55 protein-coding genes and 1 tRNA gene (1 of these 56 cut by a window edge) are annotated in these 57671 nt (G+C 52.9%); 28 read left to right on the plus strand and 28 right to left on the minus strand.

The features are described 5' to 3' along the window. Nucleotides 1–430, plus strand: partial view of a nucleoid occlusion factor SlmA gene (slmA, locus tag FCH32_RS18115; protein WP_096759074.1) — the 3' portion only. 167 nt of this gene lie to the left of the window's left edge; the window shows 430 of its 597 coding nt (coding positions 168–597); its start codon lies off the left edge, out of view; its stop codon occupies nt 428–430. Nucleotides 431–519: 89 nt separating this feature from the next. On the opposite strand, the gene pyrE is transcribed toward slmA, so the two are convergent. Both pyrE and rph read right to left on the minus strand, forming a co-directional pair. Next, entirely contained in the window at nt 520–1161 is a 642-nt protein-coding gene (gene pyrE / locus FCH32_RS18120) for an orotate phosphoribosyltransferase (RefSeq protein WP_115257162.1), read from the minus strand. Nucleotides 1162–1226: 65 nt separating this feature from the next. Continuing rightward, complete coding sequence (gene rph / locus FCH32_RS18125) at nt 1227–1943, minus strand: ribonuclease PH (RefSeq protein WP_115257161.1); 717 nt, start codon at nt 1941–1943, stop codon at nt 1227–1229. Nucleotides 1944–2068: 125 nt separating this feature from the next. On the opposite strand from rph, the gene FCH32_RS18130 reads away from it, so the two are divergent. Together FCH32_RS18130 and FCH32_RS18135 are read left to right on the plus strand one after the other, a co-directional pair. Then, complete coding sequence (locus FCH32_RS18130; RefSeq protein ID WP_096759071.1) at nt 2069–2932, plus strand: YicC/YloC family endoribonuclease; 864 nt, start codon at nt 2069–2071, stop codon at nt 2930–2932. Between the two features lie 259 nt (nt 2933–3191). Beyond that, nucleotides 3192–3809 (plus strand): trimeric intracellular cation channel family protein, encoded by a 618-nt coding sequence (locus FCH32_RS18135; RefSeq protein ID WP_096759068.1) that lies wholly within the window; start codon nt 3192–3194, stop codon nt 3807–3809. Here the strand turns inward: FCH32_RS18135 and ligB are convergent. Continuing rightward, complete coding sequence (gene ligB / locus FCH32_RS18140; RefSeq protein WP_174361300.1) at nt 3806–5485, minus strand: NAD-dependent DNA ligase LigB; 1680 nt, start codon at nt 5483–5485, stop codon at nt 3806–3808. The two genes, FCH32_RS18135 and ligB, sit on opposite strands and share 4 nt — an antisense overlap. Before the next feature lie 261 nt (nt 5486–5746). Here ligB and gmk point away from each other — a divergent pair, with 261 nt between their 5' ends. The 5 genes from gmk to recG all read left to right on the plus strand — a co-directional run bounded on the left by gmk (nt 5747) and on the right by recG (nt 11737). Beyond that, nucleotides 5747–6370 (plus strand): guanylate kinase, encoded by a 624-nt coding sequence (gmk, locus tag FCH32_RS18145; RefSeq protein ID WP_005122601.1) that lies wholly within the window; start codon nt 5747–5749, stop codon nt 6368–6370. A 54-nt stretch (nt 6371–6424) separates the two neighbouring features. Next, nucleotides 6425–6700: a DNA-directed RNA polymerase subunit omega gene (rpoZ, locus tag FCH32_RS18150; protein ID WP_002442542.1), complete on the plus strand. Its 276-nt coding sequence runs from the start codon at nt 6425–6427 to the stop codon at nt 6698–6700. Between the two features lie 18 nt (nt 6701–6718). After that, on the plus strand, nt 6719–8833 hold the full coding sequence (gene spoT, locus FCH32_RS18155) for a bifunctional GTP diphosphokinase/guanosine-3',5'-bis pyrophosphate 3'-pyrophosphohydrolase (RefSeq protein ID WP_096759066.1): 2115 nt from the start codon (nt 6719–6721) through the stop codon (nt 8831–8833). A gap of 127 nt (nt 8834–8960) precedes the next feature. Further along, nucleotides 8961–9650: a tRNA (guanosine(18)-2'-O)-methyltransferase TrmH gene (trmH, locus tag FCH32_RS18160; RefSeq protein ID WP_096759065.1), complete on the plus strand. Its 690-nt coding sequence runs from the start codon at nt 8961–8963 to the stop codon at nt 9648–9650. 5 nt (nt 9651–9655) lie between these two features. Continuing rightward, nucleotides 9656–11737: an ATP-dependent DNA helicase RecG gene (recG, locus tag FCH32_RS18165; protein ID WP_115257159.1), complete on the plus strand. Its 2082-nt coding sequence runs from the start codon at nt 9656–9658 to the stop codon at nt 11735–11737. A 42-nt stretch (nt 11738–11779) separates the two neighbouring features. Here the strand turns inward: recG and gltS are convergent, their stop codons facing one another. Beyond that, nucleotides 11780–12985 carry a sodium/glutamate symporter gene (gene gltS, locus FCH32_RS18170; RefSeq protein WP_096759063.1) on the minus strand — a complete coding sequence of 402 codons (1206 nt, stop codon included), beginning with the start codon at nt 12983–12985 and terminating at the stop codon, nt 11780–11782. A gap of 225 nt (nt 12986–13210) precedes the next feature. Here gltS and xanP point away from each other — a divergent pair, with 225 nt between their 5' ends. Then, nucleotides 13211–14602: a xanthine/proton symporter XanP gene (gene xanP / locus FCH32_RS18175; protein ID WP_096759062.1), complete on the plus strand. Its 1392-nt coding sequence runs from the start codon at nt 13211–13213 to the stop codon at nt 14600–14602. 121 nt (nt 14603–14723) lie between these two features. Next, the gene (locus FCH32_RS18180) at nt 14724–16433 is read left to right on the plus strand and encodes an AsmA family protein (RefSeq protein ID WP_174361301.1); all 1710 of its coding nucleotides are present in this window, start codon (nt 14724–14726) and stop codon (nt 16431–16433) included. A 47-nt stretch (nt 16434–16480) separates the two neighbouring features. Here FCH32_RS18180 and FCH32_RS18185 read toward each other — a convergent pair whose 3' ends face one another. The 8 genes from FCH32_RS18185 to yicI all read right to left on the minus strand — a co-directional run bounded on the left by FCH32_RS18185 (nt 16481) and on the right by yicI (nt 25189). Continuing rightward, entirely contained in the window at nt 16481–17173 is a 693-nt protein-coding gene (locus tag FCH32_RS18185; protein ID WP_174361302.1) for a D-lyxose/D-mannose family sugar isomerase, read from the minus strand. Nucleotides 17174–17222: 49 nt separating this feature from the next. Beyond that, nucleotides 17223–18083 carry a ketose-bisphosphate aldolase gene (locus FCH32_RS18190; RefSeq protein WP_096759059.1) on the minus strand — a complete coding sequence of 287 codons (861 nt, stop codon included), beginning with the start codon at nt 18081–18083 and terminating at the stop codon, nt 17223–17225. A gap of 80 nt (nt 18084–18163) precedes the next feature. Continuing rightward, on the minus strand, nt 18164–19015 hold the full coding sequence (locus tag FCH32_RS18195) for a class II fructose-bisphosphate aldolase (protein WP_153880475.1): 852 nt from the start codon (nt 19013–19015) through the stop codon (nt 18164–18166). An 11-nt stretch (nt 19016–19026) separates the two neighbouring features. Then, on the minus strand, nt 19027–20118 hold the full coding sequence (locus FCH32_RS18200; protein ID WP_096759057.1) for a PTS fructose transporter subunit IIC: 1092 nt from the start codon (nt 20116–20118) through the stop codon (nt 19027–19029). Nucleotides 20119–20144: 26 nt separating this feature from the next. After that, nucleotides 20145–20465, minus strand: coding sequence for a PTS fructose transporter subunit IIB (locus tag FCH32_RS18205; RefSeq protein ID WP_096759056.1), 321 nt, complete (start codon nt 20463–20465; stop codon nt 20145–20147). 19 nt (nt 20466–20484) lie between these two features. Further along, the gene (locus tag FCH32_RS18210; protein WP_153880477.1) at nt 20485–20955 is read right to left on the minus strand and encodes a PTS sugar transporter subunit IIA; all 471 of its coding nucleotides are present in this window, start codon (nt 20953–20955) and stop codon (nt 20485–20487) included. A gap of 26 nt (nt 20956–20981) precedes the next feature. After that, a complete protein-coding gene (locus tag FCH32_RS18215; protein WP_174361303.1) occupies nt 20982–22535 on the minus strand; it encodes a BglG family transcription antiterminator in 1554 nt (517 codons plus the stop codon). Between the two features lie 335 nt (nt 22536–22870). Beyond that, nucleotides 22871–25189 (minus strand): alpha-xylosidase, encoded by a 2319-nt coding sequence (gene yicI, locus FCH32_RS18220; protein WP_174361304.1) that lies wholly within the window; start codon nt 25187–25189, stop codon nt 22871–22873. Between the two features lie 350 nt (nt 25190–25539). Between yicI and FCH32_RS18225 the strand changes: the two genes are divergently transcribed. Together FCH32_RS18225 and FCH32_RS18230 are read left to right on the plus strand one after the other, a co-directional pair. Next, nucleotides 25540–25634: transfer RNA gene (locus FCH32_RS18225), tRNA-Sec, on the plus strand. Nucleotides 25635–25741: 107 nt separating this feature from the next. Continuing rightward, nucleotides 25742–26308 (plus strand): DUF6680 family protein, encoded by a 567-nt coding sequence (locus tag FCH32_RS18230; protein WP_115257156.1) that lies wholly within the window; start codon nt 25742–25744, stop codon nt 26306–26308. Nucleotides 26309–26316: 8 nt separating this feature from the next. On the opposite strand, the gene FCH32_RS18235 is transcribed toward FCH32_RS18230, so the two are convergent. Beyond that, entirely contained in the window at nt 26317–26511 is a 195-nt protein-coding gene (locus FCH32_RS18235; RefSeq protein ID WP_115257155.1) for a toxin-antitoxin system HicB family antitoxin, read from the minus strand. Between the two features lie 135 nt (nt 26512–26646). Here FCH32_RS18235 and FCH32_RS18240 point away from each other — a divergent pair, with 135 nt between their 5' ends. The 3 genes from FCH32_RS18240 (at nt 26647) to FCH32_RS18250 (ending at nt 27664) form a co-directional block, all read left to right on the plus strand. Then, the gene (locus FCH32_RS18240; RefSeq protein WP_174361305.1) at nt 26647–26937 is read left to right on the plus strand and encodes a SymE family type I addiction module toxin; all 291 of its coding nucleotides are present in this window, start codon (nt 26647–26649) and stop codon (nt 26935–26937) included. 160 nt (nt 26938–27097) lie between these two features. Beyond that, nucleotides 27098–27358 carry a type II toxin-antitoxin system Phd/YefM family antitoxin gene (locus FCH32_RS18245; RefSeq protein ID WP_117342569.1) on the plus strand — a complete coding sequence of 87 codons (261 nt, stop codon included), beginning with the start codon at nt 27098–27100 and terminating at the stop codon, nt 27356–27358. 3 nt (nt 27359–27361) lie between these two features. Next, on the plus strand, nt 27362–27664 hold the full coding sequence (locus FCH32_RS18250; protein ID WP_174361306.1) for a type II toxin-antitoxin system RelE/ParE family toxin: 303 nt from the start codon (nt 27362–27364) through the stop codon (nt 27662–27664). Nucleotides 27665–27774: 110 nt separating this feature from the next. On the opposite strand, the gene misL is transcribed toward FCH32_RS18250, so the two are convergent. Both misL and FCH32_RS18260 read right to left on the minus strand, forming a co-directional pair. Continuing rightward, the gene (gene misL / locus FCH32_RS18255; RefSeq protein WP_174361307.1) at nt 27775–30558 is read right to left on the minus strand and encodes an intestinal colonization autotransporter adhesin MisL; all 2784 of its coding nucleotides are present in this window, start codon (nt 30556–30558) and stop codon (nt 27775–27777) included. A gap of 74 nt (nt 30559–30632) precedes the next feature. Further along, entirely contained in the window at nt 30633–31250 is a 618-nt protein-coding gene (locus FCH32_RS18260) for a helix-turn-helix transcriptional regulator (protein WP_174361308.1), read from the minus strand. A gap of 572 nt (nt 31251–31822) precedes the next feature. Here FCH32_RS18260 and FCH32_RS18265 point away from each other — a divergent pair. From FCH32_RS18265 to FCH32_RS18275, 3 genes are all read left to right on the plus strand, one after another. After that, a complete protein-coding gene (locus tag FCH32_RS18265) occupies nt 31823–32596 on the plus strand; it encodes a winged helix-turn-helix domain-containing protein (protein WP_117342574.1) in 774 nt (257 codons plus the stop codon). Further along, the gene (locus FCH32_RS18270) at nt 32593–33057 is read left to right on the plus strand and encodes a hypothetical protein (RefSeq protein WP_174361309.1); all 465 of its coding nucleotides are present in this window, start codon (nt 32593–32595) and stop codon (nt 33055–33057) included. The genes FCH32_RS18265 and FCH32_RS18270 overlap by 4 nt, the downstream gene beginning before the upstream one ends. A gap of 327 nt (nt 33058–33384) precedes the next feature. Then, on the plus strand, nt 33385–34881 hold the full coding sequence (locus FCH32_RS18275; protein ID WP_174361310.1) for a C69 family dipeptidase: 1497 nt from the start codon (nt 33385–33387) through the stop codon (nt 34879–34881). A gap of 45 nt (nt 34882–34926) precedes the next feature. On the opposite strand, the gene FCH32_RS18280 is transcribed toward FCH32_RS18275, so the two are convergent. Continuing rightward, nucleotides 34927–35829, minus strand: a complete 903-nt coding sequence (locus FCH32_RS18280; protein WP_137362522.1) for a LysR family transcriptional regulator — start codon at nt 35827–35829, stop codon at nt 34927–34929. A gap of 112 nt (nt 35830–35941) precedes the next feature. Between FCH32_RS18280 and FCH32_RS18285 the strand changes: the two genes are divergently transcribed. Continuing rightward, nucleotides 35942–36949 (plus strand): zinc-binding alcohol dehydrogenase family protein, encoded by a 1008-nt coding sequence (locus FCH32_RS18285; RefSeq protein WP_174361311.1) that lies wholly within the window; start codon nt 35942–35944, stop codon nt 36947–36949. A 1-nt stretch (nt 36950) separates the two neighbouring features. Continuing rightward, a complete protein-coding gene (locus tag FCH32_RS18290) occupies nt 36951–37256 on the plus strand; it encodes a putative quinol monooxygenase (RefSeq protein WP_115257140.1) in 306 nt (101 codons plus the stop codon). A 39-nt stretch (nt 37257–37295) separates the two neighbouring features. On the opposite strand, the gene FCH32_RS18295 is transcribed toward FCH32_RS18290, so the two are convergent. Further along, on the minus strand, nt 37296–38072 hold the full coding sequence (locus tag FCH32_RS18295) for an SDR family NAD(P)-dependent oxidoreductase (protein WP_115257139.1): 777 nt from the start codon (nt 38070–38072) through the stop codon (nt 37296–37298). A gap of 147 nt (nt 38073–38219) precedes the next feature. On the opposite strand from FCH32_RS18295, the gene FCH32_RS18300 reads away from it, so the two are divergent. After that, entirely contained in the window at nt 38220–39164 is a 945-nt protein-coding gene (locus tag FCH32_RS18300; protein ID WP_115257138.1) for a LysR substrate-binding domain-containing protein, read from the plus strand. 26 nt (nt 39165–39190) lie between these two features. Continuing rightward, complete coding sequence (locus FCH32_RS18305; RefSeq protein WP_115257137.1) at nt 39191–40093, plus strand: carboxylate/amino acid/amine transporter; 903 nt, start codon at nt 39191–39193, stop codon at nt 40091–40093. A gap of 28 nt (nt 40094–40121) precedes the next feature. Here FCH32_RS18305 and nlpA read toward each other — a convergent pair whose 3' ends face one another. The 9 genes from nlpA to dagR form a co-directional block, all read right to left on the minus strand. Continuing rightward, nucleotides 40122–40940 carry a lipoprotein NlpA gene (nlpA, locus tag FCH32_RS18310; protein WP_115257136.1) on the minus strand — a complete coding sequence of 273 codons (819 nt, stop codon included), beginning with the start codon at nt 40938–40940 and terminating at the stop codon, nt 40122–40124. Nucleotides 40941–41064: 124 nt separating this feature from the next. After that, nucleotides 41065–41955 carry an Rpn family recombination-promoting nuclease/putative transposase gene (locus tag FCH32_RS18315; RefSeq protein WP_115257135.1) on the minus strand — a complete coding sequence of 297 codons (891 nt, stop codon included), beginning with the start codon at nt 41953–41955 and terminating at the stop codon, nt 41065–41067. 212 nt (nt 41956–42167) lie between these two features. Further along, complete coding sequence (gene dagF / locus FCH32_RS18320) at nt 42168–42911, minus strand: 2-dehydro-3-deoxy-phosphogluconate aldolase (protein WP_174361312.1); 744 nt, start codon at nt 42909–42911, stop codon at nt 42168–42170. Next, entirely contained in the window at nt 42898–44007 is a 1110-nt protein-coding gene (dgaE, locus tag FCH32_RS18325) for a D-glucosaminate-6-phosphate ammonia lyase (RefSeq protein ID WP_174361313.1), read from the minus strand. The genes dagF and dgaE overlap by 14 nt, the downstream gene beginning before the upstream one ends. 3 nt (nt 44008–44010) lie before the next feature. Next, entirely contained in the window at nt 44011–44871 is an 861-nt protein-coding gene (locus FCH32_RS18330) for a PTS system mannose/fructose/sorbose family transporter subunit IID (RefSeq protein ID WP_174361331.1), read from the minus strand. Then, nucleotides 44868–45617, minus strand: a complete 750-nt coding sequence (locus tag FCH32_RS18335; protein WP_003023960.1) for a PTS mannose/fructose/sorbose/N-acetylgalactosamine transporter subunit IIC — start codon at nt 45615–45617, stop codon at nt 44868–44870. Before FCH32_RS18335 ends, FCH32_RS18330 begins: the two co-directional genes overlap by 4 nt. A 23-nt stretch (nt 45618–45640) precedes the next feature. Beyond that, on the minus strand, nt 45641–46126 hold the full coding sequence (locus FCH32_RS18340; RefSeq protein WP_096759033.1) for a PTS sugar transporter subunit IIB: 486 nt from the start codon (nt 46124–46126) through the stop codon (nt 45641–45643). 12 nt (nt 46127–46138) lie between these two features. Continuing rightward, nucleotides 46139–46564, minus strand: coding sequence for a PTS sugar transporter subunit IIA (locus FCH32_RS18345; RefSeq protein ID WP_174361314.1), 426 nt, complete (start codon nt 46562–46564; stop codon nt 46139–46141). A 120-nt stretch (nt 46565–46684) separates the two neighbouring features. Beyond that, on the minus strand, nt 46685–49483 hold the full coding sequence (gene dagR, locus FCH32_RS18350) for a transcriptional regulator DagR (RefSeq protein ID WP_174361315.1): 2799 nt from the start codon (nt 49481–49483) through the stop codon (nt 46685–46687). A gap of 252 nt (nt 49484–49735) precedes the next feature. On the opposite strand from dagR, the gene FCH32_RS18355 reads away from it, so the two are divergent. After that, the gene (locus tag FCH32_RS18355) at nt 49736–50029 is read left to right on the plus strand and encodes a YicS family protein (protein WP_096759030.1); all 294 of its coding nucleotides are present in this window, start codon (nt 49736–49738) and stop codon (nt 50027–50029) included. Between the two features lie 36 nt (nt 50030–50065). Here the strand turns inward: FCH32_RS18355 and FCH32_RS18360 are convergent, their stop codons facing one another. Then, on the minus strand, nt 50066–51013 hold the full coding sequence (locus FCH32_RS18360; protein WP_137362526.1) for a LacI family DNA-binding transcriptional regulator: 948 nt from the start codon (nt 51011–51013) through the stop codon (nt 50066–50068). Nucleotides 51014–51305: 292 nt separating this feature from the next. Between FCH32_RS18360 and FCH32_RS18365 the strand changes: the two genes are divergently transcribed. From FCH32_RS18365 to FCH32_RS18385, 5 genes are all read left to right on the plus strand, one after another. Then, the gene (locus FCH32_RS18365; RefSeq protein ID WP_096759495.1) at nt 51306–51620 is read left to right on the plus strand and encodes a PTS sugar transporter subunit IIB; all 315 of its coding nucleotides are present in this window, start codon (nt 51306–51308) and stop codon (nt 51618–51620) included. A 12-nt stretch (nt 51621–51632) separates the two neighbouring features. Continuing rightward, nucleotides 51633–52964, plus strand: coding sequence for a PTS sugar transporter subunit IIC (locus FCH32_RS18370; RefSeq protein WP_096759028.1), 1332 nt, complete (start codon nt 51633–51635; stop codon nt 52962–52964). Nucleotides 52965–52984: 20 nt separating this feature from the next. Next, nucleotides 52985–54367 (plus strand): glycoside hydrolase family 1 protein, encoded by a 1383-nt coding sequence (locus FCH32_RS18375; RefSeq protein ID WP_174361316.1) that lies wholly within the window; start codon nt 52985–52987, stop codon nt 54365–54367. A 12-nt stretch (nt 54368–54379) separates the two neighbouring features. Then, the gene (locus tag FCH32_RS18380) at nt 54380–54682 is read left to right on the plus strand and encodes a PTS lactose/cellobiose transporter subunit IIA (protein WP_008786514.1); all 303 of its coding nucleotides are present in this window, start codon (nt 54380–54382) and stop codon (nt 54680–54682) included. Nucleotides 54683–54888: 206 nt separating this feature from the next. Next, nucleotides 54889–56265 carry a carbohydrate porin gene (locus FCH32_RS18385; RefSeq protein ID WP_137362528.1) on the plus strand — a complete coding sequence of 459 codons (1377 nt, stop codon included), beginning with the start codon at nt 54889–54891 and terminating at the stop codon, nt 56263–56265. 125 nt (nt 56266–56390) lie between these two features. Here FCH32_RS18385 and nepI read toward each other — a convergent pair whose 3' ends face one another. Beyond that, nucleotides 56391–57584 carry a purine ribonucleoside efflux pump NepI gene (gene nepI / locus FCH32_RS18390; RefSeq protein WP_115257129.1) on the minus strand — a complete coding sequence of 398 codons (1194 nt, stop codon included), beginning with the start codon at nt 57582–57584 and terminating at the stop codon, nt 56391–56393. Nucleotides 57585–57671 lie beyond the last annotated feature (87 nt).

Below are 57671 nucleotides of genomic sequence, written 5' to 3' on the forward strand. Positions count from 1 at the left end.
CCGCATGTTCGATAGCCTGATTGAGTTTATCGAAGATAGTCTGATTACCCGTATCAACCTGATTTTGAAAGATGAAAAAGACACCGGCGCACGCCTGCGTCTGATCGTGTTGCTGATTTTAGGGTTCGGTGAACGTAACCCCGGCCTGACGCGTATTCTGACCGGTCACGCACTGATGTTTGAGCAAGATCGTCTGCAGGGCCGCATTAATCAGTTGTTTGAACGCATCGAGGCCCAGCTGCGCCAGGTTCTGCGAGAAAAACGGATGCGTGAAGGTGAAGGTTACGCCATGGATGAAACGCTGCTGGCCAGCCAGTTACTGGCTTTCTGTGAAGGTATGCTGTCTCGTTTTGTGCGCAGCGAATTTAAATACCGTCCAACGGACGATTTTGACATCCGCTGGCCGCTGATAGTCGCACAATTGCAGTAATCGCTGATTGCCCGGTGGCGCTACTACGCTTACCGGGTCTACAGAAAGTGCGTAGGCCGGATAAGCGTAGCGCCATCCGGCAGTTCTGATTATACGCCGTACGTTTCGCGATACGCCCGCACTGCGGCCAGATGTTCCGCCATCTCCGGCTTCTCTTCCAGATACGCAATCAGGTCTTTCAGGGTAATGATTGAAATGACCTTGCACCCATAATCACGCTCCACCTCCTGGATAGCGGAAATCTCACCACGACCCCGTTCCTGACGATCGAGAGAAATCAGAACCCCAGCTAACATCGCACCATTCGCCTGGATTATCTCCATCGACTCACGAATCGCCGTACCGGCGGTGATCACATCATCCACCAGCATCACACGGCCCTGCAATGCGCTGCCGACCAGGTTACCGCCTTCGCCGTGGGTTTTCGCCTCTTTACGGTTAAAGCAGTACGGCAAATCTTTATCGTGGTGTTCTGCCAGCGCAACGGCGGTCGTTGTGGCAATAGGAATACCTTTGTACGCCGGGCCAAACAGCAAATCGAAATCAATACCGGAATCCACCAGCGCTTCGGCATAAAAACGGCCTAACAGTGCCAGGTCACGCCCGGTATTAAACAGTCCAGCGTTGAAGAAATAGGGGCTCTTACGCCCGGATTTCAGCGTAAACTCGCCGAACTTTAGTACCTGCTTGCTAAGCGCAAACTCAATAAACTGGCGCTGATACGGTTTCATGGATTCGCTCCTCATCTCACTTTATAACAGACAAAAAAAAGGCGACTCATCAGTCGCCTTTAAAATTAATTTTCTAACGCCGCCTTCTGCGTCGTTATGATGGATTCAATTCCCCCTCGGGCCAGTGCCAGTAGGGTGAGAAGTTCTTCATGGCTGAACGGTTCGCCTTCCGCCGTGCCCTGCACTTCAATAATGCGACCGTCTTCGGTCATCACCACGTTCATGTCGGTTTCTGCCGCAGAGTCTTCAACGTACTCTAAATCGCAGAGCGCTTCGCCATTCACAATACCCACGGACACCGCAGCAACCATCCCTTTCATTGGGTTGGTTTTCAGCTTACCGCTGGCAACCAGTTTGTTCAGCGCATCAGCCAGCGCAACACAAGCACCGGTAATGGATGCAGTACGGGTACCGCCGTCCGCCTGAATCACGTCGCAGTCCAGGGTGATGGTGAATTCGCCAAGCGTTTTCAGGTCAACGGCGGCGCGCAGCGCACGCGCGATCAGACGCTGAATTTCCATGGTACGGCCGCCCTGCTTACCTTTCGCCGCTTCACGTGCGTTACGGGTATGAGTCGCACGCGGTAACATGCCATATTCTGCGGTGATCCAGCCTTGCCCCTGGCCCTTCAGAAAGCGCGGCACGCCTTCATCAATCGAAGCGGTGCACAGTACTTTGGTATCACCAAATTCGACCAGCACGGAGCCTTCAGCGTGTTTTGTATAATTACGGGTCAGGGTGACGGGACGCACCTGGTTGGCACTACGACCTGCTGGACGCATGATAAAATCTCCGGCTTGAAACGAATGTGGCTGCGCATTATACGGAGTTCCGACGGTTATTCCTATCCTGACAAGACATGGATGGCTATAATCCTCCCATCTCATCTTCAAAAACAGGAACGTCTATGATCCGCAGCATGACCGCCTACGCCCGGCGTGAAATCAAGGGTGAATGGGGTAGCGCTACCTGGGAAATGCGCTCGGTAAACCAGCGTTATCTGGAAACCTATTTTCGCCTGCCGGAACAGTTCCGTAGTCTTGAGCCTGTTGTACGCGAACGCATCCGCACGCGTCTGACACGCGGTAAAATCGAATGTACGCTGCGTTTTGAGCCTGATGCCAGCGCGCAAGGTGAGTTGCTCCTGAATGAAAAACTCGCTAAACAGCTCGTCACCGCCGCAAACTGGGTCAAGATGCAGAGCGATGAAGGCGAAATTAATCCGGTTGATATCCTGCGCTGGCCGGGTGTCATGGCGGCCCAGGAACAAGACCTGGACGCTATTGCCGCAGAGATCCTTGCCGCGCTCGATGGCACGCTGGACGACTTTATTGTCGCACGTGAAACCGAAGGCCAGGCGCTAAAAGCGTTAATCGAACAACGTCTGGAAGGCGTCAGCACCGAAGTGGCGAAAGTCCGCGCGCATATGCCGGAAATCCTGCAGTGGCAGCGTGAACGTCTGGTTGCCAAACTCGAAGACGCACAGGTTCAACTGGAAAATAACCGTCTTGAACAAGAGCTGGTGCTGATGGCGCAGCGTATCGATGTGGCGGAAGAATTAGATCGTCTGGAAGCCCACGTTAAAGAAACCTATAACATCCTGAAGAAAAAAGAGGCGGTCGGCCGTCGTCTGGACTTTATGATGCAGGAATTCAACCGTGAATCGAACACCCTCGCCTCTAAATCCATCAATGCCGAAGTGACTAACTCAGCCATTGAGCTGAAGGTATTGATCGAGCAAATGCGCGAGCAGATTCAGAACATCGAATAGGTCATCTCCTCACGTAGCCCGCCGATAAAATGGCGGCGCTACGCCTGCTTTTCAACTATCCGCTTATTTTATCGCCACTTCGAATTATATTTTCTCATCATCTATGCTCAGTTTTTATAGCTTAAAGTGCATACCATCTGGCATGCTTAGTAAATTCGCATTAGCTGTAGTTATTAAGACCACTTCGCCTTAGAAAATCTCAATCGTGACAACGAGCACAAATCGCTAACCTTAGCCCCCAGGAAATCAGGGGGAATACATGCTGTTACACGTTTTATACTTAATTGGCATCACTGCTGAAGCCATGACGGGTGCACTGGCGGCAGGCCGTCGTCGCATGGATACATTTGGCGTTATTATTATTGCCACCGCGACAGCCATTGGCGGCGGGTCCGTCCGTGATATTCTTCTCGGCCATTATCCTCTCGGCTGGGTGAAACATCCTGAGTACGTCATTATTGTGGCGACCGCCGCGGTGCTAACCACAATTATTGCTCCCGTCATGCCCTACCTGCGCAAGATTTTCCTCGTACTGGATGCACTAGGCCTGGTGGTGTTCTCGATTATCGGCGCACAGGTTGCACTTGATATGGGACATGGACCAATCATTGCCGTTGTAGCAGCAGTCACCACCGGTGTCTTTGGTGGCGTATTGCGCGATATGTTCTGCAAACGCATTCCGCTGGTGTTCCAGAAAGAACTGTATGCCGGGGTGTCATTTGCCGCTGCCGTACTGTACATCGTGCTACAACATTATGTTTCCAATCACGATGTGGTCGTTATCTCCACCCTGCTATTCGGCTTTACTGCGCGATTATTGGCGCTGCGCCTGAAGCTAGGGCTGCCGGTGTTCTATTATCACCATGAAGGTCATTAAGGCATAAATCCGGTAACGCGCTGAGCGGCTAACCAGTTACTTAGTGCGTTGACTTGCCGATTATCCCGCCATTGAATCACCTGCCTGGCACGACGCTCCCCCGTGGAGGGAAGCTGGCGCCAATGGCTCTCATCGCACGCCTGTAATTGCCGCCAGGAACTCTCGTGACTGGCGTTAAGTGTTACCTGTGTTAACGGTATGCCCATGGCGATTAGCCAGCGAGTAAAAGGACGCTGCCGTGACAGATTGAATTGATGCCACAACTTCTCTCCCTTGCTTACCCCAAGCGCGGACTGTAATTGCTCTGGGGTTAATGCCAGCCACGAAAAGATATGTTCAAAGCGATACGCCTGATGGAGTTCCCGCCATCCCGCCTCGCCGATACCCTCAAGATCCAGCACCTCTTTTGCACTCAGCCAGACCAGTCGGGCAACAAACTGTTGCTGACACTCAGGCGTAGCATAAAAACAGGTCAATGAATTGAAGTGCCCCTCTGGGGGCGTAGGTTTAGTACGTTGAGTGCCGCGCCAGACAACTTCATCGATGCGAGGAATGCCCTGTCCGGCCAGGCTTATCAGGAGGTGATCGCCTGGGGCAATATCCCATTCATTCCAGCGCCTTACAGAGCCGACATTGACACGCTGCACCCGTTTATCATCCAGCATGACAGGAACCAGTATTGCGACCACGGCAATTTTCCCACTTTTACCAACAGAAAACTGAATATCCATGACCTCGGACACGCGAGCGACCGGAGAATATTTCCAGGCCACCACCCAATCGCCCTGTCCGGGTAACCAGTTTCGCGCTGGCGGTTCTTTTGCCATGCGCACCACCACACCATCCGTCACGAAAGGCAATGTGGAAGTCCACCAATGTGTACGGGCACGCTCGACCTCATCTGCATTATTCACGGGCTGAGTATAGTGTTGTGTAAAACCGAACCCCGCATCAGCGAGCAGCGTGAGTCTTTCCTGCATCGCCTCTGGGCCATCAGGCCAGGCCCAGATGAAAACAGCCAGGGAGTGTAGTGACTCTGGATTATCCTGACGCATCAGCATTCCTGCCACCTTCGAGCGGGCGTTCATTCCGCCTCTCTTTTGCTGGATATGCCCCTCCTGCTGTAGAAATATTTCACCCTGTAAGGTGCTGTTCGCCAGCAGACCTTTAGTTGTCTGCGGTATGGATGGGATCCGACGAACCTTCTGGGTCCAGTCTTCCCCTTTAAGGCCATTTCCGCGACTAATCGCCCTGACAAGACTGCCATCCTTATAAACCAACGTCACCGCAACCCCATCGACCTTCGGTTGTACCCATACATCGCTGCGGTTACGTAACCATTGCTGTATCGCGGGTTTATCTGCAAGTTTACGGACACCGGTATGGGGAATGGGATGCGATATCGTCCCGCTAATCGGTGGGGCAACCACCTCGGCTTGAGGCTCCTCATCAAAACAGCGCTGCCACTGCCGTAATTGCGCATTGAGTTGGTCATAAACGCCATCGTCTACAGCACTGACCCCCTGCTGCCAGTAGCTGGCATCCCACTGGGTTATCTGCTGTTGTAGCTGTGAAATTTCTTCATGAGCCCTGGCTGGCGACCAGACCGGGCACACAGCCCATACGGGTAAGTGCACTAGCAGCAAAATCAGCACCATGTATTTCCTTATTGCCATCACTACCTCCGCTGTAGGTTGTATTACGCGGCAGGTATAGCGCGAAGCGGTAGAGAATCCGAGTGGTAAAAAGCCATCCTGCGAGGAGCTTTCCGGTCATTTTTACTTGTTGCAGCAACTCTGCGATAAAACAGGAAAAAGATACGCAAAACGCAATAATCCTGCGCAAAAAGTGTGACAAAGACTACGTCGTATAGCGGCTACGTGTATAATAAGCCCGTATGTAGGCTCTCTTTCGACAATCACATACATAAGATACTCATGGCTCAAGGCACGCTTTATATTGTTTCTGCCCCCAGTGGCGCGGGTAAATCCAGCCTGATTCAGGCTTTATTAAAGACCCAACCGTTGTATGACACCCAGGTTTCTGTTTCGCACACCACGCGCGCACCGCGCCCGGGGGAAGTGCATGGTGAACACTATTTCTTTGTGAACCATGATGAATTCAGGACCATGATTGGCAGAGATGCGTTTCTGGAACACGCAGAGGTATTCGGCAATTACTACGGCACCTCGCGTGAGGCAATTGAGCAAGTACTGGCATCGGGCGTAGATGTCTTTTTAGATATCGACTGGCAAGGTGCGCAGCAAATTCGTGAAAAAATGCCGCATGCACGCAGTATTTTTATTTTGCCGCCTTCTAAGATTGAACTGGACCGTCGCCTGCGTGGGCGTGGTCAGGATAGCGAAGAGGTGATCGCAAAACGTATGGCACAAGCTGTTGCAGAAATGAGCCATTACGCCGAATATGATTATCTGATTGTGAATGATGATTTTGATACTGCCCTGGGCGATTTGAAAACGATCATTCGCGCCGAACGTCTGCGCATGAGCCGCCAAAAGCAGCGCCATGACGCTTTAATCAGCAAACTGTTGGCAGACTGAACCCACATTCAGTATCATGCCCAGTCATTTCTTCACCTGTGGAGCATTTTAAGTATGGCACGCGTAACTGTTCAGGACGCTGTAGAGAAAATTGGTAACCGTTTTGACCTGGTACTGGTCGCCGCGCGTCGCGCTCGTCAGATGCAGACAGGCGGAAAGGATCCGCTTGTACCAGAAGAAAACGATAAAACTACCGTAATCGCGCTGCGCGAAATCGAAGAAGGTCTGATCAACAACCAGATCCTCGACGTGCGTGAGCGCCAGGAACAGCAAGAGCAGGAAGCCGCTGAATTACAAGCCGTTACCGCTATTGCTGAAGGTCGTCGTTAATCACAAAGCGGGTCGCCCTTGTATCTGTTTGAAAGCCTGAATCAACTGATTCAAAACTACCTGCCGGAAGACCAGATTAAGCGTCTTCGGCAGGCGTATCTCGTTGCACGTGACGCTCACGAGGGCCAGACACGTTCAAGCGGTGAACCCTATATCACGCACCCGGTAGCAGTAGCCTGCATTCTGGCCGAGATGAAACTCGACTATGAAACGCTAATGGCTGCGCTGCTGCATGACGTGATTGAAGATACCCCCGCTACCTACCAGGACATGGAACAGCTTTTTGGTAAAAGCGTTGCAGAACTGGTTGAAGGGGTATCGAAGCTTGATAAGCTTAAGTTTCGCGATAAGAAAGAGGCGCAGGCCGAAAACTTTCGCAAGATGATTATGGCGATGGTGCAGGATATCCGCGTCATTCTCATCAAACTTGCCGACCGTACCCACAATATGCGCACGCTGGGCTCATTACGCCCGGACAAACGTCGCCGTATTGCCCGCGAAACCCTCGAAATCTACAGTCCGCTGGCGCACCGTTTAGGTATACATCACATTAAAACCGAGCTGGAAGAGTTGGGTTTTGAAGCGCTGTACCCGAACCGCTATCGCGTGATTAAAGAAGTGGTTAAAGCCGCACGCGGCAACCGCAAAGAGATGATTCAAAAAATCCTCTCGGAAATCGAAGGGCGTTTGCAGGAGGCTGGCATTCCGTGTCGCGTAAGCGGTCGCGAGAAACACCTGTACTCGATCTACTGCAAAATGGTGCTCAAAGAGCAGCGTTTTCACTCGATCATGGACATCTACGCGTTTCGCGTTATCGTCCACGACGCCGACACCTGTTATCGCGTACTTGGTCAAATGCACAGCCTGTACAAACCCCGTCCTGGTCGCGTGAAAGACTATATCGCCATTCCGAAAGCGAACGGATATCAGTCTTTGCACACCTCGATGATCGGTCCGCACGGGGTTCCGGTTGAAGTACAAATTCGTACTGAAGACATGGACCAAATGGCGGAGATGGGGGTTGCTGCGCACTGGGCATATAAAGAGCACGGCGGTGAAAGCAGCACCACAGCGCAAATCCGCGCGCAGCGCTGGATGCAAAGCCTGCTGGAACTGCAGCAGAGTGCCGGTAGCTCATTTGAATTTATTGAAAGCGTCAAATCTGATCTCTTCCCGGATGAGATTTATGTTTTCACACCGGAAGGGCGCATTGTTGAACTGCCTGCCGGTGCAACACCTGTCGATTTCGCTTATGCCGTGCATACCGACATCGGTCATGCCTGCGTCGGTGCACGCGTCGACAGACAGCCTTACCCGCTTTCGCAGTCGCTTTCCAGCGGCCAAACTGTTGAGATCATTACCGCTCCGGGCGCGCGTCCGAATGCGGCGTGGCTCAACTTTGTCGTTAGCTCGAAAGCCCGCGCCAAAATTCGCCAGCTGTTGAAAAACCTCAAGCGCGATGATTCCGTTAGCCTGGGTCGCCGTCTGCTTAACCATGCCTTAGGCGGCAGCCGTAAACTGGCTGAGATCCCGCAGGAGAGCATCCAGCGTGAGCTTGAGCGCATGAAGCTCGCCACGCTTGACGATCTGCTCGCGGAAATCGGCCTGGGGAATGCCATGAGCGTGGTGGTAGCGAAGAACCTCCAGCAGGGTGACGCATCTGCGAATGTTCCTGCGCAATCCGGCCACGGCCATCTGCCGATCAAAGGCGCTGATGGTGTGCTGATCACCTTCGCGAAATGCTGTCGTCCCATCCCAGGTGACCCGATTATCGCCCACGTCAGCCCGGGGAAAGGTCTGGTCATTCACCATGAATCCTGTCGTAACATCCGTGGTTACCAGAAAGAGCCAGAGAAGTTTATGGCGGTGGAATGGGACAAAGAAACGGAGCAGGAATTCATCACCGAAATCAAGGTGGAGATGTTTAACCACCAGGGTGCTCTGGCTAACCTGACGGCGGCAATCAACACCACGACTTCCAATATTCAAAGCCTGAATACGGAAGAAAAAGACGGTCGCGTCTACAGCGCCTTTATCCGCCTGACCGCTCGCGATCGCGTGCATCTGGCGAATATCATGCGCAAAATCCGCGTAATGCCGGACGTTATTAAAGTTACACGTAATAGAAATTAGCGCTTACACAAAATCATTCGAATTGCATCAAGGCGGCAAGCGAATGAATCCCCAGTAGCGTACAGAAGTACGTGACTGGGGTAAGTGAGTGCAGCCAACGCCGAGGCAGTTCGAAGGATGAAGTGTAATGAACTCAAACCGTTATGCGCGTATTTGTGAAATGCTCGCCAGGCGTCAGCCCGATCTGACCGTCTGCATGGAGCAGGTCCATAAACCTCATAATGTTTCTGCGATCGTTCGTACCGCAGACGCGGTCGGCGTGCACGAAGTCCACGCCGTCTGGCCGGGTAGCCGCATGCGCACCATGCTCTCTTCTGCCGCAGGCAGTAACAGCTGGGTGCAAGTCAAGACCCACCCGACTATTGGCGATGCGGTCACCCATTTAAAAAATCAGGGCATGCAGATTCTGGCGACGCATCTCTCTGATAAGGCTGTCGATTTCCGCGAAATTGATTACACGCGCCCCACCTGCATCCTGATGGGTCAGGAAAAAACCGGCATCACCCAGGAAGCGTTAGACCTTGCGGATCGGGATATCATCATTCCTATGACCGGCATGGTGCAGTCATTGAATGTCTCGGTTGCCTCCGCACTCATTCTGTATGAAGCACAGCGCCAGCGGCAAAACGCCGGCATGTACCAGAGAGATAACAGCATGCTGCCGGAAGACGAGCAGCAGCGCCTGCTTTTCGAAGGGGGTTATCCGGTGCTGGCCAACGTCGCAAAGCGCAAAGGTCTCCCTTACCCCCACGTCAATACGCAGGGCGAAATTGAAGCCGATGCCGCGTGGTGGGCCACTATGCAGTCAGCGAGATAAATCCGATGAAAGGCCGTTTACTGGATGCCATTCCACTTAATTCCCTGACGGGCGTTGGCGCAGCGCAAAGCAGTAAACTGGCTAAAATCGGCCTGCACACCGTACAGGATCTCCTGTTACACCTTCCTCTGCGTTATGAAGACCGCACGCATCTGTACCCAATTGGCGAGCTTTTGCCGGGCGTCTACGCCACTGTAGAAGGAGAAGTGCTGAACTGCACTGTCACCTTCGGTGGTCGGCGAATGATGACCTGCCAGATAAGCGACGGTTCTGGCATCCTGACGATGCGTTTTTTCAACTTCAGCGCGGCAATGAAAAATAGCCTGGCGACAGGTCGGCGAGTGCTGGCCTACGGTGAAGCCAAGCGCGGGAAATACGGGGCAGAGATGATCCACCCGGAATACCGCGTACAGGGCGATCTCAGCACCCCGGAACTGCAGGAAACGCTCACGCCAGTTTACCCGACTACGGAAGGGGTTAAGCAGGCTACGCTGCGCAAACTTACCGATCAGGCGCTGGATTTGCTCGATACCTGCGCCATTGCCGAACTGCTGCCGCCCGAACTGTTACAGGGCATGATGAGCCTACCGGAAGCGCTGCGCACGCTGCATCGTCCACCGCCATCGTTACAGCTCAGCGATCTAGAAACCGGACAACATCCGGCGCAGCGGCGCCTGATCCTCGAAGAGCTCTTAGCCCATAACCTCAGTATGCTGGCATTGCGCGCCGGGGCGCAGCGTTTTCATGCCCAGTCACTGAGTGCCAACGATACGTTGAAAAACCAGCTGCTGGCCGCATTACCCTTCAAACCCACAGCCGCACAGGCGCGGGTGACCGCTGAGATCGAACGCGACATGGCGCTGGATGTCCCGATGATGCGCCTAGTACAGGGTGATGTCGGATCTGGTAAAACCCTGGTCGCCGCGCTCGCTGCCCTACGGGCCATTGCCCACGGTCAGCAGGTAGCGCTGATGGCACCAACCGAACTGCTGGCCGAACAGCATGCGAATAACTTCCGTAGCTGGTTTGCCCCACTTGGCATTGAAGTCGGCTGGTTGGCCGGTAAGCAGAAAGGTAAAGCGCGTCTTGCCCAACAGGAAGCCATTGCCAGCGGGCAGGTACAGATGATTGTCGGTACACACGCCATTTTTCAGGAGCAGGTTCAGTTCAATGGTCTGGCGCTGGTGATTATCGACGAACAGCACCGCTTTGGCGTTCATCAACGTCTGGCTCTATGGGAAAAAGGTCAGCAGCAGGGTTTCCACCCGCATCAGCTGATCATGACTGCCACGCCGATCCCGCGTACTCTGGCAATGACCGCCTACGCCGATCTCGACACCTCGGTGATAGACGAACTCCCGCCGGGTCGTACGCCGGTCACCACGGTCGCCATCCCGGATACCCGTCGCAGCGATATTATTGATCGCGTGCGCAACGCCTGTACCCATGAAGGACGTCAGGCTTACTGGGTCTGCACGCTGATTGAAGAGTCTGAATTGTTAGAAGCCCAGGCGGCAGAAGCCACGTGGGAAGAGCTGAAAATTGCCCTACCGGAACTCAATATTGGTCTGGTGCACGGACGCATGAAGCCCGCTGAGAAGCAGTCGGTGATGGCTGCCTTCAAGCAGGGAGAACTGCATCTGTTGATCGCCACCACGGTGATAGAAGTCGGCGTGGACGTCCCCAACGCCAGCCTGATGATTATCGAAAACCCGGAACGTTTAGGTCTGGCCCAACTGCATCAGCTACGCGGCCGCGTCGGTCGTGGCGCGGTGGCCTCCCACTGCGTGCTGCTCTACAAATCACCGCTGTCAAAAACCGCGCAGAAACGCCTGCAGGTCCTGCGAGACAGTAACGACGGATTTGTGATTGCGCAAAAGGATTTGGAGATTCGCGGCCCCGGAGAATTACTGGGGACACGTCAGACGGGGACGGCAGAATTCAAAGTAGCGGATTTACTACGCGATCAGGCAATTATTCCGGAAGTTCAGCGCATTGCCCGTCATATTCACGAACGTTACCCACAACAGGCGGTGGCGCTGATTGAACGCTGGATGCCGGAAACCGAACGCTATTCCAACGCGTAATCGATAAATAGCGGCGGCGGTTGTCACACCGCCGCACGGCCTTTATTGCGCAAAAATTGGCAACAACAAATACAGCTTAATCACCAGCGCGTTAACGATGTCGATAAAGAACGCCCCTACCATCGGCACGACTAAAAATGCAGTATGCGATGGACCAAAACGCTCGGTAATCGCCTGCATGTTGGCAATCGCCGTCGGCGTTGCGCCGAGACCAAAACCACAGTGCCCGGCTGCCAGCACAGCGGCATCGTAGTTCTTGCCCATCATGCGCCAGGTGACAAATATGGCGTACAGCGCCATGAAGATCGTCTGCACCACCAGAATCGCCAGCATCGGCAGCGCCAGCGAAGCCAGTTCCCACAGCTTCAGGCTCATCAACGCCATCGCCAGGAACAGCGACAGACTCACGTTGCCCAGCACGGAAACCGCGCGTTCAAACACCCGATAAAAGCCCATTAACGCCAGGCCATTGCTGAGGATCACCCCAACAAACAGCACGCAGACGAAGGTCGGCAATTCCAGCACGGTACCCACCAGCAATTGCGCAACGATTTTGCCCACTGTCAGACAGATAGCGATCAGCGCGATGGTTTCAATCAGCACCAGAGAGGTGATGATGCGCCCGACATCCGGTTTTTCAAACGCAGTCGGCACGGCCTGATCGTCCGGCATACCGTCAGGCGTAGTGGAGTGCTTCACCAGATAGCGCGCGACCGGGCCGCCAATCAGTCCACCCAGCACCAGGCCAAATGTTGCGCACGCCATCGCCACTTCGGTGGCATTGGTAAAACCGTAGCGCTCAATAAACAGCTTACTCCACGCCGCACCCGTACCGTGTCCACCGGAAAGCGTAATCGAACCGGCAATCAGCCCCATCAACGGGTCAAGACCCAGCAGGCTCGCCATCCCGATCCCAATGGCGTTCTGCATCAACAGCAACCCCACCACCACAATCAGAAAAATGCCCACCACGCGGCCACCGGCGCGCAGGCTGGCGATGTTGGCGTTCAGGCCGATAGTGGCAAAGAACGCCAGCATCAACGGGTCACGCAGCGTCATATCGAAATTAACTTCCCAGCCCATGCTCTTTTTCAGTACCAGCAGTGCGATCGCCACCAGTAAACCACCCGCTACGGGCTCAGGTATCGTGTATTTCTTCAGGAAGGGAACAGACTGGACGAGCTTACGTCCCAGCAGCAACACCAGCGTTGCCGCAACCAATGTAGATAACGTATCGAGGTAAAACATAGACAGCTCCATTAGTGCGTTTAGCACAATCACGCACGATGTATTCCAGATCGATTTTTAGGTCTTTTTAGGTTTTCGGGGTGGATTTTAAGCAGAAAATGACAAAAAGTTATATAAAAAGGTGAGTTCATCGGTTTTAAATATTAAGAATACCTGCTAGCAAACGTTTGCTTTTCTGTTCTGGTCAGATAAAATCACCGCTTTTCCACCATGGGATTGCCTCTGATGTCCGTTAACGCCGTAGAGCCAACAAATGCGCAACCGGTTGCGCAGGCTCACAACAGTGAACTGATTTACCGTCTTGAAGATCGCCCCCCGTTAGCCCAGACCCTGTTTGCCGCCTGCCAGCACCTGCTGGCGATGTTCGTCGCGGTGATCACGCCAGCCCTGCTTATCTGTCAGGCGCTCGGTTTACCGGCTCAGGATACTCAACACATTATCAGTATGTCGCTGTTCGCATCCGGCGTAGCCTCCATCATTCAGATTAAAGCCTGGGGGCCGGTTGGCTCAGGGCTGTTATCTATTCAGGGCACCAGCTTTAACTTTGTAGCACCGCTGATTATGGGAGGCACGGCGCTGAAAACCGGCGGTGCAGATGTCCCGACCATGATGGCGGCACTGTTCGGTACGCTGATGCTGGCGAGCTGCACGGAAATGGTTATCTCGCGCGTACTGCATCTGGCGCGCCGTATTATTACCCCGCTGGTCTCAGGTGTGGTGGTGATGATTATCGGCCTGTCGCTGATTCAGGTAGGCCTGACGTCAATCGGTGGCGGCTATGCCGCAATGAGCGACAACACCTTCGGCGCACCGAAGAATCTGATGCTGGCCGGCGTTGTACTGGCGCTCATTATTCTTCTTAACCGCCAGCGTAACCCGTACCTGCGCGTGGCATCACTGGTGATTGCCATGGCCGCAGGCTATCTGCTGGCCTGGTTTATGGACATGTTGCCGCAAAACACCGCACCGGTGAGCCAGGACTTCATCATGGTACCAACGCCGCTATATTATGGCCTGGGCATCGACTGGAGCTTACTGCTGCCACTGATGCTGGTCTTTATGATCACCTCTCTGGAAACCATCGGCGATATTACGGCCACCTCCGATGTCTCCGAACAACCGGTCTCCGGCCCGCTGTACATGAAGCGTCTGAAAGGCGGCGTTCTGGCAAATGGCCTGAACTCGTTTGTTTCCGCCGTGTTCAATACCTTTCCGAACTCCTGCTTCGGGCAGAACAACGGGGTGATTCAGTTGACCGGCGTAGCCAGCCGCTATGTTGGCTTTGTAGTCGCGCTGATGCTGATCGCGCTGGGTCTGTTCCCGGCGGTCAGTGGGTTTGTACAGCACATCCCTGAGCCGGTTCTCGGCGGCGCTACGCTGGTGATGTTCGGTACCATCGCCGCCTCCGGGGTGCGCATTGTTTCTCGCGAGCCGCTGAATCGCCGCGCTATTCTGATTATTGCACTGTCGCTGGCCGTTGGCCTGGGCGTCTCCCAGCAGCCGCTGATCCTGCAGTTTGCCCCGGACTGGGTGAAAAACCTGCTCTCCTCAGGGATTGCCGCAGGCGGTATTACCGCTATCGTTCTGAACCTCGTTTTCCCGCCAGAGAAACAGTAAGCGACATGCGGCGTTGATTCAGAATCAACGCCGCTGTTACGCTCTTTCACCATTCCCGCCTTGAGGATTGCGCGTAAATCGTGCATAACTTGACTACGTGTACTTTGCGGGATGGAAGACCATGAAATTTATTGGAAAGCTGCTTCTTTACGTGCTGATCGCCCTTGCAGTGGCGATCCTCGGTCTCTATTTTCTACTGCAAACCCGCTGGGGCGCCGAGCATGTCAGCGCCTGGGTGTCAGAGAACAGCAGCTACCACCTGACGTTTGATGCCATCGATCATCGGTTTTCTTCACCCTCCCACATTCTGCTGGAGAACGTCACCTTTGGTCGGGATGGCCAGCCTGCCACCCTGGTAGCAAAAAACGTTGATATTGGGCTGAGCAGTCGCCAAATCACCGACCCGCTGCACGTCGACACCATCCTGTTGCAAAACGGTACGCTGAATCTTTCTCCACAAACTGCACCGCTGCCGTTCCAGGCCGATCGCCTGCAGCTACAGGATATGGCACTCAACAGCCCCGGAAGCGAGTGGAACCTCAGTGCGCAGCGCGTGAACGGCGGCGTGATCCCCTGGAGCCCTGAAGCCGGAAAAATACTCGGCAGTAAAGCGCAGATCCAGCTCAGCGCCAGCTCGTTAACGCTGAACGATGTTCCTACGACTAACGTGCTGATTGAAGGCAGTATCGATAACGATCGCGTCACGTTAAGCAATATTGGCGCCGATGTGGCGCGCGGCGCATTGACCGGCGTGGCGCAGCGAAACCCCGACGGCAGTTGGGTGGTGGAAAATCTACGGCTAAACGACATTCGGTTGCAAAGCGATAAATCGCTGACCGACTTTTTTGCGCCGCTCACCACCATTCCCTCGCTGCAAATTGGTCGTCTTGAGGTGACAGATGCCCGTCTACAAGGCCCTGACTGGGCGGTAACGGATCTCGATCTCAGCTTGCGCAACATGACCTTTAGTAAGGACGACTGGCAAACCCAGGAAGGTAAGTTGTCGATGAACGCCAGCGAATTTATCTACGGCTCGCTGCACTTCTTCGATCCTATTCTCAACGCTGAGTTCTCGCCGCAGGGCATTGCGCTGCGCCAGTTCACCACCCGCTGGGAAGGCGGTATGGTCAGAACCTCCGGCAACTGGTTGCGCAATAGCAAAGCGCTTGTTCTCGACGATGCCGCAGTTGCCGGGCTGGAATACACGCTACCGGAAAACTGGAAACCGCTGTGGGTGAAGCCCTTGCCCACCTGGCTCGACAGCCTGACGCTGAAGAAATTCAGCGCCAGCCGCAATCTGGTGATCGATATCGACCCAGCCTTCCCGTGGCAGCTCACCGCGCTGGACGGTTACGGCGCCAACCTCGGACTGGTGCAAAATCACCAGTGGGGGATCTGGAGCGGCAGCACCACGCTCAACGCCGCGGCCGCCACGTTTAACCGCACCGACGTACGCCGCCCTTCGCTGACGCTTACGGCCAACAGCAGCACGATCAATATCAGCGAACTGAGCGCGTATACCGAGAAAGGGTTGCTGGAGGCTACCGCCAGCATCTCACAACTTCCGCAGCGCCAGACGCAGGTCAGCCTGAACGGTCGCGGTGTGCCAATGACTATCCTACAACAGTGGGGATGGCCTGCGCTGCCGATTTCCGGCGACGGTAACATCCAACTGACTGCCAGCGGCACTCTGCACGCAGATACGCCGCTGAAGCCCACGGTGAACGGTCAACTGCATGCGGTGAATGCCGACAAGCAGCAAGTGACACAGACCATGCAGGCGGGCGTTGTGTCGGGCAGTAACGTCACCGCTCCGCCGTCTGCTCAGTAATCTATTACCCAGGAAAGTATCGCCCGATAGCGCGAATGCTGTCGGGCTTACACACCCTCTCCCCGTAAACCATCATACTCGCCGCATAACAGCCATTTTGCCGGCTCGTTCTCTGTTATCGCCGGGAAGCGACCGCCCGGTTCGAGGAAGTGGTTATCGTGCTGGTCGTCATTCACCATCGAGATTTCCCAGCCCAGCACAAACGCTTTCTCGGCCCAGAAGCGATGATACAAGCGCGGCGGAAGGCACACGCCCTGCCCCGGTTTCAGTACCAGCGTATCACCAGGTTTGCAGCTGCGCCGTTGACCATCCACGTTGACCTCAACCGCTCGCTGACCGTCATACTGCGCATCGGGTGTCGCCCACGCCAGCTGCATACATAAATCACCGCCGCCACGATTCACAATGTCTTCCATCTTATGCGTATGAAAATGCCACGGTGTTTGTTGATCCTGCTGAATTTGTAGCATTTTTTCGGCATAGGGCTTGGGATAGTTTGCTGAACCCCACAAACCATTACGCAACGTCAGCAACGTCAGCCCGGTTTGCGCAAAATCCCCGCGGCCAAAGTCGGTAATGTCCCACCCCAGCTGGAGATCACGCACTTCACGCCATTTAGCCCAATCCTGCTGTCGCCAGGCATCGGCGGTGAAATATGCAAAATCGGGCAGGCACAGTCGAAAGGTTTCGGCGATGGCATGCGCTTTATCAATGGCATAATTAATCTGAGAACGCTTCATTCCACTTTTCCCTGTCGCGAAAGAGGCGGGTCACCCCGCCTGCATGCCGTTAGTAAAGTGATGCTTTTCCGGTAGAGCCGAACAGCTTCATTTTGTGGCGGATCACATCCCGCGCGGCGCTGATTGCTTCCGGGTAGATCACGTTCGGATCCCACCAGGTCTCTTTCGCCAGGATTTCGCGGACTTTCTGGAAGTAGGCGTATTTCATGTCGCTGGAAATATTGATTTTGCCCACGCCCAGCGTGACGGACTCGGCGATTTCCGCATCCGGGTTCGCTGAACCGCCGTGCAGCACCAAGGGAATATCCAGTCGTCCGGCGATATCGCGCAGGATGTTCATTTGCAGCTCAGGCTGCATCCCTTTCGGGTAGATCCCATGCGCGGTACCAATCGCCACCGCCAGCGTGTCCGCACCGGTACGGGCGATAAAGTCCTCTGCCTGGGCCGGGTCGGTATAGGTGACTTTCGACACACCGCCTTCCACTGAGGTTCCGGTTTGGCCAATCGTTCCCAGTTCCCCCTCAACCGAAACGCCTACTGCATGCGCCAGTCGGACCACTTCCTTCGTTAACGCCACATTGTCTTCATACGGCAACAGCGAGCCGTCAATCATCACCGAAGTAAACCCGCACTGAATCGCCCGCAGCACATGCTCCACCGACGCGCCGTGATCCAGATGCAGCGTGAACGGCACCGGGCTGCGCAGGGTGATATCGCGGACATAGCTAAAGAACGCATCACCGAGGAAATCATGCTCACTGGGGTGAATAGAGATAATTGCTGGCGTGTTGGTTGCTTCTGCTTCTTCCACCACGGCGCGCACGAAGCAGCTGTCCGCGACGTTAAATGCGCCAATGGCAAAACCGTGCTGACGGGTCGGTTGCAGTATTTCTTTCATCGAAACTAACATGTTAATTCTCCAGTTTCAGGGTGTAGAAAGCCCTGCCAGTGCGTCATCGCAGAGGCATAGAAGGCGTTACAGAAAATGAATCAGGCTTTGTCGATAGCGCCGCTGGCCTGTAGGTAAGGAATAATGGCTTCCTCGCAGGCTTGTTCCATCACCGCCAGAGCATCAACGAGCTCACAGGATTGGTCCCGACAAAGGGTATGTAGCAACGCAGCCTTTCCAGCTTCGAAGACCGCCGCGCCTACGTTAATCTTGGCGACGCCAAACGTCGGACAGCGTCGGAGCTGATCGAACGGCGTACCGCTACCGCCATGCAGCGCCAGTGGCACCGTCGATAAATGCGCTATCGCCTCCAGACGCTGAAAATCGATGGCCGGGGTCACTCCCGGGGCATACATGCCGTGCGCCGTCCCCACCGAAACGGCCAGCAAGTCGATCCCGGTCTGCTGGATAAATGGCACCACGTCGGCGGTCTGGGTCATCAAGTCAACGTTAGCGGCATGGTCATAGCACGGCGCATCCGCGAGGTGGCCCAGTTCCCCTTCCACACACAGCTGCACGCTGGCGGCAAGTTCCACCACCGCGCGGGTCTGACGGATATTCTCTTCCAGCGCAAACGCGGAGGCGTCGATCATCAAGCCACTGAATCCAGCGCGGAACGCCTGGCGAATGCGTGCCGGATCTTTGCCGTGATCCAGCGCCAGAGCAACCGGTACGGAGGCGTCTTCCGCTAGGGTTTTCACCACCGCTGCCGCTATTGATGCAGGGAAATGCTCCAGATGCCCCTGATACAGATTCAGAATGATCGGTGCACGGTGTTTCTCTGCTACCCGTACCGCCGCCCGGGCGCTTTCCAGGTTCATACAGTTGATCGCCAGCAGCGCGTATTGTTCACGCCAGGCTTTCGTCACCATGCTTTTCATATCGGCAAACATACGGCCTCCGGTTATTCGAGGGTGAAGGTGATCTCTTCGTCTTTCAGCTTTTGATCGCTGAGCTCGTCAAACTCTTCGTCGCGCTCGGTCACCGGTTTCTTCCACAGCGACAGCATGACCCCGCAGATCGCCGTGCCAATGCCCAGTGCCAGGCAGAACAACAGCGGATGGGTAAAGAGTGGGACGACAAACATGCCACCGTGCGGGACCGGGCTTTCGACGCCCCACACCATAATCAATCCACCCGCTACTGCAGAGGCCACCACGCAGGAGCCCACCACGCGCAGCAGGTCGCGTGCAGCAATTGGAATAACCCCTTCGGTTATCATGCAAATCCCCATCGGGAATGCCGCCTTCAGCGCTTCGCGCTCAGCACGGGTGTACTTATGCCGCGTCAGCAGGAAGGAAAGCGTGATGCCAAACGGCGGGATAATCGAGCCGACAAATTTCACCGCCTCCGGGCCGTACACGCCGCTGACCAGCATACCGTCCGCAAACAGCGACATGGTTTTATTCACCGGACCGCCGAAGTCGAACGTCGCCATCGCGCCGAGGATCGCGCCCATCAGAAAGCGCGACCCACCCTGCATGGACTCCAGCAGATGAATTAACGCGTCCTGCAGCCAGGCAATCGGCTTGCCAATTAACGTCATCATCAACAGGCCGCCAATCACCGTGCTCAGCACTGGTAGCACCATGATGGGCATCAACCCCTGCATCGACTGCGGCAAACGGATGTAGCGTTTCAGCAGCAACACGGTGTAACCCACCAGAAATCCGCCCAGCATCCCGCCAATGAAACCGGTATGAATTTCGCCGCAGACATAACCAACAATCAGACCTGGCGCAAAGCCGGGGCGATCGGCAATGGAATAGGCAATCGCCGCACTGATTAACGGAACGATTAGCCCCATTCCCCAACCGCCAATCTGGTTGAGCATCCAGGGTATGGTTCCGGTTTTCTCACCGACGTTAGTGCCACCGAGTATTTGCCCGAGGGCAATACAAATCCCTGCGGCAACGATTAACGGGATCATCCACGAAATCCCCGTTAATAAATGTCTTTTTATTTCCTGTGATAGTGGAACTGTATTTTCACTCATGTGAGTTCCCTCCAGAATGAGGATCGCTACTGGTTTGTCGTAACCAGCGATTTTTCAACCTTTTCAAGAAACTGAATAGGCGATTTAATAACAATTTCTGTTTTCACCCGCACAATGCGTTTATTAGAAAAGCGTTCTTCTCCTTTTATTTTCACATCCACCGCCAGAATCACGACGTCAGCGGCAGAAATATCCGCCATCAGTAATTCGTTTTCCGTGCCGATGGTACCCTGCGTTTCAACCTTAATATTATGACCAAGCGCCTTTGCCCCTTTAATGAGCTTCTCGCGGGCAATATAGGTGTGTGCAATACCCGCCGTACAGGCGGCAACACAAACAATATTCATAGCATGCTCCATATTTTATTTAGCAGACATTGGATTCAGCATATTGACTAAACAGCTCAATAATTTTCTGTGGACTACTCTCAACCAATAATTGTTCAATAATTTCATCATCCGCCAGCGCTCCGGCAACCTGCGAGAGCAGGCGAATATGCGTAGTGTTTTGATCTTCAAGACGGACGGCAAACAATATAATGCACCGTACATTGCTACCGTCCAGAGTTTCCCAGGGAATATCCTGGCGCGTACGGCCGATCGCCAGCGTGGTATTCACCACCGCCGAAGATTTTCCGTGTGGAATCGCAATATGATTTTCAAAGCCGGTTGAACCCTCTGACTCACGCTGCCAGACATCCTGAATAAACGTTTCCCGACAGCTAATTGCGCCATCCTTTTGCAGAATATCTGTCAGTTCCTCAATAGCCTCCGTTTTACTTGTAGCCTTCATATCTAAAATAACGCGATTTGTATTGAGTATTTTCGTGATGTCCATCAATCATACCTCATGGAGTTCAGACATTAATTTTCGACGACCAGCGACGTCGCTCGATGTAATTTTTCGGTGATAACCGTTTCTGTTACTCTTTTAATATCCGCATCATTGAAGAAGGCGGTGACATACACGACGGGCATCGCAATAGTGGGTAGATTGATTGTCGACACCACCAGTTCAATATCGTCCGTCAGTATGGAGGGTAAACTGCCCGCTGATACCACACCCACGATGGTCCAGTCCGGGAAGGCGCGCAGAATGCGACTTTTAAGTAAATGAGACGTACCAATACCGGTTGAGCAAACCAGCAGCACGCGCTTGCGGGCAATCTGCCGCTCCATAGCGGCCTGAAAATGCACGGTTAGGTACCCGACCTCATCTTCCGACACGGCACGCTCGCCCCAGCCGCTAAACACCCGATTAACCGCGCAAAGCGTTAAACGCCAGACGTCCTGCAGTTCGCCTTTAATATCGTCCAGTAGCGGGTTACGAATACGGATCTGATAGTTCAGCCGGTTAATCAGCGGCTTAATATGAATCAGTAATCCGTCATACAGCGCGGTATCCTCGCTGAGGTCACTGTCGACCATCTCGGCAAAAATCGCGATCAGCCGATGGGTAATCAGCCGCGCTTCATCGCTGGAGTGCATATGACCGATAGCGCTGACGTCGTTATGCTCTTCTATCATTACGCCAGAGGAGATAATATATTGATAAATAAACCAGACTTCATCTTTCGGTAGCGGATGAACAATGCGTTTTTCGATACGCTGAATCATTCGGTTCGCAATAGAAAAGATGCTTTCATCAAATGAGTTTATATTTTCCTCTTTTCTCGGCAACGCATTGCCCCGGGTGATGCGATACATCATGATCAATATATGGGTAAAGATATTGATGTAATAAGGCTCGCCCAGCGACCAGCACAAATCGTTCTCCATTTCCTGTAGCAGCGTTTGCACAAATAAAACGTCTTCTTCACCAAAATAATGTACTAACGCTTTATAGCTGCCAGGATCAAGGCGTGAATAAACGACACTACCGGGTTCATTATGGTTAATTACACCGTTAATCAGTGAAGCCATAGCCTGACGTACACCACTCTCACTGCCTTCAATGTGCGTCCCACTCTGGCTACGGATCAGAGATAATCCCAGCGGGGTTATCCATGATTCAATCACTTTCAGGTCGTTCACAATCGATGCGCTGCTGATAAAATAGCGCTCAGATAATTTGCTGATGGACGTTTCGTGTGGCGTTTCACTTAATAACTGCGATGCTATTTTTACGCGCCGTGAATTATTCATCATACCATCAGCGTCATCACCCTCTGCGCCCAATAGCTGATCCAGCGATAAAAGATCGGTAATATTATCAACACTTAGCATCACGCCAGCCCCGGCGCGTTTATCAATAGTTATTTTCCATTCCGATAACCACTGTTCCAGTAGCCGTAGATCGCGCTGCACAGTCTTCTCTGAAACCGTTAAATGTTCGGCGATTTTCAGCAGCGTGACATATTCCTTCCGGGACAGAAGGAATTTTAATAATCTGTTTTGTCGCGAGGTAATCATTTGCATTATTTACCCTTATCACACACCAGATTAAATATCGAAAGAAGCGCTTACGCGCCACGTGTAATCCGTGATGATAAATATAAAAGGACTACGATGCGGCAACAATACTAAATCGTGTCCTGTATTCCGGACAGAAATAAGACAAAAGAGGGAAATAGTGAGATATTTACGGCTCAGATCACATTTTTCGTGGGAAGTAGAGTGATTGCGCTCGCAAATATGGACAGGTAAAAAGATTAAGTCAGGATGTTTTTAATTTTCAGATCTGGAACGCTGCACGCACCGTGGTGCCGGATAAGACGCACTGCATCGCCATCCGGCACCACGTTCACATGCACTTACAGGGTAATGGTCAACACATTGCCTTCTGCTGCAATCACCACACCCCACTCGCTCCCTGTAGATGAACCGCCCTTCACGCCGCCAATTTGCGGGATGTTACGCAGACACAGCGTCCAGTTGCGCGCCTCGCCCTCCCCCGTCACGGTGATGGTGTTATCCACACGTTTCGCCCTCAGCGTGAAGATAACCGAGCCGTCAGCGGCCGGCACGTCACAGACGGCTTCACGCCCCTCCTCCAGATGGAACAGCTGGAACGCAGTGCCTTCATGCCAGGCGTAATCCGGCTTCTGGTTATTGCTGCCCAGCGCCAGCAGGGTGTTATCACGCACGTAGACCGGCAGGCTCAGGAAGTCATGCTGCTGTTTATGCCAGCGACTGCCCACAATCTCGTCGTTACGCCACAGGTGCGTCCAGCGACCTTCCGGTAGGTAGAACTGCACATCTCCCGCTTCAGAGAACACCGGGGCCACCATCACGCTGTCTCCCAGCATGTACTGACGGTCAAGGTAATCACACGCCGGATCGTCCGGGAATTCGAGCATCATCGCACGCATCATCGGCGTGCCATACTCGCTGGCGCGCACAGCTTCGCGATACAGATACGGCATCATGCGGCATTTCTGCTCGGTGAAGTAACGCACCACATCGCAGGATTCGTCGTCGTACGCCCATGGTACGCGGTAGGATTTGCTGCCGTGCAGACGACTGTGGCTGGAGAGCAGCCCAAACGCACACCAGCGTTTGTAGACGTGCGCCGGGGCGGTATTCTCGAAGCCGCCGATGTCGTGACTCCAGAAGCCAAAGCCGGACAAGCCGATGGATAAGCCACCGCGCAAGCTTTCCGCCATTGATTCGTAGTTGGCGTAGCAGTCGCCGCCCCAGTGCACCGGAAACTGCTGCGCGCCCACGGAAGCAGAACGGGCGAACAGCACCGCCTCTTCTTCCCCCACGGTCTCTTTCAGCACGTTCCACACCAGTTCGTTGTAGATGAACGCATAATGGTTGTGCATTTTCTGCGGGTCAGCGCCGTCAAACCACTGCACATCCGTCGGGATACGCTCGCCAAAATCAGTCTTGAAGCAGTCCACGCCGATATCCACCAGGCCTTTCAGCTTGTTGGCATACCACTCGCAGGCCTCTGGATTGGTAAAGTCATAAATCGCCAACCCCGGCTGCCATTTATCCCACTGCCACACCGATCCATCCGGCCGCTTAAGCAGATAGCCTTTTTCTTTCAGTTCGTTGAACAGCGGCGATTTCTGCCCGATGTACGGGTTGATCCACACGCAGACCTTCAGGCCTTTCTCCTTCAGGCGACGGAGCATGCCTTCCGGGTCCGGGAACGTCACCGGGTCCCACTCAAAATCACACCACTGGAAGGCCTTCATCCAGAAGCAGTCGAAATGGAAAACGTGCAGCGGCAGATTGCGCTCGGCCATGCCGTCGATAAAGCTGTTCACCGTCGCTTCATCGTAGTTGGTGGTGAACGAGGTGGTGAGCCACAGACCGAACGACCACGCAGGCGGCAGTGCCGGGCGACCGGTAAACTGGGTATAGCGATCCAGCACCGTTTTCGGGGTCGGGCCGTCGATCACGAAGTATTCCAGATACTCGCTTTCCACGCTGAACTGCACCTTTGACACCTTCTCGGAGCCAATTTCAAACGACACACACTGCGGATGGTTCACCAGCACGCCGTAACCACGATTGGTGACATAGAACGGGATGTTCTTGTAAGACTGCTCGGTACTGGTGCCGCCATCGCAGTTCCAGGTCTCGACCGTCTGACCATTACGCACCAACGACGTAAAGCGTTCGCCAAGCCCGTACACCGTTTCGCCGACGCCCAGATCCAGGCGCTCGAACATATAGTTGCGATCGCTGTTAGCATCCTGCACGTAGCCATTATTTTTCAACTGGCTGCCGGTAATGCGCTCCCCGTTGCGTAAAAAATCGAGGGCCCAGAATTCGCCTTTGGTTACGCGCACACTTAAATTACCGCTCTTTAGTTCGGCAAAGTCGGCGTTATCGCACATCTCAACCTGCACGTCCTGCAGCACGTTCAGCGGATAATGCGGGCCGTTATCCAGCGCTCCCTGAAAGTGCTCCATACGCACGCCCACCACGCCTTCCTGCGGCGAGAAGAAGCGCAGCGTAAACATCGGGGTGTCCAACTGCCAGGTTCGCTCACGCACGTCGCGCGGCGCAACGTAGACCACCATCTCATTACCCTGTTGTTCAACATCGAACACCTGAACGGGGTTTATTACATTCAGACCTGGCTGGGTCATCCAGTTTCCGTCACTAATTTTCATCGTCTGTTCCTTTAGTTCTGAAATGCTTTCGCCGTAACGTCCTGTTGATTGCGTCGGTCAGATACGGGGCATAAGGCGTACACAGGCATACTGGTACCGGTTACAGTTTTTGTAAATCATCACGCGTGACATGGGTATTCCGATATCTCGTTATCAAATTACGATTCTTGTTTTCTGTGATCGGAGTAGCGTCCAAAAATAAACATCACTGTAACTTATGGATTTTGTGGGGATTTATATGAAATCGCTCATGTTATAGCGAAACGGAAGTTAAAAAAGTGAGTCAGGGGGTGTGGAAACCCAAGGAAGTAGCTATAATGCGCCCCGCCTCCATGTAGCAATCGAGGCGCGGAAGATCGTCATCTCCGGTGAGGTGGCTGGACTTCAAATCCAGTTGGGGCCGCCAGCGGTCCCGGGCAGGTTCGACTCCTGTGATCTTCCGCCAAAATGCTTTTCTTATCCCAGCCATTTGTCATATATCCTCAGTACACGAATTCATTTATGATCCTCGTTCAAATGTTTAAATTCAATTATTGATAACGAGAATCATATATGAGTACTGCACTTACCATTATAGCCATTACTGCCACTGTGATTAGCCCATTAATAGCCATTCAAACTCAAAAATTCATTGAAAAATATTCACAGATAAAATCATTAAAAATTGATATATTCAAACAACTCATGGCAACCAGATCTCCGAATGCTCGACTGTCTAACGAACATGTTCGTGCATTAAATATGATCGACTTAGCATTTTATGGAAAAATAAGAAGAGGAAAGGCCAGAAGAAGCGCTTCTGAAAGTGATGTATTATCTTCCTGGAAGCTTTATTTTGCACATTTGAATACATCATACCCTGATAACGACAACGCTTTAGGAACCATATGGAACCAAATAAGCAACAATCTTTTCTTGGACTTATTGTCAGAGATCGCAAAAGATATTGGCTATAATTTTGAGCGAGTGCAGTTACAAACAGCTATATATTCCCCTGTGGCTCATGGGGCAATAGAGAACGACCAATTAAAAATCAGGAAGGGTTTAGCTGCAATATTTTCAGGAGAAGATGCCTTAAAAATGGAGATCATAAATATCCCAGGAAGGCAGGATAATTAATCGGCCCACTATTTATCTTGAGGCTCAATCTGCAGCCTTACCAACTCCTTTCTCCCCAAGGTTTTGAGCCAATTCCCCAAGCTCATCCCCTCTGCCTTTGCAGCTGCCTCGAACTGCGCCTTTAACTCAGGCGTGATACGAATCTGGAAGGTCGGTGCTTTTCCGGATTTGGACTGGTTTGGGTCGCGTTTAACCGCTGACATGTACGTACCTATAAGAGCAAAATATCAACAACCAGGTACGTACCTTTTCTTTGGCGACCGGATCTATAAATGCTCCCGCCCGGTATTCGCAGTACCTGACGAGAGCTAATCTCACCAACTATCAAGGAGTTGATTATGGCTGATTCGCATTCTACCCCAGACACTGACCAATCCGGAACCGAGCGTTCGTTAATTGTGGGAAATCGCCCGAATGTTTTCGACAAATCCACACCCAAAATTATCCTTTCCGGCAAGTGGTTACACACGGCTGGGTTTGATACCGGACAACAGATTACCGTAAAAGTGATGAACAGTTGTATCGTCCTGATGGTCTACAGCGAACAAGAGCAACGGCTGCAGGATGAGTTGAAAGAGGTACAGCAGAAGCTGGCAAGAATTGAGAGTACGCTGGCGACTCTCCAGTGAAGCACGGCTGAACCTGTAAGCCATACTTACAGGTTCACCAGGTGCCGGATGGCGCTATCGCTTATCCGGCCTACTTTTCTGGCCCCCTCTTCATAGTGACCACCAGAAAGATATCGACTATAATGAACGAATCGAACGATTCATACGAAATGGTGACAATATGCATACTCTTACGGCAAATGAAGCCAAAACCCAGTTTGGCGATATGCTACTTAAAGCGCAGCGAGAGCCTGTGCAAATTAACCGTAACGGTAAACCTGTTGCAGTTGTCGTTTCCATTGAAGACTATGAACAAATGGAAGCCATGAAGCTTCAGTTACTGAAGGCCAAAATTCAGCGTGCTCAGAACGATATTCATTCGGGCAATACTGTCGACGGCGATGCTTTTTTTGATGAGTTGATGGATCAACACAAAGGATAAAAAGTGAGTTACAAACTTACTGGGGAAGCACAGCGCGATATTATTGAAATCCGTGATTACACATCAAGAAATTGGGGCGCTAAACAGTCCAGGGATTATCTTAGGAAATTACAGGTCGTTCTCTCCCAATTAGCTGAAATGCCAGGCATGGGGCAACATCGCATTGATGATTTTGGTGAAGATGTTTACAGCTTTCCTTATGTTAGCCATACGATTTACTATTGTGCACAAGACACAAATATTGTTGTATTGGCAGTCTTACACCAAAGCCGAGTACCAACAAAACATCTGGGACAACGTTTGTAGCTCACCACCTTATTTGCCGGATGGCGCTGACGCTTATCCGGTCTACGGCTTCTCTGCCAATAAAAATAAAGCCGCCGATCGATTAATCAGCGGCTTTTCGGCTATCTCTATCAGAAGTTATATTTCACACCCAGCATACCGCGGGTATCGCCGTAGCCTTTGTCGCCGACCTGTTGAGCCACGTTGCTCCACACGTTGAGACGCGGAGTGATTTGGCCTTCGACGCCGACTTTCAGTTCGGCGATGTTTTTTGTGCCGCGCATGTCGTTGCTGACATCGTCCATTTTCACGCGGGCGGTCTGCGTATTGTGGATCCAGTTGGCTTCGACAAACGGTTGGAACTCGCGAGATTTACCGTCGTCGATGGCGTTGTGACCGTTGATAAAAGCTTTCACGCCCAGACGGGTCATCAGGTTGCCTGCAGTGTCATCCTTCACGCGGGTACCGTTCGCTTCGCGGTGGTCGTCGGCCTGCACGTCCATCCACACCACCTGCGCTTTCGGTTGCAGCCAGTAGCTGTTGCGCTCGCTTTCACCCAGTTTGACGCTATAACCGGCTTCTACCGAGGCGGTAATTCCGCTGGATTTATACTTTTCCGCAGCCTGCTCCTGACCCATCACCTTGTTATCAAACCAGTTGTACAGCACCCAGCTATCCACATAAGTACCGGTCTTGTCGGCGTCATTCGCGTACCAGGTACCGTACAGACCCACGCTGTAACCGGTAACCTGACCGCGTGATGCGTAACCGGTCAGACTGGACTGCGTGCGGTTCTGGCTGTTAGCGTAGCCTGCCATCGCGCCGATGTGCCAGCGATCGAGACCGTCGCTACTCCACTGTGCCAGGTCGCCGCCTAACTGCAATACATAGCTGTTGCTTTGAGTTTTCAACTGCCCGCTGCCATCTTTAAAGCGGGTATGGCCGCCGACGTTGCGCATCCACAGGCTGGTGACTTTTTTCTCGCCCGTCAGCATATCGGTGTACTGCGTTTCCCCCAGACGATCGTGCAGTCGGGTCATAAACAAGGTATTGGCGGCAAAGTTGTTAGCCAGATAGCTGCCCGCTTCCGGGCGGTACTGCTGTTCAGTTACCGGCGGCACAACAGGCTCTTCTGGCTCAGGGATCACCGGGTCCACGGGATCAATGGGGTCTGGATCAACCGGCTCAGGGTCAGTTGGGTCGACAGGATCGGGGTCAACCGGACCAGGTGGAGTGACCGGAATAAAACTGGTCAGATACCAGTTGTTGTCCTTCTGTACCACGTTGTAATCATACGCACCGGCAACAATACGGCCCGCTTTTTCAAAGGTACCGTCGGAATTGCCCGCCACTTCAATGATTTCAATTCCTTCTACGGTTTGCGCCCCGGTTCCGCCGATGTTGTTCACCACCACGAACGTGTTACCCGCCGTATTGCCAAGTACCTTCAGCTTATCGGTTTCGGAGGCGTCATCATGAAGCACGGTGTTAAAAACCAGTTTGCCGCCGTTGCCGGTGAAATCCTCATTGATGGTCAGCGTCTGCCACGCTTCGTCGCCACCGTGGCCAAAGTTAACGACTGCCCCGCGGTTTAACGTCAGGTCGGTGAGCGTTGAGCTGTGGGTCATATTCCACGTCGCATCGCGCATTTGCAGCGAGATAACCCCCGTCCCTGCCGTGGCACTGGTGATATATGACGCCCCATTCCACAACGAGTTATCGGTCATGTTGAGCTTAATCGTACTGTTTTGCTGCGCCAGCGTGCTGGTCGCCGCAGTGCCGCTGGCGGCGTGCAAATCACCGTCGATGAGGAAGCGCCCGCCAGCGGAGCCGTCTACGGTACCGCCCGTTTCAGTGCTGATAGCATAGCTTTCATTGCTGTGATCGCCCGCCATGGTAATGGCGGCACCGCCTGCCAGGTTTATCGCACCGCGTGAAATCGCAAACAGGCCGCGTGGCGCTTTGCTGTATGAAGTCGCTTTTCCAGCACTGTTCACGCTAATGGTCGCGTTGTCGCCCAGATTCACGGTCGCGTTCGTGGAGTAGACCGCATGTGCACTGATACCGTTCACCGTAATCGTGGCGTTATTGCCCAGTTCCGTTTTGGACGATGAGGCGGCATAAATCCCCGTTGAGGAAGCACCCGACGTCTCGATGGTAGCGTCATTGCCAAGCAGGATCGAGGAACCACTCCGCCCGGTGCGAAGACCTTCAGAGCCGTCGCCGGTCGTCACAATGTGTGCCCGGTCGCCAACGACAATCGTATTTTTGGCCTCCGTGGCGTCTTTCATTGCGTTTGCAGTGATACCACGCCCCTGGTAACCGGTGGTTTGAATATACAGATCGTCACCGACATAGATATTTGCCGAACCTGTCCAGCCCTGGCTTAGCGAGTTATAACCGGCATTGATCCCATCACCATCCTGACCATCCACATAAATGGAGGTACGGTCGCCGGTGATAATAAAGACCGGGTTATCTGGCGTATTAGCTCCGTGTGTACGGATACCATCAACGTCTTTACCGTTGTTAGCGGCATTCTTTGACTGAGTACGAATCGTCAGGTCATCACCGAAAATAACCCCTGGGCTTCCCGTGTTGCCGTTCTGAATAACGGTAAGGGAGTGTTCAAAGGCTTCTGCGCCAGGTCCATTAAGCGTCACCCCGTGGCCATAAACGGGAATCGTGCCCGCATTCCATTGATAAACATAATTCGGCAACGCGCTGGTTTTCGCGAAATGAGCATTCGCCTGAGCAGGAATTAACGCCTGCAATTCCGGGGGCAAACTGCTCACCAGCCCGCTGGAGGGAAGACTGTCGACATCCACCCATGCCGCGTGGGATGAAAATACCATAGAAGCTAATGCGGCAGACACCGCTATGGCTAGACGTGAGTAATACTTAGGATTGGGCATAATTGCCTCCTGCATTTAGGCGTAGAAAGTCCACCACATCGTAATAATGTGGAAATAATAAAAATGAAAAAAAGTTATAAAATATTCGAGATTATTTTATGAATACTATGTCCCAGTTTTTCTTCAAGACGAAGTTTATAGACGTAAATTTTCTTAATATCGATATTATCTGTGACGGTGATTTGCTGAATACTTTTCCCCGACATAAAACGCTTCAGCAATATCATTTCCGTGTAGTTTAATGATCGTCCACGCTTGCTGTTAGCCTGGTGACCTGTGAACAGTCGGTGAATCTTCTGATGCTGAACAATATCATCATCGTCAGAATAAATAATGCCTTGTATGTAACTGCTTTTCGACAACCAGTAATTGGCTAACGGTGTCAGATTCCGGTCAGAGAGCAGGACAATACGCATCCCGCTACGGGCTAAACGGTCAACCCACTGCGGATCGGCGAACAAGCGCAGATTCGGGAACGAAAAGTCGACAAAAATAAAGCCCTGGGACAAATGATTTTGATTATTAAGCAGAAGTTTTTCAACGATCCCTGCTTTCAAAAAACGATTCCCCTCAGGCCAGATAGCAAAAGTAGCACGGTGACAATACTGTGCGCGTACCGCAGGCTGCGGAAATAAAGAGCAGGATAATTCACAACTTATGCAACGAACATTTGGTGGCGGTTTTCTCTTCATCAAAAACAACTCCTGTAATTTTTTCCTTCAATATTTCACTGGTAAATAAATGTGTCAATCGACACGCTACGCGCGCCCCGTTAGTCAATTAAATTCAGTCATTAAAAATGTTATAAAGTCTTATCAGCAAATTAATACGGATGGTAAATAACCTGATACCAATCAGTATATGCGTATCTTTTCTCAGACAAATAACCATAACATTAGGAATTTTGCACATAAATCACGGCACCAGGATAAATAATCACATAGCACTATTTGCTAAAAAACCGACACAGGAGATAATTATCAGTAACATTAATCCGATAATTTAATCACTCTGGCGGCGTGGTGAATAAATATAAGGGTAATTCTGATAAATCTGTAATGAATTCTCATTACTTAACCTTAGTTCATTCTCACCTAAGATTTATCTATGCTATCCGTTTGTATTTTAATGATTTTATTTCGTCACCTAAGAACTTTATCACTGATGATGTGCAAAGACCGAGGCGTTTTTGCGATTTGTATGTAGAATTAAAGGGGGTGTCAACGGCACTCCGTGATACGTCTTTGTTACTGAGGGCCGGGCATTGTACCTTATCAATCAGTTGGTCGAATTTAATCCTGATAACAGAAGTCTGGTTAACCAGCAGACCGGGCGGTCGATTCAACTGCAACTGCCAGCCTCACTCTGCTTTTTGTATTTAATTACGCACCCAAATGAAATTGTTTCTCAGAACACGCTGCTAAAAGTGGGTTGGGGGGAGCGCAATAATGTCACCACAACCAATACCTTTTATCAGGCAATCCTGACGCTGCGTAAAGCGCTGGAGGAAGTAGGGCTGCCTCGTGACACGGTAAAAACTATTTCTCGCCGAGGGCTAAGATTAACGGAAAATACGCAGGTAGAAGTCATAACGCACACACAAAGTGATGTTTCCTTACCGCCAGTGATTGAAGAAAACACAACACCCGTAACAATAGTGCCCTCACCGAAACAAACAACGCCGATCCCACGATGGGGGATTATTTTTACCCTCAGCGTGCTTATTGCTACCCTGGTTATCTGGCTGGTGTGGTATCAGAAACGCCCGGCGATGCCATTTAACGCCTTCGTCTCTATTTCCATGCGAATTCCCTCAAATCAAAACTGCAAAATTTATTATTCACCGAATGAACACAATCTGGACGGTTATTTCAATTTGATGCAATCGCATCCCTCTCTCTGTGAAAAAAACCATTATGTGTTCCTTGCCGGTTACCGCAAAGCCGAGAGAGTGGTCGCCTTTGTCTGTGATAAAGACGCACGAACGGATGCTTCTGCGTTTTGTACCAGCCATTATTACTGGATGCGTGCGCAATGAAAAAAACCTGCACGATTATTCTGGTCAGTATTGGGCTGGCGACGGTTCTCGGTTCAGGTGCCTGGCTATGGCATTCGCGATATGCCGAACAACCACTGAATTGCATCGGCAACGTAGAGTGGAATATTGGTGACAAACGCTTTACCGGCACGGTGTCGTACCGGATGTACCAGCATGAAGGGCTGGCGACCATTAACGGCAGGCTGTATGGACATCACACCACGGACGTCAGCAGGAACATTTATTTTAGCTACACCCAACAGCGCGATGCCCGCGTGCTGCAGACGATGCAGGTGGTCAAAACTTTCGCCGATACAGCGGATGAAGATGATATTAACAGCACATTGCCAGGGTTTTATCGCCAGAGCGGGCGAGGCCTGAGCCTGGTTATGGAGGAGTATAAAGGCGCGTGGATTTTTGCGACGTCGAATGTTCCCTCACTGTATTGTCGCAAAAGATAATATCGTAATTTCACTTAAATCCAGCATTCACATTTATCATCATTGACTTACGCGACATGGGTCACTGAATCCAGTAATAAGCCATTGCTATTCTTCTCCCCGAATCAGGAAGCATCCTGAATACCTCGATATCCACTGCGTAAAAATCAAGCGAAATGGACGTGTTAGAGCGTCCAGAAGACTTTAACCGACGGATGGATATGCGGAGATAACGTGGGCAGGGGCGTTTATCTCTCTGGCGAGCCATGCCTGACAGTACAGGCGTGATCGCATTAAGGAAACGGTGTGTTTCCGATGTACTTATGGCGTACTTATGAGGGATACATAATGTTTAGTTTTAAAAAGTGCCTGATTGCACTTTCAGTAAACCTGGCGGTTGTTTCATCCGGTTTTGCGTGTACGACCCTGCTGGTCGGCAATGAAGCCTCGGCGGACGGCTCAATGTTGGTGGCCCGTAGCGCAGACAGCGACGCGCTGAAAGCACAGCATTTTTTGATTCATCCGGCGAAACAGAACCAGACCGGGGTATACAGCACCAAAGCACATAATGGTGCGAATGATTTTACCTGGCCGCTGCCGAAAAACTCTCTGCGTTACACTACAGTGCCTAACTGGAAAACCCAGCTGCACGGAGCCACCGGTTTTAACGAACTGGGCGTTGGCGTCAGCGGGACAGAATCTATTTTTGCTTCATCGAAGGCGCTGGCCGTTGACCCGTACGTTGAGGATAAAGGGATCACCGAAGACGATATCCCGGACATCTTACTGTCACAGAGCAAAACCGCACGTGACGCGGTGGCCCTGCTGGGGCATATCGTTGAAACCGTCGGCGCAGGTGAAGGTTTCGGCGTTGCCGTCGTGGATGATAAAGAAATCTGGTATCTGGAAACCGGTAGCGGTCACCAGTGGATGGCACAGCGGCTGCCAAATAATCAATATTTTGCCACCGGTAACCAGGGACGTTTACAGGATTACGATCCACAAGACCCGAACATGATGGCGTCGAAAAACCTGGTTGAGTTCGCCAGCGAAAAAGGCCTGTACGATAAGGCCAAAGACGGCAAATTTAACTTCTCCACAGTCTATACCCGCGATGATGTGCGTGACCGTACCTATAACGACCCCCGCGTGTGGACCATCCAGAAAACGTTTAATCCTTCCGTCAATCAGGATATGGCCGCAGGCCGCGAGTTCCCGGTATTCCTGAAGCCGGAGAAGAAGATGACACTGGACGACGTGAAGTCAGTGCTGCGTAGCCACTATGAAGGCACCAGCCATGATCCGTACACCAACGGTCTGAACGGCAAAGAGCCGTGGCGCCCCGTCAGTGTGTTCCGCACCTACGAGGCGCACGTGATGCAGGTCCGCCCGTGGCTGCCAAAAGAAATTGGTGAAACAACTTACATTGGCCTCGGTATGGCCGATCTTACCGCCTTTGTTCCTTACTACAGTGGACTGAAGGCGTATCCGGCCAACTATACGATGGGGACGGATAAAGCTGACGATCAATCCATCTACTGGAAGTATCGTAAATTACAGACGCTGACTATGACCGATTATCCTAAGCTCGCGCCCATCGTCAAAAAAGCCTACAAAGCGTGGGAAGACAAGGTTGCACAGGAGCAAAAAGAGGTTGAGGCCGAATATCTGAAGATGGCGAAAACCGATAAGCCTGCCGCAGATAAAATGCTGAATGACTTCAACCTGCGCATCATGGCCGACGCCGAGAAGCTGACGGAAGACCTGACGAATCAGCTGTTCACTATCCGCACTAAAGATATTCAGTCTGATATTTTCTTTGCTAACGCAGCCAAAAAAGACTGAGTCACCGCCAGGTAAATGGCCTGGTTTGCTGGTGCGGAGACGTTTTCAGCTCTGCGCCAGCGTTTCACACCGCGCCTTCACGGCGTCGTGCAGCAGGCGCACCGCCGTTGAAAGCTGTTTTCGGTGCGGGCAAATCATATTTAGCGGGACTTTTTCCCCCTGATAATCAGGCATCAGCAACTGCAAACGACCGTCACGTACATCTTCACTCACGTCCAGCCACGACTTATACGCAATCCCCTCACCGGCAATCGCCAGACGACGGATCACTTCGGCGTCATCGCTCATAAACGTGCTGTTGACCTGCACACTGCTGACCTCACCGTTGCGCGTAAACGTCCAGCGGTCATGGAGTCGCCCGCGTAAGACGAAGGTCATGGCATTTAACGGCGCTAAATCATCTGGTTTTTGCGGCTCACCGTGCTGCGTAACCCACCCCGGAGAAGCCACCAGCACGCGTCGATTACCAGGAGCCACGGGCAGTGCGATGTAAGACGCATCCTCGGTATTACCATAACGAAACGCGACATCGACGGGATCTTTAAACACATCAGTCACCTGATCGGAGAAAAAGACCCGCAGGCGCAGGGCGGGGTGGCAACGACGAAATGACTGAAAAACAGGCAGCAGCAGGTTACGCCCGAGATCGGACGGCACCGCAATTTGCAGCGTGCCGGAAATCTCATCCTCGGGTGTCTGAATTTTCTGCAGACCGGCATGCATCACGTCCAGCATCTGGCGGGCATAGGGCAACCAGACCTCGCCTTCCGGTGTCAACCGCAGACTACGCGTGGAGCGCGCAAACAAGCGTATGGTCAGCGTGGACTCCAGGCGCTTGATGGCGGAACTGACCTGGGCCGGCTGGACGCCGACTTCGCGCGCCGCATCACTAAAACTGTTCAGCGCCGCGGCGCGGACAAACAACGTGAGATCTTCAAGCCGGAACATTTTCACTCCCCGAGTATAAGTCCTGTCGCCGTGAGGCTATTTTTCCCGTTCTGATGCCGGTTTACCATCGAATTATTCAACAGATAAACAGAATCCTGTAACCGGAGAGATTATGAAAGCCATCGCCATTACCCACGCCGCAACCGACGGCAGTAACATCGCATATTTACAAGAGATTGACCTGCCAACGCCCATTGCCAAAGGGCATGACCTGCTGGTTGAGGTGAAAGCGATTTCCGTTAACCCTGTTGATACCAAAGTTCGCGAGGGTTTCAACGCTGATACTCCGCGTGTACTGGGCTGGGATGCGGTGGGCGTGGTGAAATCCGTCGGCGAGTCCGTGACGTTATTCACACCGGGCGACGAAGTCTGGTATGCCGGCGCTCTGGGTCGGGCGGGCAGTAACAGCGAATTTCAGCTGGTTGATGAACGCATTGTCGCGCTGAAGCCGCAATCGCTGGATAACGCCTCTGCCGCCGCCCTGCCGTTGACTGCCATCACCGCATGGGAAATGCTGTTCGACCGCCTGGGTGTTGCGGAAAATGGCAACGAAGGCGACGTATTGTTGATCGTCGGTGCAGCGGGGGGCGTCGGTTCTATCCTGACTCAACTGGCGAGTAAACTGACCAAAATGACCGTTATCGGCACAGCATCGCGCCCGGAAAGCCAGAAATGGGTGCATGAAGCAGGTGCGCATCATGTGATCGATCACAGCAAACCACTGACCGAAGAGCTGGCACGAATTGGAGTTAAAGAGGTCACGCACGTTGCCAGCCTGAATAATACCGAACAGCACTATCAGCAGATTATTAGCGCCCTGGCCCCACAGGGCAAACTGGCACTGATTGACGACCCAGAGTTCCTTGATGCTCGTCCGCTAAAAGCAAAAAGCATTTCACTGCATTGGGAATTTATGTTTACCCGTTCAATGTTCGAAACCCATGACATCATTGCCCAGCACCAGCTACTGACCCGCGTGGCGCAACTGATCGACAGTCAGACGATCCGTACTACTCTGGGAGAGCATTTGGGCACTATTTCTGCGGCGAACTTACAAAAAGCCCATGCGCAAATTGAAACCGGTCGTGCGGTAGGCAAAATTGTTCTGGAGGGGTTTTAATATGTCTGACACTGAAGTGATTTCTATTATTGCGGTACTGAAAGCCAAACATGGGAAAACCGACGCCCTGAAACAGGCACTGCAGGCCTTACTGATGCCCACGCGTCGGGAACCGGGCAATATAGAGTATGCGCTGTTTCAACTGCGCGATACGCCGGATGTGTTTTACGTGCGCGAATCCTGGCGGGGTCAGGCCGGTCTGGACGACCATATTGCCCTGCCGCATTTCCAGACGTTTATCCTGCAAATGAACGATCTGCTGGCCGAGCCGCTACGTCTGGATTATCTGACGCCGATTGCGCCTTAATCTCTTGATGAAATCCCCCGCCACACGGGGGATATTCAGTCAGGCATTACGCCCCGCCATCACACCGCCATCCACATCCCAGACAGCCCCGGTCACCCAACCCGCTCTATCAGAAAGCAGGAATGCGACGGTTTCTGCAACGTCAACTGGCGTCCCAACCCGGCCTGTCGGATGGAAGCTATCAAAGCTGCTCATCACCCCCTGCACATCCTCTTTCGGAATAAACCCTTCATAGATAGGCGTGTGTACCACCGCTGGAGAAACGGCATTAACGCGAATACCGCAGCCCCCCAGTTCAATGGCCAGATTTTTCGTTAAGGCATGCAGGCCCGCTTTTGCCATCGAGTAGGCCGAAGAGGGCGTCGCCGCTATCGCTTGTTTTGCCCACATCGAACCAATATTCACAATGGCACCATTTATCTTTGCCGCCACCATATTGCGCACCACATCCCGGGTAATGAAGAACATTGCGCGGTTGAGGCTCATGTACAGATCATAATCCGCAACCTCATGTTCAATAAATGGTTTCGGCAAGAAAACCCCGGCCGCATTGACCAGCAGGCTGATGTCGCGGTGTTCGGTATTCACCGTATCCATCACCTGGTGCATTCCGGCTTCTGACATCAGATCCGCGGCAATGACCGCGACATCACCCATTGCCGCCAGCGCCTGACGCGCCTGCTCAGCTTTATCGGCACGATTACCGACCAGCACCACACGTCCACCCTCTTTCAGGATCAGTTTCGCAGTTTCAAGTCCCATCCCACTGGTCCCGCCCACCACTAACAGTTTTTGTCCGGCAAATAATGCTTTCATCGTTAACCTCGTTTCAAAAATTCCTTGATGCGCTAAAGATGCCACCCGGCAGAGGTGATGACGAATGAGAAGAAATAGCGACACCAGAAAGAAAATCTATCTCGCAGGCGTATACTGAGAACTGCCAATCAGAAGGAACAGAACCAGATGCGTTTACTTAATCGACTAAAATGGCTGCACGCCTTTGAGGCCACCGCCCGCCATGGCAGCTTTACCGGCGCTGCGCAGGAGTTGGGCGTAACGCCCGCCGCAGTCGGACAGTTGGTACGCGCACTGGAAGATTGGGTGGGCCATCCGCTGTTACACCGATCCCGTTCAGGTAAAGAGCGCCTCACGCTGGTTAGTGAAGCGCAGGACGCATTACGCGACATTACCCAAGGACTGGATAACCTCGAATCCGGGCTGAATAAACTGCGCGGTCGTCGGGCACGCTCGGTGGTAATCATCACCGCCTCTCAGGTACTGGTAATGAACTGGCTGATGAGTCGTCTCAACCGTTTCTCGCAGGCGCATGAAAACATCGAACTACGCCTGAACGTGACGGAAAAATTAATGGATGTCGCCCACGGCGAAGCGGATTTGGGTGTGCGCTGCGGAAAAGGTGACTGGCCAGGAGTCAACAAAACCAGGTTGATGGATGAAGAGGCCGTTCTGGTCTGCAGCCCGCTCCTCGTGCCAACAGAAAAAATATCCTGTGGTGAATGGTTGGCCACACAGAAGCTGATCCATGATGATACCCCCCACCACGGTGCCAATTTTCCGTCCTGGGATGATGTTCTGAATGCTACCCATGCTCCCGCCGCACGCGAAAGCGGGCTGCACATCAACTCCACCGCCACCGTGATTCTGGCAGCACTCAGTGGTCAGGGTGTGGCCATTGTGCGCCTCGCGCTGGTGCAACAACTTCTTACTGACGGACAACTGGTCCAGCTTCATCCCAACGTCCGCTGGCCTCTGGCATGGTCATACTACATCGTCACGCCACAGCACGCGGCTATGCGCCCTGAGGTGAAAATCTTTAATGACTGGCTGAAGGCGGATGTGCAGGCAGAGATCCATACCATCTCTGATATGATACCTGCACACAAATAAGACAATACAACCATGCCGAGGGAATAATGAGTTCCACCAGAAGAGGGATGATGAACGTCCTGATTGCCGCCGTATTATGGGGAAGTTCGGGCGTTTGCGCGCAGTACATCATGGAGCAAAGCCAGATGTCGTCGCCGTTTTTAACCATGACGCGCCTGATTTTCGCCGGACTCATTCTGCTGATGCTCTCGTTTGTGCACGGCGACAAAGTCTTTTCGATCATCAAAAACCGCAAAGATGCCATCAGTCTGCTGATCTTTTCTGTGGTCGGCGCGCTCACCGTACAGCTGACTTTTCTACTGACCATTGAAAAATCCAACGCCGCCACCGCAACGGTACTGCAATTTTTGTCACCAACTATTATCGTGGCGTGGTTCTCCGTAGCGCGTAAAGCGCGACCCGGCATTTTAGTGCTCACCGCCATTCTGACTTCACTTATCGGCACATTCCTGCTGGTGACTCACGGCAACCCAACCTCGCTGTCTATTTCACCTGCCGCGCTGTTCTGGGGGATCGCCTCCGCCTTTGCCGCCGCGTTCTATACCACCTATCCCTCTACGCTTATCGCCCGTTACGGTACGCTGCCGATCGTTGGCTGGAGTATGTTGATAGGTGGCCTGATCCTGCTCCCGTTCTATGCCGGAGAGGGAACGGACTTCGTGGTCAATGGCAGTTTGATTCTGGCGTTTTTCTATCTGGTGGTGATCGGCACATCGCTAACGTTTAGCCTGTATCTGAAAGGCGCGCAGATGATTGGCGGACCGAAAGCGAGTATTTTGAGCTGTGCGGAACCGTTGAGCAGCGCCCTGTTGTCGCTGTTATTGTTAGGGATTACGTTTACCCTACCTGACTGGCTGGGCACGCTGCTGATCCTCTCTTCTGTAGTGCTGATTTCAATGGATTCCCGTCGCCGCGTCCGAACGGTATAACACCGAGCGGCGCGGCTACAGAGGGGTATTACCAGCCAGGTACCGCGCCGCCGTTAAAGATTTTTTCCGCCGCTTTTGCGACTTCCGGAGACTGATAAGATTGCAGGAACTCTTTTACGTTCTCGGCATTTTTATTGTCTTCTCTCGCCACCAGGATATTCACGTACGGCGAGTTTTTATCTTCGATAAACACGCTGTCATGTACTGGCGAAAGTCCGGTTTGCTGAATGTAGGTGGTACTGATGATCGCCACGTCTACTTTCTGATCGTCCAGCACGCGCGGCAACTGCGCGCCTTCCAGCTCCATAATAGTCAGATGACGCGGATTATCGGTGATATCCAGCGCCGTCGGCAGCAGACCGGTTCCCTCTTTCAGCGTGATTAATTTTTCTTTTTGCAGCAGCAACAGCGCACGCCCGAGGTTAGTGGGATCGTTAGGTATCGCAATCGTCGCACCGTCTTGCAGTTGATCGACCGTTTTGATTTTTTTCGAATAACCGGCCATCGGGAAGACAAAGGTATTGCCCACCGCCACCAGCGTATAGTTATGCGCTTTATTATCCTGATCCAGGAACGGACGATGCTGGAAGACATTGGCATCCAACTCACCCTGATTAGTTGCATCATTAGGCAATAACGAACCACTAAATCCCACCAGCTCAACATCGAGTCCGTACTTCTCTTTGGCCACCTTCTTCGCGACTTCCGCCACATCCTGCTCTGCGCCGTTAATCACGCCGACTTTAATGTGTTTTGTATCACTGCTTTGCTGGTCGCAACCTGCCAGCAATAATCCCGCCAGCAATACCGCGGTCCCGACCCCGAAATAGGGTTTCTTCAGCTTCACGTTTTTATCCTTTTGAATTAACCGCCCATTGAGTAATGAAATGACTATAGCGGGAAGGCCGCTGCGGTTTATAAAACGAAAAAGCATCAGCAAGAAGAAAAAGGCATAACGGAAATAAGAGAGATTAGTCGGAGTGTTCCATAAGCTCATCAATGGATAGCCCGGTAATCAGTAGCACCAGGTCGCGATCGATACCCTTTTCAAGCATGGAATGTGCAATCCGCAACGCTTCATCCAGCTTTCCTTCTTTTCTCCCCGACTCACGTAAGCATTCTGCAATAGTCATTAATCTCTCCTTGTGTTGGGGAACGCGCCCGGCAAGCCTGCGGATAAACACCTCAAAACGGGTCGCACTACCAGACTGTAGCAAGTAATTAAACAGCGTTTCTATCTGGCTGTCATTAGCGTGTTCCTTAACAAGCAGGACCGTCAGTTTATCCACCAGAAGCGTCAGGTCGCGCTCACGGATATGCTTTTGAACAAGCTCCAGCAGAGCCATCCGCCGATGCTGCATAATCTCATCATCAGACACCACGGTGATGTCCACCAACGGAAAAGGCGCATCATAAAGTTGCCGCGCTATCTCTGGCTCGGCAAATTCATCCAGCCAACTTAGCGAAAAGGGATATGGGCTTTCCACACCATGGTAAAAAAGTATCGGCACCACCAGGGGCAACGTTTTATACCCGGCGTCGAGATGACGCTGCATCGCGGCAATGGCATAGCGCATCAGTCGAAATGCCATGTGGGCATCCGGCGAACTTTGATGTTCAATCAGCGCATAGATGTAGCCATTACCCTTCGTTGTTTGCAGAGACCACAGTACATCGGAATAGCTGGCCCGCAGGTCTTCCTCTACAAAACTGCCGGATTCAAGCTTCAGCGTGTCCAGCTTGCAAAGGTCGCGTAGCGATTCAGGAAGCCAAATATCCAGGAAATCCCTCGCCGTTTCCGGGTGGGCTAAAAACCTTTTAAACACCGCATCATGCGGCGTGGATGTCGTACTTTTTTTCATGGCGATCCATCACCTGCATTACAAGATGACGGGACCTTACTCGCCTATCGCATAATCCACATCAGGCAACGTTTAAGCCTGCGAGGTGCTTTGGGGGATAAATACACACTACTGTAATGTATTCATTTTCAGGGAATGATGTTCGCAAAAATGCCCGGAGGCGCTAACGCTTACCGGGCCTGTATGTCGGGGGTTATATGCAGGAGGCACTATCACACCAGGCCTTTTACGATCTCCATTAGTCTGCGGACATCTTCGGGCCGGGTATTGCCGGTTTGCGGGTCGATTATTGAGCTGTAAACATGAGGCATCACACGCGATACGCCGGCTTCCAGGCAGGTTTGCAATATGATGCCGAAATTATCAAGATCGATTCCGCCGGTCGGTTCAATCAGCGTCATCCCATTGCGCGCGGCGGCGGTCGCCAGCACGTACAGCTCCGGTAACGACGTCTCGCCGCCCATCGGGAAAAACTTCGCCGCATGCGCCCCTGAATCCTGCATCATGCGCACTGCCGCATCGCAGGACACTCGGGCAGGGGTCCCTTTGCTGCTGCTGACCCCAGTCGAGATCAGCACCTCGCCCGGCGTACCCGTTGGGCTAACCAACGCGTTAATGTGGGTCTGCTCTCCCCCCGTAGCCGCCAGGGCGCCCGCCGCAAAACCACAGCCGGTAAAGGTCTGATTGACGTGTGCCGGATGAACCGCGGATGCGATCATCGCCGCTTTGTAATACTGCGCCGGGTCACCCGCCCCCAGTCCTACGGAGATAGATGGCACCTCCGCCATCCAGCGTTTTACCTCCAGAACGCCCTCTTCCACTGAGGCAAACTGTGCAGAAAGCACGCCGATCGCCGCATGGCCTTCGGCGGCGTCATAGATTTCCCGGGCATTGGCGATATCCTTCGCCAGCACGTTAATGGCGACCCGATGACGATAAAAATTAATCTGCTGCATGGTCTGCAATCTCCTTCAGTCGTGCCACGATAATCGCCATTTCCCCTTCCGCGACCGTACGCGGGTCAAGGCTAAAGACGCCCTGGTGGAGGTTATAACGGCGAGCGTAAATGGCGATATCACCACCACGTAGTTGGGATTCGACTTCACGGGCGTCAATGCCTAACGCCTGCGCGTTCACCCGCACGCGAATACGCCAGATGGCGCGTCCGGCTTCATCCTGCTCAATATCCGCGCTCAATCCACGAATCGCTGAAATCGCATTCGCTACTGGCTGCAGTTGTTCGGCAGTCACCACCGCCTGCTCCTGATGATAATTTTCCAGCGCGTACACCAGCCCGACCATGTTCTCCTTGCCGATCTTCATCGCTCGGGCAATACCGTGGTGCTGCGCTTTACAGGCGGCAATCCACGATTTCTTGCCGGTGATAAACCCGGAGGTTGGCGCGTTGAACGCTTTTGCCCCGCTGTAAATCACCATGTCGGCGCCGCTCGCCACCCAGGCGTGCAAATCCTCCTCGGCGGCGGCATCAACAATCAGCGGCAGGTTGTGAACCTGCGCAACCTGCACAAAATCCGCAATGCTCAGCATGCCTTTCTGTACACAGTGGTGCGATTTCACATACAGCAGCGCAGCGGTATTGTCGCTAATCGCGCTTTCCAGTTGCCAGCGGGCCGACAGATTACTTGAGCCGACTTCCACCACGCGCCCGCCGCCTAAACGAATGGCGCTGGTGATTGGCGCACCGTAATCCACATTATGTCCACGCAGCATGACCACTTCGTTGGCCATATCGGTGCTGTCCGGCATCAGCGTGACCCGCGCCTGGTCACCGCGGGTAATGGCGGCGGCCACGGCAATGGCGATGCCCGCCGAGGCGCAGGAAGTGACATAGCTGTCCTCAGCGCCGGTAAAGCGGGAGACCAGCTCGCCGGTACGATCCACCAGTCGGTCAATTTCAACAAAGGCTGAAGCCGCTTGCGCCGTTGCCTGCATAACCTGGGGCGCAACGCTGGAGACACCCAGGATCGTCATTTTTCCGCAGGCGTTAATCACCTGTTTTAGCCCCAGTTGTTGATAGATATTTTGCGTCATTGCTTACAGTACTCCCAGCAGCGAACAGACCACGCTGAGCGCCACAATCGACAGCAGAATGGTGGTGTAACGCGGCCCTTTCTTCACCAGGTAGAAGTAGACTGCGAATACCGCCGCCAGCGGCAACAGGCCCGGAGCGATGGAGTCGAAGATCTGCTGCACCACGACCTCAGAGCCTTTCAGGGCGCTGATTTTTAACGGCGTGGTGATTTTGACGTAGCTTGCAGACAGCGCACCCATCATGATCAGGCCCAGCACGTTCGCGCCGTAGATGAGCTCTTTAATTCGCCCCCCTTGCAGCAGGCCGATTATCGAGTCGCGTCCCAGCGTGTAGCCTTTGTGAATCATGCCGTAACTTACCGCCAGCGTAATGGCTGGATAGAGAATTAAGGGGATAATACCGCCCATCGCGCTGCCATTGGCGGCGAATGGAATAAAAATAGCGATTAACAGCGGCATTACGGCGGCCCAAATGATGGAGTCCCCCATCCCGGCCAGCGGCCCCATCAAACCCGTTTTAATCCCGGTAATAGAGGCGTCGCTGATCGGTTCACCGCGCGTTTTTTGCTCCTCCATCGCAATGGAGATCCCCTGAATCACCGCACCAAACGTCTGTTCCGAGTTGAAAAAGTTCAGATGGCGTTTTAGCGCTTCAACCTGCTCCTCTTTTTGCGGGTAGAGCTTTTTGATGATCGGCGTCATCGAGGCGCAGTAAATCAGACTTTGCAAACGTTCATAGGAGCTGGATACTTCCGCACCCAGCCAGTAAATAAACCAGGCTTTAGTGATGTCGGCTTTGGTCAGCGTGCCGCTTTCACGCGCACGTTCAACCAGTTCATGCTGCATTACGTCGCTGCTCATTATGCTGCTCCTTCATTTTTCGCCAGACCTTTAATCAGGAAGGCCACGCAGGTACCAAAGATTGCCATCGCCATGATGTCCACCTTCAGGTACAGCACCGCAAAGAATCCACCAATGAACCACGGCAGCAGGCTCTTTTTACCGATCACCATAATGGTGATGGCGAAGCCCAGCGCAGGCAGGATCCCGCCCATAATCTCAAAGGAGTGGGTCAGCCAGTGCGGCATCAGCTTGAGGAAGCTTTCCACCACGTCCTGACCAAAATAGTTGGCGGCAAAGACCACCGGGAAGCGCAGTACCAGGCCGAGTAACGCCGGATAAAGAAACGCGCAGCGCATAATGCCTGCCATATTCGCCGTTTCCGCATGCTTATCCGCCATATGCACCCACGCCGCGTTCAGCGTACGGCGCAACTGGTCGAGGAACACGCCGATCACGCCAAACGGAATCGCCAGCGCGATAGCCAGATTTGGGTCCATTCCCGCCTTCACGGCGATAGGAATCGAGATACAGGCGGCCAGCGCGGGGTCTGACGGTACGTTACCGCCCGGCGTGGAGGTGACACCGAGATAAACCAACTGCATGCCGGCGCCAATGATCATCGCGGTTTCCATATTGCCTAAAAGCAAGCCCACGAAAACAGCAATGACAACGGGCTGAAGCAGCATGGCGGAGAAGGTGTAGCCTAAACGTAAACGGGCAAACCAGTAATACAACCCCATCAGGCTTGCAAAGACTAAAGTGTCCATAGTGTTATCCCATTATCAAAGAGTTAGAATTTTTTCAGGATATCGTCCAGCGACTGTGGCTTATCTTCCGGGATAGTCTGGAAGAACACCTGAATCCCGCGATTTTTCAGGTCACCCAGAATGCCAACGTCTTTTTCGTCCAGCGTAATGTTCTGGAATACCGCTTTGCGGTTTGGCCCGCCGCCCAGTCCGCCCACCTGAATGGTGGTCACGTCAAAGCCCAACTGAACTGCTTCCTGAATCGCCGTCAGAGAAGGAAACAGCACCAATACCTTGCCGTCACCAAGCTGGTTTTCTTTCCATGCGGCAGCAAAACTCTGGTTACCGTAGCAATCCACTTTGATGTTCGGCGGTGCGGCCATCAGGTAGATATTTTTCATAAACGGATCGGCATCCAGTTCATCACTGACTACCGCAATTCGGTTTGCCTGCGATTGTCCAACCCACTTGGTGACGACCTGCCCATGGATCAGGCGGCTATCGATACGACATAACACGATGTTTGCCATGATGTTTTCTTCCTATTTTGATTGTTGTAATTGGCGAACGTGGGCAACAACGTCCAGACAGCTGCTGCGCCCGGCATCGACCAGATCGGCGACGCAAGTGGTCAGCAGACCGTGATCACGTCTGTCCAGCGCCTCCAGCAGCAGAGACGCGTTCAGCCCGCAAATTACCGCTACCGGGTAATCCGCACTCAGTCGTGCCGCCACGTTAGAGGTTGTGCCGCCAATAAAATCCGTCAGGATAAGTGAGCCTTCCGGCATGGCTTTCACCACGACTTCGACACGTTGATAAAACTCACCGAGCGTATCGACGGGCATCAGCGCGATTTCGGTCACGCCTTTAATTTCACCCGTCACCATGCGCAGGCTGTTGCAAAGCTGTTGCCCCCAGCCGCCATGGGTCAGCAGCAGGATCTGGGGCAAGGATTCAGTGGTAGTCAAAATAGCCTCCTGGCTCGATTACATAGATATAGTTAACCAGAGCAAGGGATGTGCCAGAATTTGTGTCACGCGGAGGGGAAGAAAGGGCTGACGGGACGTAAAGCCCCGCCAGGTAAGGGATCAGCTATATAACAGTTCGTAGATATAAAAATATTCCGCGTCTGATAAACGAATGGCGTAGGCCTCTTCGATCGGCTGGAAAGCGGATTTAATGACACTAAACGCGTGGGCGTCCAGGTCCGGCTTGTTTTCCAGCGCCATCTGTAACGGTTTACGGTTAATCACGATACGCTCAACCATACAACAGCAGTGGATCAGGAAGCGCAGTGTCACCTGACGACTCGGTTTCAGCAAAAGCGAGGTCGTCAGATGGTTTAGCACGCCTTCCATCTCTTTGAGAATGCGCTGAGGATTGAGCACCGAAATATGGTTGATAATGCTCTCCATGGTCAGCGCGCTGATAAAGCGCATGGCGCTGCGTTCCATCTCCAGACGACGTTCGCTGCTGGAGAGATCGGGCGTCAGCAGGCTCAGCACCAGTTCCGGTCCCTGCTCGGAGAACAGCTCTTCCAGCGAAATAAACGGAATATCCGGTAGCCCCGGCTGAAAAGTGCCGACTATCCCCGCCAGTCGCTCGCTGGCGTTTATCGCCTGCTGGACGCGCTCCAGACTGCGCACTTCGTTGTAATCGAGGATCACCATCCGCGTATCCTGCGACATCAGTTCGCCAAAGCTCTCCTCCAGCACCTTTTTGATTTTTTCCGCCGTGCCCATGCCGGTAATACAGGAGATGACCAGCACTTTGCCACCGTTCTCCTGCTGCGGCGTGCAGAGCTGACAGGGGATATCTTTACTCTGCATTAACGCCGCCAGCTGCGTTAAGTCACTGGTTTCATAGCTTAAGTCCAGACCCAATTCCAGCAGACTGGTCAGGGTGATATTCGGCATCAGTAGAACATCTATCTGAAATAACTTGCTGATGGTGCTACCAAAATGAATCAGTGAGCCGATATCCACCATCAGGATTAATCGCCGATATTGCCGGGTCCGAATCATCCGGGTCAGCGCTTCCAGCGTGTCATGCACTGATTGCTCAAACGGCATATCGATAGCGCTGAACAATTCACGCTCCAGCACACGGTTCACGTACTGCGCCTGACTCGTGGCGGTGGTGGCACCGTGGGCAATTAAAACCACGCCGCAGTCCGGGCTAGCGTCAATGCGCTGTCGGTAATGACGACACTCTTTCAGGAACAGACACAGCCAGACAACTTCCGTCGCCGGGCACTGAATATGCAGCAGTTCATTGATTTTTCGACACAACAGCGTGGCGTTGTCGTATTCATCTTTGCAGCGATCGAGGATCAGGCTGGAGGAGTAAAGCTGCGGGATCAGTCCGCGCTGCACATAGCCAATCAGCGCCAGAAGGTGCTTGCGCAGCGGGTTCACCAGGTTTTCCGGCAGCGCAAAATCCAGCACCTGTTCAACACAGCCTATGAGTAACGTCACCCGCTCTTCAATCTGGTCACCATAGCGCGGCGGATGCGCCACGTTATCGCGACTGTAGAGACCGTAATCAAATATCGAGCTGAGCTTATTTTTGAGTATCGCCAGCGTTTCGGCGGGCGGCACGTTGCTGTTACGCAGATTGACGTATTCACGAGTCAGGAAGCTGTAAAAGAGATCGCTGTCTTCAATTTCCGCCCCGGTTGCCAGCGAGTTTTTTAGTGCCGGGAGCGTGCGCGCATCCACGCTCAGACGCTCTGTACCGCCAAACAGCACATCAACCAACTGACGTTGTTCCGGCGTGGCGTTAAACGGCATCTCTGCGAGCCGTTTGTCCAGCTGTAGCGTGTCGCTGCGCTCCGTCATCCCTGATGCCCACGCCTGGGCGCACAGAAACTGAATATCGCTCTTGAGCTGGCCAATATTGCCTTCCAGCGGTTTGTTCAGCAGCCAGAGCAGCAGCGTTTTGTCGATGCTTACCGTGCGTTCAATTTTACGGCTCTCACGCTGTAAGAAACCAACAATTAATTCAACCTGCTCTTCGATTGAACGCTGGCGAATACCGGGCAAATCGATACAGACCTGAATACGCCGCTGAAAGGTGCGTAGCAGCGCCGAACTGACGGGTTCAGTCGTCGCACAGATCAGGCGAACCGAAATTGAGCGCGCCGCAGCGCTCGAACCCAGAGGCCGGTATTCACCCTTATCGAGAATGGAGAACAGCTTTTCCTGCCCTTCATACGGCAGTCGATGGACCTCATCGAGTAACAGATAACCACCGTCAGCCTGTTCAACCAGACCGGGTTTATTCTCGTTTGCTCCGGTAAATGCCCCCTGGCGATGACCAAACAGATGTGAGGAAAGCAGTTCCGGGTTATGCGCGTATTCTGCACAGTTAAAATAAACCAGCGGTGGCGGCATTCCCGTCGCACGTTCGCAGGCAAAGCGATGCATCAGCTCAGCAAAAAAGGTTTTGCCGACGCCAGAGGGACCGGTCAGCATGACATGCAGACCATGAGGATAGAGTACCGCCGCTCGACCTTTTTCCACCGCATCACGCAGGCTGCGATCGTAGCCGATAAGCCCGATAAAGGGATCGTCAGAGACCAGACTCTCCTGATGGGCGATGAGATCGGCGACCGAACGCACTTCGCGTTCGGACTCATCCAGCGTGCGATCCAGCAACATTTCAATTGCCTGACGATGCAGGAAGAACACCGGACGGCCCCGACTTTTAATCGCCAGGCCATCGTTCCATAGCTGATTGAGGTCTTTACTGACAGAATTACGCGCCAGTCCAAGGTTAAAGCCTATAGCCTCCGCGGTGAATGCCGTTTCCTGCGCCAAATTGGCAAGATTAAGCCCACGCGTCAGCCGTTCCAGCTCCCCCAGTATTACCTCAATCCGCCTCATCTCTTTACCGCTTAAGAAATTAATGATTGTTCAGAACATACACTATTCTGCTGCGCAAGAAAGTGAGGGATGGGAAGAATCGGTCTACAACTTACAACTGAAACCGGTTTTCCGACTCATGCAGAACGCTTAGAGAGCCATATGCTGTCTATACTTATCTTTAAATCTGGCATGCCTGATGGCGCTATGCTTATCAGGTATGGAAGAGGATATAAGCCGGATCGGGCAACAATTCACTCTGGAGAATGATAAATGAAACGAACAGCGTTGCTGCTCTTTGCCGTCCTTTTCACGCTGCCGGGTCTGGCGCAGGCCGACTCGGCTTACGGTTCTCTACAGGCAGTTCACGAAAAAAACACCGTATTAAAGGACTTACGCAAAATTTGTACCCCACAAGGGTCGCCGTCGGATGAAGTATGGGAAAAAACCATTATGTCTGATACGCGTAATCAGCAGCATATTCGCGAGGCCATTTTGGCAATACAAAGGAGTAATCAGAATAACTACTGGGATGCGCTGGGCAAAGTGGAATGCCCGGATATCTAGGCGTGAAGCGCATGGCTTCACGCCTGATTAAGACGGTTAACGCTGAGGAATAATGAGGTCGCCACGCAGCACGTATGAACCCAGCACGTTCTGGGTTTTCTCGTTCAGCCAACTGACAATGCGTGCCGCCATCGCATCCATTGAATACTCAATGGCCGGGATAGTTGGAATGCCCGGCAGATGCAGCGACCCGGCCAGGCTAAAGACCATAATGTCTCCCGGCACCGATTTATTAAACGCCTGCAGCTGCGGGATAACCCGCTGGGCCTGCTGTTCGTCCGCCACCAGCAGCGCGTTAAAATTGAGCGTTGACGCGTTATTGAGCAGCTCCTGCAATGCCACGGAGGACGACGTGGCTTCCATAAACACCAGATTGCGGTTAAACGGCAGGAAGTTTTTTTCCAGCGCATGCTTGTAGCCCAGCAGCACCTGATCCGAGAACCCCATACCGTCCGGGTGGATCAGTGCAATCTGGCGTCGGTTCTGGCTTATCAGGTAGTTACAGGCTGTTTCGGTAGCAAACGCGTGATCAAACTGAATGCTGTTGACGTCATCGCCAGAGTCCAGGCAATCCACCAGAATGACATTCTCCTGGCTAATGCTCAGCGGGAACCGCGCGCCAATAATCAATACGTCATCGCACAACCCACAGCTTAATTCATCCAGGGCGTTCATCACTTCCGCTTTGCTATTGGCAAAACGCAGCAGCAGATGCTTTTGATGCTGGCTAAGGTGTTTTTCCAGCGCGTAGAGATAGCCGGTAGTCTGGTTAATGTTATCCTGCGCGCAAATCACCCCAATACAGCCGGTAGACTGACTCAGCAGCGACTGTGCAATCACGTTCGGGCGATAGTTCAGTTCATCCACCGCTTTCAGCACGGCAAGACGGCTGGCCTCTTTGACACCACGTGAACCGCTCAACACGCGTGACACCGTGGCCTTTGACACCCCGGCCAGACGCGATACATCGTTGATAGTAGACATCATTCTCCCCTGACAGGACCCGCCTGGCCCTTTCCTTCCTGTATTTAACACTGGCTTAAATAATCGCCACTCGCAGTATATCTGTTTCCGTTTTTCATGGAAACCGATTTTCCATTTGGACTCAAAAAGAGATCAAATCGCCGAATTTCGTGAGCCAGATTCAAATAATTAGCCTTATAACAATAAGATCTTGATGGCCGTCACAGTTCTGTTTGCGATGAATGGAAACCGGTTTCCGTATGATATCAAATCAGACTCGCAATATGTTTTTACATTTAAAGGATGGTTCACCATGTTCAGGATTATGTTGTGTTGCTCTGCAGGGATGTCCACCAGCATGCTGGTTCGCAAAATGGTTGAAGAAGCGGAAACGCGCGGGTTGCCCGTGAAGATTGATGCATACGGTGTTGCCGAATTTGACACACAGTTTCCAAATTATCAGGTGGTGCTGCTCGGCCCCCAGGTAAAGTACATGCTTACTACGCTCTCAGAAAAGGCTGCCACCCAGGGTGTACCCGTAAAAGCCATAGATATGATGGATTACGGTATGCAACGCGGTGACAAAGTGCTGGATTATGCCCTGTCGCTGATTGAAGCGGCACACTAGAAAGGTATCAATATGAGTTCGTTATATCAGTCAATGGTTGCCGTCATTGAACAATCCATCACCCCGCTCGCCGGAAAACTGGGGCAGCAAAAGTATGTGATTGCGATTCGTGACGGTTTTACGGCGGCGCTGCCGTTTATGATCATCGGCTCGTTCATGCTGGTGTTTATTTTCCCTCCGTTCTCTGCCGAAACCACCAACAGCTTTGCCCGTGGCTGGCTCGACTTTTCTGCCACCTACCGTGAACAGTTAATGCTGCCGTTCAACCTCAGCATGGGTGTTATGACGTTCTTCATCTCCGTTGGCATTGGCGCCAGCCTTGGCCGTCAGTTTAATCTCGACCCAATTATGTCCGGGCTGCTGGCTTTTATGGCGTTTCTGCTGGTAGCAGCGCCTTATGCCGACGGAAAAATCTCGACCCAGTATCTTTCCGGTCAGGGAATTTTTACCGCCCTGATTACCGCCATTTATTCCACTCGCGTGTATGCCTGGCTGAAGCAGAATAACGTGACAATCCGCCTGCCGAAAGAAGTGCCGACCGGCGTCGCGCGTTCATTTGAGATCCTGATTCCGGTGCTGGTGGTAATTGCCACCCTGCATCCGCTGAACCTGTTTATCGAAGCACAAACCGGGATGATCATTCCGCAGGCGATTATGCACCTGTTGGAACCGCTGGTTTCCGCCTCTGATTCGCTGCCGGCGATTCTGCTTTCCGTCCTGCTGTGCCAGATTTTCTGGTTTGCGGGAATCCACGGCGCACTGATTGTCACCGGCATCATGAACCCATTCTGGATGGCAAACCTGTCCGCTAACCAGGCGGCACTGGCGGCAGGTGCGGCGCTGCCGCACGTTTATCTGCAAGGCTTCTGGGATCACTACCTGTTGATTGGCGGCGTGGGCTCAACCTTACCGCTGGCGTTCCTGCTACTGCGCAGCCGCGTCGCCCACCTGCGCACCATCGGCAAAATGGGAATTGTGCCTAGTTTCTTTAATATTAATGAGCCTATTCTGTTTGGTGCGCCGATCATCATGAACCCGATGCTGTTCATCCCGTTCGTCTGCGTTCCAATGATCAACGCCGTACTGGCCTATAGCGCTACCAAGCTCGGCTGGATAGCCCAGGTCGTGTCGTTAACCCCGTGGACCACGCCAGCGCCAATTGGGGCATCCTGGGCTGCGAACTGGGCATTAAGTCCGGTGGTGATGTGCTTTATCTGCATGGCAATGTCGGCGCTGATGTACCTGCCTTTCCTGCGTGCGTACGAACGTTCTTTGATGAAATCCGAAGAGCAAAAAGCCCAGGATGCCGTCTCCGTGGCGAACGCTGCCCGTAGCAACTCATAATGAATCAAGGAGTCAGAACAATGAGATACCGTTTTCCTGAAAACTTCTGGTGGGGCAGTGCCTGCTCAGCGCTGCAAACCGAAGGGGATAGCCTGAACGGCGGTAAAAGCCAGACCACATGGGACGTGTGGTTCGACCGTCAGCCAGGTCGTTTCCATCAGGGGGTTGGCCCGGCAGACACCTCCGGTTTTTATCAACACTGGAAACAGGACATCGCACTGCTGAAACAGCTACAGCACAACAGCTTTCGTACATCCTTGAGCTGGTCGCGCCTGATCCCGGACGGCACCGGCGAGGTCAATCCCGAAGCGGTCGATTTCTATAACAACGTCATCGACGAGCTGCTGGCGCAGGGTATCACGCCCTTTATCACCCTGTTTCACTTCGATATGCCAATGGTCATGCAGGAGAAAGGCGGCTGGGAAAATCGTGAAGTTGTGGAAGCCTTTGGCCGCTACGCCCAGACGTGTTTTACCTTGTTCGGCAATCGGGTGAAGCACTGGTTCACCTTCAACGAACCGATTGTCCCGGTAGAAGGCGGCTATCTGTATGACTTCCACTACCCGAACGTGGTGGATTTCAAACGTGCGGCAACCGTAGCTTACCACACCGTACTGGCGCATTCGACGGCGGTCCGTGCGTATCGCGCTGGCAACTATGACGGTGAAATCGGCGTGGTGCTGAATTTAACGCCGTCTTATCCGCGCTCGCAAAATCCGGCGGATGTGAAAGCCGCGCACCATGCGGATCTACTGTTTAACCGCAGCTTCCTCGATCCGGTATTAAAAGGCGAATATCCGGCGGACCTGGTGGAACTGTTAAAACAGTACGATCAACTACCGGCCTGCCAGCCCGGCGACAGCCAGCTCATCGCCGAGGGTAAAATCGACCTGTTGGGCATTAACTACTACCAACCGCGCCGGGTGAAATGCCGCGATAACGCCGTCAATCCTGACGCGCCGTTTATGCCAGAGTCGCTGTTTGATTATTACGAAATGCCGGGACGTAAAATGAATCCGTACCGTGGCTGGGAAATCTATGAGCCGGGCATTTACGATATTATTACGAATCTGCGTGATAATTATGGCAACCCGCGCTGTTTTATTTCTGAAAACGGCATGGGTGTAGAAAACGAGCAGCGTTTTATTCAGGACGATCAGATTAACGACAATTACCGTATTGAGTTTGTCTCGGAACATCTTAAATGGCTGCATAAAGGCATTAACGAGGGTTGTCATTGCCTTGGTTACCATATGTGGACCTTTATTGATAATTGGTCATGGCTTAACGGATATAAAAACCGCTACGGTTTTGTCCAGTTAGATTTAGCCACGCAAAAACGTACAGTGAAAAAGAGCGGCGAGTGGTTTGCGAAAACTGCCGCCAATAATGGATTCGATTAAAAAGAGAGCATCATGATTGCATTAGAAGAAGCAGTAATGGAAATCATCGTCAATGCCGGGCAGTCACGCAGCCTGTGCTTCGAAGCGCTGCACGCCGCGCGCGCCGGGAACATTGACGAAGCGAAAAGCCTGCTTCGTGAGGCTGACGGCTATGCCCGTCAGGCTCACCACATGCAAACCAAATTGATCGAACAGGACGCCGGGGAAGCCCGGCAACCAATGACATTAATTATGGTGCATGCGCAGGACCACTTAATGACGTCGCTATTAGCCCGCGAACTGTCAGAAGAAATCATTCATCTGTATCAACGTTAGTTTCTAAATAACACTTTCTGAACGGAGTATTTATTACGACTAAATAAATTATTTCTGTACCTATTAAAAAACAAACAAATCAACTTGTTTTGGTGATAGCAAATTCAACCGAGACGGGATGGTTATTATCTTAAAATAAATGAATACACACGCTTATTCAGAATGCCAATGGCAACCTGAAGGGTTAAGTGTCAAATGAGATAACCATGAACATAAAAAAACTTCCATTAGCCATGGCGGTCGTGGCCGCGCTGTGCCCAATTTCTGTGCTCGCACAGGAATTTACGCAGGAACAAATCGACGCCATCGTCGCCAAAGCCGTCGATAAAGCGCTGGCGGAACGCCAGGCGAAAATGGACGCTGCCGTGGCGAAGAAAACCGATGTGATTAACGAACCGCAAAGCGCGGCGCAGTCGCCGGATATGGCGATACCGTTCGGCGTGAAGTTCAGCGGCTACGCCCGTTACGGCGCGCACTTCCAGAGTGGCGATCAGAAATACGTTGGCGTTGACGGGTCCTATAACGGTGCATCCGCGATTGGTCGTCTGGGTAACGAAGGCAACGGTGGCGAATTCCAGCTCTCCAAAGCGTTCAAAAGCGACAACGGCGCAATCTGGGATATCAACGTGATGATTGACCACTGGGGCGACGAAGTTAACCTCAAAAAAGCCTACGCGGGCGTGACCAACGTGCTGGAGTCCAATCCGAACGCCTACATCTGGGCCGGTCGTGACTTCCATCAGCGTCCACAACAGGGTATCAACGACTACTTCTGGATGAACCACGACGGCCAGGGCGCCGGGGTGAAGAACTTCGACATTGGCGGCGTACAGTTTGATGTTGCCACCGTCGCCGCCGTCGAATCGTGTAGCCCGGAAGTCATGGAAGACGAAGCTAACCCTTCACGCATTACCTGTACCGGCGGCTCCGGCACCGGCGATAAGGGTAATTACGCGGTGACGTCAAAAATCCACAATATGAAGCTCGGCCCGCTGGACCTGGAGATCTACGCCAACTATGGCTTTGACTCCAAGGCCGTCGAGAGCGATGACCGTCTGAAAGCCTGGCAGGGCGCTTTTGTGCTGAGCCACACCAACGACAGCGGCGTGAACAAGGTGATCGCCCGTTATTCGGATAACTCAGACAACAGCGTCTACAACAAAACCGACGACCTGACCACGGTTTACGCCAGCTTCGAGGGGAGCCATAAGTTTACCCGCCAGGCGCAGGTGGAATACCTGCTGGCGTTCCATGACTACGACAACAGCGCAGATAAAAGTGATAACCGTAAGAACTACGGCGCAATTGTACGCCCGATGTACTTCTGGAACGACGTTCACTCCACCTGGCTGGAAGCGGGCTATCAGCGCGTAGATTACGACAACGGCGGGGATAACAGCGGCTGGAAGCTGACGCTGTCGCAGAACATGTCGATCGCCATGGGACCCGAATTCCGCCCCATGCTGCGCTTCTACGTGACAGGCGGCAAAGTGGACAACGACCGCACCGCGCGCGTCAACGGCACGAAAGACGAAACCCTGGACGACTTCAACCTCGGCGCGATGTGGGAAGCGTGGTTCTGATAAGGAATCATGCATTATCGTCGTTACGTAGGCCCGGTAAGCACCGCGCCACCGGGCACGATGCCGGAGGGCGGCGTTAACGCCTTATCCGGCCTACGTAGACGGTCCCGCAATGAATATTGGGATCATTGCATACCCTTTATGCGCACTTTCGCTGCCACCACTAGCGCCGTCAGCAGCATCAGGCTGCCGGAGAGCATCAGGGGCGACAGCAGTCCGAGGTTATCAAGCGCATAGCCTCCCACCGCAGCCCCACAGGTATTGGCAAGCTGGATCACGGCGACCTGGACGGATCCGGCTTTTTCTGCCTGATCGGCCAGCGAGCGGGTGATCCACGTCGACCATCCCACCGGCACCAGCGCAAACGCCAGCCCCCAAACAATCGCAATACCCGCGGCGACCACTTTGTCACTGCCCCAAAAAATCAGGATCAGCGCGCTGATCGCCAGCACCAGCGGTGCACCGGCTAATGCCAGTTTCACCGAGCGCTTCAAAATCATCGACGAGAGCGACGTACCCACAAAACTGGCAATACCAAAGCTCAGCAGCACCAGCGTCAGGCCATCCACATCAAATCCCGCCAGATTCATATACACCGGGCGAATATAGGTAAAGAAGGCAAACTGTCCGGCAAAGGACATAAAGATGGCGATCATGCCGGCCATCACGCCCGGACGCTGGAGCAGGCTGAACATATTTTGTTTCTGGTGCGACGGCTCACCGGGCAGCGAAGGCAGCGATCTCACCACCCAAATGGTGCACAGCACTCCCATTACCGCCGCAGCATTAAACACGTTACGCCAGCCGATAATACCGCCTAAAAAACTCCCCAACGGTGCAGCAATCACCAGAGCAATAGAGACCGCGCCGAAGATAACCGACAGCGCCTTCGGCACCGTACGCGCGGGAACCAGACGCATAGTCAGCGACGCCGACATCGCCCAGAATCCGCCCAGCGCCAGCCCCAAACAGGCACGGCCCACCAGTAGCAGCGCAAAAGAGTTGGCGAACGAGACCAGCAGGCAGGAGAGCGTCAGCAGCACTGAGAACAGGATCACCACATAGCGACGATCTGTCGCCTGAATGATTTGCGTGACAAACAAGCTGGCAAACATGGCGACAAAGGCCGTCACGGTGACCGACTGCCCGGCAACACCTTCTGAAATGCCCAGATCCTGCGCCATCGGCGTCAGCAAACTGACCGGCAAGAACTCAACGGTTATCAGGCAGGCAACACAGAACGCGACGGCAAATACCGCCGACCAGTTAGGTCGGGCATTCACCTCTGCGCGGGATTTTTGTTCAATAACGTCACTCAATTTTGTAACCTGCGTAGGATTATTGTAGAAAAGTTACGCAGTGTAACATTAAAAATGTGACGAATTTAACGTTTTAACAACTTTCAC

This window comes from Citrobacter gillenii (assembly GCF_013337685.1).
Classification (GTDB): domain Bacteria; phylum Pseudomonadota; class Gammaproteobacteria; order Enterobacterales; family Enterobacteriaceae; genus Citrobacter; species Citrobacter gillenii.

What these genes read in the sequence shown, in the direction of transcription:
- dgaE (WP_174361313.1), bottom strand. Translation starts at nt 44,007, where the DNA reads ATGACGCAAAATATCTATCAACAACTGGGGCTAAAACAGGTGATTAAC.
- FCH32_RS18365 (WP_096759495.1), top strand. Translation starts at nt 51,306, where the DNA reads ATGTTCAGGATTATGTTGTGTTGCTCTGCAGGGATGTCCACCAGCATG.
- FCH32_RS18280 (WP_137362522.1), bottom strand. Translation starts at nt 35,829, where the DNA reads ATGTTCCGGCTTGAAGATCTCACGTTGTTTGTCCGCGCCGCGGCGCTG.
- FCH32_RS18285 (WP_174361311.1), top strand. Translation starts at nt 35,942, where the DNA reads ATGAAAGCCATCGCCATTACCCACGCCGCAACCGACGGCAGTAACATC.
- FCH32_RS18335 (WP_003023960.1), bottom strand. Translation starts at nt 45,617, where the DNA reads ATGGACACTTTAGTCTTTGCAAGCCTGATGGGGTTGTATTACTGGTTT.
- FCH32_RS18210 (WP_153880477.1), bottom strand. Translation starts at nt 20,955, where the DNA reads ATGGACATCACGAAAATACTCAATACAAATCGCGTTATTTTAGATATG.
- FCH32_RS18305 (WP_115257137.1), top strand. Translation starts at nt 39,191, where the DNA reads ATGAGTTCCACCAGAAGAGGGATGATGAACGTCCTGATTGCCGCCGTA.
- FCH32_RS18195 (WP_153880475.1), bottom strand. Translation starts at nt 19,015, where the DNA reads ATGTTTGCCGATATGAAAAGCATGGTGACGAAAGCCTGGCGTGAACAA.
- FCH32_RS18235 (WP_115257155.1), bottom strand. Translation starts at nt 26,511, where the DNA reads ATGTCAGCGGTTAAACGCGACCCAAACCAGTCCAAATCCGGAAAAGCA.
- rph (WP_115257161.1), bottom strand. Translation starts at nt 1,943, where the DNA reads ATGCGTCCAGCAGGTCGTAGTGCCAACCAGGTGCGTCCCGTCACCCTG.
- FCH32_RS18355 (WP_096759030.1), top strand. Translation starts at nt 49,736, where the DNA reads ATGAAACGAACAGCGTTGCTGCTCTTTGCCGTCCTTTTCACGCTGCCG.
- misL (WP_174361307.1), bottom strand. Translation starts at nt 30,558, where the DNA reads ATGCCCAATCCTAAGTATTACTCACGTCTAGCCATAGCGGTGTCTGCC.
- pyrE (WP_115257162.1), bottom strand. Translation starts at nt 1,161, where the DNA reads ATGAAACCGTATCAGCGCCAGTTTATTGAGTTTGCGCTTAGCAAGCAG.
- gmk (WP_005122601.1), top strand. Translation starts at nt 5,747, where the DNA reads ATGGCTCAAGGCACGCTTTATATTGTTTCTGCCCCCAGTGGCGCGGGT.
- FCH32_RS18380 (WP_008786514.1), top strand. Translation starts at nt 54,380, where the DNA reads ATGATTGCATTAGAAGAAGCAGTAATGGAAATCATCGTCAATGCCGGG.
- FCH32_RS18190 (WP_096759059.1), bottom strand. Translation starts at nt 18,083, where the DNA reads ATGTTAGTTTCGATGAAAGAAATACTGCAACCGACCCGTCAGCACGGT.
- FCH32_RS18340 (WP_096759033.1), bottom strand. Translation starts at nt 46,126, where the DNA reads ATGGCAAACATCGTGTTATGTCGTATCGATAGCCGCCTGATCCATGGG.
- FCH32_RS18260 (WP_174361308.1), bottom strand. Translation starts at nt 31,250, where the DNA reads ATGAAGAGAAAACCGCCACCAAATGTTCGTTGCATAAGTTGTGAATTA.
- xanP (WP_096759062.1), top strand. Translation starts at nt 13,211, where the DNA reads ATGTCCGTTAACGCCGTAGAGCCAACAAATGCGCAACCGGTTGCGCAG.
- FCH32_RS18200 (WP_096759057.1), bottom strand. Translation starts at nt 20,118, where the DNA reads ATGAGTGAAAATACAGTTCCACTATCACAGGAAATAAAAAGACATTTA.
- FCH32_RS18385 (WP_137362528.1), top strand. Translation starts at nt 54,889, where the DNA reads ATGAACATAAAAAAACTTCCATTAGCCATGGCGGTCGTGGCCGCGCTG.
- ligB (WP_174361300.1), bottom strand. Translation starts at nt 5,485, where the DNA reads ATGGCAATAAGGAAATACATGGTGCTGATTTTGCTGCTAGTGCACTTA.
- FCH32_RS18295 (WP_115257139.1), bottom strand. Translation starts at nt 38,072, where the DNA reads ATGAAAGCATTATTTGCCGGACAAAAACTGTTAGTGGTGGGCGGGACC.
- FCH32_RS18230 (WP_115257156.1), top strand. Translation starts at nt 25,742, where the DNA reads ATGAGTACTGCACTTACCATTATAGCCATTACTGCCACTGTGATTAGC.
- FCH32_RS18205 (WP_096759056.1), bottom strand. Translation starts at nt 20,465, where the DNA reads ATGAATATTGTTTGTGTTGCCGCCTGTACGGCGGGTATTGCACACACC.
- FCH32_RS18180 (WP_174361301.1), top strand. Translation starts at nt 14,724, where the DNA reads ATGAAATTTATTGGAAAGCTGCTTCTTTACGTGCTGATCGCCCTTGCA.
- rpoZ (WP_002442542.1), top strand. Translation starts at nt 6,425, where the DNA reads ATGGCACGCGTAACTGTTCAGGACGCTGTAGAGAAAATTGGTAACCGT.
- FCH32_RS18240 (WP_174361305.1), top strand. Translation starts at nt 26,647, where the DNA reads ATGGCTGATTCGCATTCTACCCCAGACACTGACCAATCCGGAACCGAG.
- FCH32_RS18290 (WP_115257140.1), top strand. Translation starts at nt 36,951, where the DNA reads ATGTCTGACACTGAAGTGATTTCTATTATTGCGGTACTGAAAGCCAAA.
- FCH32_RS18275 (WP_174361310.1), top strand. Translation starts at nt 33,385, where the DNA reads ATGTTTAGTTTTAAAAAGTGCCTGATTGCACTTTCAGTAAACCTGGCG.
- FCH32_RS18300 (WP_115257138.1), top strand. Translation starts at nt 38,220, where the DNA reads ATGCGTTTACTTAATCGACTAAAATGGCTGCACGCCTTTGAGGCCACC.
- FCH32_RS18370 (WP_096759028.1), top strand. Translation starts at nt 51,633, where the DNA reads ATGAGTTCGTTATATCAGTCAATGGTTGCCGTCATTGAACAATCCATC.
- FCH32_RS18185 (WP_174361302.1), bottom strand. Translation starts at nt 17,173, where the DNA reads ATGAAGCGTTCTCAGATTAATTATGCCATTGATAAAGCGCATGCCATC.
- dagR (WP_174361315.1), bottom strand. Translation starts at nt 49,483, where the DNA reads ATGAGGCGGATTGAGGTAATACTGGGGGAGCTGGAACGGCTGACGCGT.
- FCH32_RS18245 (WP_117342569.1), top strand. Translation starts at nt 27,098, where the DNA reads ATGCATACTCTTACGGCAAATGAAGCCAAAACCCAGTTTGGCGATATG.
- dagF (WP_174361312.1), bottom strand. Translation starts at nt 42,911, where the DNA reads ATGCAGCAGATTAATTTTTATCGTCATCGGGTCGCCATTAACGTGCTG.
- FCH32_RS18130 (WP_096759071.1), top strand. Translation starts at nt 2,069, where the DNA reads ATGATCCGCAGCATGACCGCCTACGCCCGGCGTGAAATCAAGGGTGAA.
- FCH32_RS18270 (WP_174361309.1), top strand. Translation starts at nt 32,593, where the DNA reads ATGAAAAAAACCTGCACGATTATTCTGGTCAGTATTGGGCTGGCGACG.
- yicI (WP_174361304.1), bottom strand. Translation starts at nt 25,189, where the DNA reads ATGAAAATTAGTGACGGAAACTGGATGACCCAGCCAGGTCTGAATGTA.
- FCH32_RS18315 (WP_115257135.1), bottom strand. Translation starts at nt 41,955, where the DNA reads ATGAAAAAAAGTACGACATCCACGCCGCATGATGCGGTGTTTAAAAGG.
- FCH32_RS18135 (WP_096759068.1), top strand. Translation starts at nt 3,192, where the DNA reads ATGCTGTTACACGTTTTATACTTAATTGGCATCACTGCTGAAGCCATG.
- recG (WP_115257159.1), top strand. Translation starts at nt 9,656, where the DNA reads ATGAAAGGCCGTTTACTGGATGCCATTCCACTTAATTCCCTGACGGGC.
- FCH32_RS18360 (WP_137362526.1), bottom strand. Translation starts at nt 51,013, where the DNA reads ATGTCTACTATCAACGATGTATCGCGTCTGGCCGGGGTGTCAAAGGCC.
- gltS (WP_096759063.1), bottom strand. Translation starts at nt 12,985, where the DNA reads ATGTTTTACCTCGATACGTTATCTACATTGGTTGCGGCAACGCTGGTG.
- FCH32_RS18215 (WP_174361303.1), bottom strand. Translation starts at nt 22,535, where the DNA reads ATGCAAATGATTACCTCGCGACAAAACAGATTATTAAAATTCCTTCTG.
- trmH (WP_096759065.1), top strand. Translation starts at nt 8,961, where the DNA reads ATGAACTCAAACCGTTATGCGCGTATTTGTGAAATGCTCGCCAGGCGT.
- FCH32_RS18375 (WP_174361316.1), top strand. Translation starts at nt 52,985, where the DNA reads ATGAGATACCGTTTTCCTGAAAACTTCTGGTGGGGCAGTGCCTGCTCA.